The 57671-nt window shown below is 32.6% G+C and carries 58 protein-coding genes (2 of these 58 cut by a window edge); 40 read left to right on the top strand and 18 right to left on the bottom strand.

What is annotated here, in order from left to right; translation table 11 throughout:
* The 4 genes from ACFQ0S_RS00965 to ACFQ0S_RS00950 all read right to left on the bottom strand — a co-directional run.
* Positions 1 to 1604: the 5' portion of a PspC domain-containing protein gene (locus ACFQ0S_RS00965; protein ID WP_379755371.1), read on the bottom strand. 127 nt of this gene lie to the left of the window's left edge; the window shows 1604 of its 1731 coding nt (coding positions 1-1604); its start codon is at positions 1602 to 1604; its stop codon lies beyond the left edge, outside the window.
* A gap of 5 nt (positions 1605 to 1609) precedes the next feature.
* Positions 1610 to 1939 carry a PadR family transcriptional regulator gene (locus ACFQ0S_RS00960; protein ID WP_379755374.1) on the bottom strand — a complete coding sequence of 110 codons (330 nt, stop codon included), beginning with the start codon at positions 1937 to 1939 and terminating at the stop codon, positions 1610 to 1612.
* Positions 1940 to 1997: 58 nt separating this feature from the next.
* Positions 1998 to 2774 carry a GIN domain-containing protein gene (locus ACFQ0S_RS00955; RefSeq protein ID WP_379755377.1) on the bottom strand — a complete coding sequence of 259 codons (777 nt, stop codon included), beginning with the start codon at positions 2772 to 2774 and terminating at the stop codon, positions 1998 to 2000.
* A 103-nt stretch (positions 2775 to 2877) separates the two neighbouring features.
* On the bottom strand, positions 2878 to 3333 hold the full coding sequence (locus ACFQ0S_RS00950) for a DUF4870 domain-containing protein (RefSeq protein ID WP_379755380.1): 456 nt from the start codon (positions 3331 to 3333) through the stop codon (positions 2878 to 2880).
* Positions 3334 to 3564: 231 nt separating this feature from the next.
* On the opposite strand from ACFQ0S_RS00950, the gene ACFQ0S_RS00945 reads away from it, so the two are divergent.
* The 13 genes from ACFQ0S_RS00945 (at position 3565) to ACFQ0S_RS00885 (ending at position 14227) form a co-directional block, all read left to right on the top strand.
* Complete coding sequence (locus tag ACFQ0S_RS00945; protein ID WP_379755383.1) at positions 3565 to 4017, top strand: DUF4442 domain-containing protein; 453 nt, start codon at positions 3565 to 3567, stop codon at positions 4015 to 4017.
* Between the two features lie 84 nt (positions 4018 to 4101).
* Entirely contained in the window at positions 4102 to 5007 is a 906-nt protein-coding gene (locus tag ACFQ0S_RS00940; RefSeq protein ID WP_379755386.1) for a TIGR01777 family oxidoreductase, read from the top strand.
* 268 nt (positions 5008 to 5275) lie between these two features.
* A complete protein-coding gene (locus ACFQ0S_RS00935) occupies positions 5276 to 5854 on the top strand; it encodes a nucleotide exchange factor GrpE (protein WP_379755389.1) in 579 nt (192 codons plus the stop codon).
* A gap of 50 nt (positions 5855 to 5904) precedes the next feature.
* Positions 5905 to 7017, top strand: a complete 1113-nt coding sequence (gene dnaJ, locus ACFQ0S_RS00930; protein ID WP_379755392.1) for a molecular chaperone DnaJ — start codon at positions 5905 to 5907, stop codon at positions 7015 to 7017.
* Between the two features lie 258 nt (positions 7018 to 7275).
* On the top strand, positions 7276 to 8196 hold the full coding sequence (locus tag ACFQ0S_RS00925; protein WP_379755395.1) for an ABC transporter ATP-binding protein: 921 nt from the start codon (positions 7276 to 7278) through the stop codon (positions 8194 to 8196).
* Complete coding sequence (locus ACFQ0S_RS00920; protein WP_379755398.1) at positions 8196 to 9503, top strand: ABC transporter permease; 1308 nt, start codon at positions 8196 to 8198, stop codon at positions 9501 to 9503. The genes ACFQ0S_RS00925 and ACFQ0S_RS00920 overlap by 1 nt, the downstream gene beginning before the upstream one ends.
* 59 nt (positions 9504 to 9562) lie before the next feature.
* Positions 9563 to 10072: a hypothetical protein gene (locus ACFQ0S_RS00915; protein WP_379755401.1), complete on the top strand. Its 510-nt coding sequence runs from the start codon at positions 9563 to 9565 to the stop codon at positions 10070 to 10072.
* Positions 10073 to 10223: 151 nt separating this feature from the next.
* Positions 10224 to 11387 (top strand): sigma-54-dependent transcriptional regulator, encoded by a 1164-nt coding sequence (locus ACFQ0S_RS00910; protein WP_379755404.1) that lies wholly within the window; start codon positions 10224 to 10226, stop codon positions 11385 to 11387.
* Between the two features lie 224 nt (positions 11388 to 11611).
* Complete coding sequence (locus ACFQ0S_RS00905) at positions 11612 to 12262, top strand: DEAD/DEAH box helicase (RefSeq protein WP_379755407.1); 651 nt, start codon at positions 11612 to 11614, stop codon at positions 12260 to 12262.
* A 226-nt stretch (positions 12263 to 12488) separates the two neighbouring features.
* Positions 12489 to 12704: a putative signal transducing protein gene (locus ACFQ0S_RS00900; RefSeq protein WP_379755410.1), complete on the top strand. Its 216-nt coding sequence runs from the start codon at positions 12489 to 12491 to the stop codon at positions 12702 to 12704.
* Positions 12705 to 12734: 30 nt separating this feature from the next.
* Complete coding sequence (locus tag ACFQ0S_RS00895; RefSeq protein WP_379755413.1) at positions 12735 to 13538, top strand: Cof-type HAD-IIB family hydrolase; 804 nt, start codon at positions 12735 to 12737, stop codon at positions 13536 to 13538.
* Positions 13539 to 13631: 93 nt separating this feature from the next.
* Complete coding sequence (locus ACFQ0S_RS00890; protein ID WP_379755416.1) at positions 13632 to 13874, top strand: type II toxin-antitoxin system HicA family toxin; 243 nt, start codon at positions 13632 to 13634, stop codon at positions 13872 to 13874.
* A 2-nt stretch (positions 13875 to 13876) separates the two neighbouring features.
* The gene (locus ACFQ0S_RS00885; RefSeq protein WP_379755419.1) at positions 13877 to 14227 is read left to right on the top strand and encodes a type II toxin-antitoxin system HicB family antitoxin; all 351 of its coding nucleotides are present in this window, start codon (positions 13877 to 13879) and stop codon (positions 14225 to 14227) included.
* Between the two features lie 16 nt (positions 14228 to 14243).
* Here the strand turns inward: ACFQ0S_RS00885 and ACFQ0S_RS13440 are convergent, their stop codons facing one another.
* Positions 14244 to 14333 carry a hypothetical protein gene (locus tag ACFQ0S_RS13440; RefSeq protein WP_449267401.1) on the bottom strand — a complete coding sequence of 30 codons (90 nt, stop codon included), beginning with the start codon at positions 14331 to 14333 and terminating at the stop codon, positions 14244 to 14246.
* 306 nt (positions 14334 to 14639) lie between these two features.
* On the opposite strand from ACFQ0S_RS13440, the gene ACFQ0S_RS00880 reads away from it, so the two are divergent.
* Positions 14640 to 16274 carry an ABC-F family ATP-binding cassette domain-containing protein gene (locus tag ACFQ0S_RS00880; RefSeq protein WP_379755422.1) on the top strand — a complete coding sequence of 545 codons (1635 nt, stop codon included), beginning with the start codon at positions 14640 to 14642 and terminating at the stop codon, positions 16272 to 16274.
* 27 nt (positions 16275 to 16301) lie between these two features.
* Here the strand turns inward: ACFQ0S_RS00880 and ACFQ0S_RS00875 are convergent, their stop codons facing one another.
* The gene (locus ACFQ0S_RS00875; protein ID WP_379755425.1) at positions 16302 to 17141 is read right to left on the bottom strand and encodes a DUF6929 family protein; all 840 of its coding nucleotides are present in this window, start codon (positions 17139 to 17141) and stop codon (positions 16302 to 16304) included.
* Between the two features lie 169 nt (positions 17142 to 17310).
* Here ACFQ0S_RS00875 and ACFQ0S_RS00870 point away from each other — a divergent pair, with 169 nt between their 5' ends.
* From ACFQ0S_RS00870 to ACFQ0S_RS00855, 4 genes are all read left to right on the top strand, one after another.
* Positions 17311 to 18189: a PPK2 family polyphosphate kinase gene (locus ACFQ0S_RS00870; protein ID WP_379755428.1), complete on the top strand. Its 879-nt coding sequence runs from the start codon at positions 17311 to 17313 to the stop codon at positions 18187 to 18189.
* A 189-nt stretch (positions 18190 to 18378) separates the two neighbouring features.
* Entirely contained in the window at positions 18379 to 19761 is a 1383-nt protein-coding gene (locus tag ACFQ0S_RS00865) for an MATE family efflux transporter (protein WP_379755431.1), read from the top strand.
* A gap of 58 nt (positions 19762 to 19819) precedes the next feature.
* Positions 19820 to 20728 carry a prohibitin family protein gene (locus tag ACFQ0S_RS00860; protein WP_379755434.1) on the top strand — a complete coding sequence of 303 codons (909 nt, stop codon included), beginning with the start codon at positions 19820 to 19822 and terminating at the stop codon, positions 20726 to 20728.
* A gap of 104 nt (positions 20729 to 20832) precedes the next feature.
* Positions 20833 to 21063 (top strand): hypothetical protein, encoded by a 231-nt coding sequence (locus ACFQ0S_RS00855; RefSeq protein ID WP_379755437.1) that lies wholly within the window; start codon positions 20833 to 20835, stop codon positions 21061 to 21063.
* 54 nt (positions 21064 to 21117) lie between these two features.
* Here the strand turns inward: ACFQ0S_RS00855 and meaB are convergent, their stop codons facing one another.
* The gene (gene meaB, locus ACFQ0S_RS00850) at positions 21118 to 22206 is read right to left on the bottom strand and encodes a methylmalonyl Co-A mutase-associated GTPase MeaB (RefSeq protein WP_379755440.1); all 1089 of its coding nucleotides are present in this window, start codon (positions 22204 to 22206) and stop codon (positions 21118 to 21120) included.
* 130 nt (positions 22207 to 22336) lie between these two features.
* Between meaB and ACFQ0S_RS00845 the strand changes: the two genes are divergently transcribed.
* Both ACFQ0S_RS00845 and ACFQ0S_RS00840 read left to right on the top strand, forming a co-directional pair.
* Complete coding sequence (locus ACFQ0S_RS00845; protein WP_379755443.1) at positions 22337 to 23248, top strand: AEC family transporter; 912 nt, start codon at positions 22337 to 22339, stop codon at positions 23246 to 23248.
* Between the two features lie 238 nt (positions 23249 to 23486).
* A complete protein-coding gene (locus tag ACFQ0S_RS00840; RefSeq protein WP_379755446.1) occupies positions 23487 to 24896 on the top strand; it encodes an FAD-binding oxidoreductase in 1410 nt (469 codons plus the stop codon).
* Between the two features lie 378 nt (positions 24897 to 25274).
* On the opposite strand, the gene ACFQ0S_RS00835 is transcribed toward ACFQ0S_RS00840, so the two are convergent.
* From ACFQ0S_RS00835 to ACFQ0S_RS00805, 7 genes are all read right to left on the bottom strand, one after another.
* The gene (locus ACFQ0S_RS00835) at positions 25275 to 25856 is read right to left on the bottom strand and encodes a hypothetical protein (RefSeq protein WP_379755449.1); all 582 of its coding nucleotides are present in this window, start codon (positions 25854 to 25856) and stop codon (positions 25275 to 25277) included.
* Positions 25857 to 25956: 100 nt separating this feature from the next.
* Positions 25957 to 29310, bottom strand: coding sequence for a preprotein translocase subunit SecA (gene secA / locus ACFQ0S_RS00830; protein ID WP_379755452.1), 3354 nt, complete (start codon positions 29308 to 29310; stop codon positions 25957 to 25959).
* A 90-nt stretch (positions 29311 to 29400) separates the two neighbouring features.
* Positions 29401 to 29622, bottom strand: a complete 222-nt coding sequence (locus ACFQ0S_RS00825) for a DUF2795 domain-containing protein (RefSeq protein ID WP_007138072.1) — start codon at positions 29620 to 29622, stop codon at positions 29401 to 29403.
* Positions 29623 to 29777: 155 nt separating this feature from the next.
* Positions 29778 to 30347, bottom strand: a complete 570-nt coding sequence (locus ACFQ0S_RS00820) for a cob(I)yrinic acid a,c-diamide adenosyltransferase (RefSeq protein WP_379755455.1) — start codon at positions 30345 to 30347, stop codon at positions 29778 to 29780.
* A gap of 64 nt (positions 30348 to 30411) precedes the next feature.
* On the bottom strand, positions 30412 to 31098 hold the full coding sequence (locus ACFQ0S_RS00815; RefSeq protein WP_379755657.1) for an ABC transporter ATP-binding protein: 687 nt from the start codon (positions 31096 to 31098) through the stop codon (positions 30412 to 30414).
* Positions 31099 to 31234: 136 nt separating this feature from the next.
* On the bottom strand, positions 31235 to 32026 hold the full coding sequence (locus tag ACFQ0S_RS00810) for a class I SAM-dependent methyltransferase (protein WP_379755458.1): 792 nt from the start codon (positions 32024 to 32026) through the stop codon (positions 31235 to 31237).
* A 74-nt stretch (positions 32027 to 32100) separates the two neighbouring features.
* Positions 32101 to 33963: an ABC-F family ATP-binding cassette domain-containing protein gene (locus ACFQ0S_RS00805; protein WP_379755461.1), complete on the bottom strand. Its 1863-nt coding sequence runs from the start codon at positions 33961 to 33963 to the stop codon at positions 32101 to 32103.
* 108 nt (positions 33964 to 34071) lie between these two features.
* On the opposite strand from ACFQ0S_RS00805, the gene ACFQ0S_RS00800 reads away from it, so the two are divergent.
* The 14 genes from ACFQ0S_RS00800 (at position 34072) to ACFQ0S_RS00735 (ending at position 43492) form a co-directional block, all read left to right on the top strand.
* The gene (locus ACFQ0S_RS00800) at positions 34072 to 34305 is read left to right on the top strand and encodes a hypothetical protein (RefSeq protein ID WP_379755465.1); all 234 of its coding nucleotides are present in this window, start codon (positions 34072 to 34074) and stop codon (positions 34303 to 34305) included.
* Positions 34302 to 34607 (top strand): hypothetical protein, encoded by a 306-nt coding sequence (locus ACFQ0S_RS00795; protein WP_379755468.1) that lies wholly within the window; start codon positions 34302 to 34304, stop codon positions 34605 to 34607. Before ACFQ0S_RS00800 ends, ACFQ0S_RS00795 begins: the two co-directional genes overlap by 4 nt.
* A gap of 10 nt (positions 34608 to 34617) precedes the next feature.
* Positions 34618 to 35781: a glycosyltransferase family 2 protein gene (locus ACFQ0S_RS00790; RefSeq protein WP_379755471.1), complete on the top strand. Its 1164-nt coding sequence runs from the start codon at positions 34618 to 34620 to the stop codon at positions 35779 to 35781.
* Positions 35782 to 35860: 79 nt separating this feature from the next.
* The gene (locus tag ACFQ0S_RS00785) at positions 35861 to 37288 is read left to right on the top strand and encodes a dihydrolipoamide acetyltransferase family protein (RefSeq protein ID WP_379755474.1); all 1428 of its coding nucleotides are present in this window, start codon (positions 35861 to 35863) and stop codon (positions 37286 to 37288) included.
* Between the two features lie 130 nt (positions 37289 to 37418).
* The gene (locus ACFQ0S_RS00780) at positions 37419 to 38189 is read left to right on the top strand and encodes an exonuclease domain-containing protein (RefSeq protein ID WP_379755478.1); all 771 of its coding nucleotides are present in this window, start codon (positions 37419 to 37421) and stop codon (positions 38187 to 38189) included.
* 80 nt (positions 38190 to 38269) lie between these two features.
* Positions 38270 to 38881, top strand: a complete 612-nt coding sequence (locus tag ACFQ0S_RS00775; RefSeq protein WP_379755481.1) for a fumarylacetoacetate hydrolase family protein — start codon at positions 38270 to 38272, stop codon at positions 38879 to 38881.
* Positions 38881 to 39225, top strand: coding sequence for an Hpt domain-containing protein (locus ACFQ0S_RS00770; protein WP_379755484.1), 345 nt, complete (start codon positions 38881 to 38883; stop codon positions 39223 to 39225). Before ACFQ0S_RS00775 ends, ACFQ0S_RS00770 begins: the two co-directional genes overlap by 1 nt.
* A gap of 136 nt (positions 39226 to 39361) precedes the next feature.
* Complete coding sequence (locus ACFQ0S_RS00765; RefSeq protein WP_379755487.1) at positions 39362 to 40615, top strand: CinA family nicotinamide mononucleotide deamidase-related protein; 1254 nt, start codon at positions 39362 to 39364, stop codon at positions 40613 to 40615.
* A 72-nt stretch (positions 40616 to 40687) separates the two neighbouring features.
* Complete coding sequence (rpmB, locus tag ACFQ0S_RS00760; RefSeq protein ID WP_151107927.1) at positions 40688 to 40924, top strand: 50S ribosomal protein L28; 237 nt, start codon at positions 40688 to 40690, stop codon at positions 40922 to 40924.
* 27 nt (positions 40925 to 40951) lie between these two features.
* On the top strand, positions 40952 to 41134 hold the full coding sequence (gene rpmG, locus ACFQ0S_RS00755) for a 50S ribosomal protein L33 (protein WP_007805817.1): 183 nt from the start codon (positions 40952 to 40954) through the stop codon (positions 41132 to 41134).
* A 73-nt stretch (positions 41135 to 41207) separates the two neighbouring features.
* A complete protein-coding gene (locus ACFQ0S_RS00750; RefSeq protein WP_066310049.1) occupies positions 41208 to 41360 on the top strand; it encodes a DUF4295 domain-containing protein in 153 nt (50 codons plus the stop codon).
* Between the two features lie 298 nt (positions 41361 to 41658).
* A complete protein-coding gene (gene ftsY, locus ACFQ0S_RS00745) occupies positions 41659 to 42639 on the top strand; it encodes a signal recognition particle-docking protein FtsY (RefSeq protein ID WP_379755491.1) in 981 nt (326 codons plus the stop codon).
* A 132-nt stretch (positions 42640 to 42771) separates the two neighbouring features.
* Entirely contained in the window at positions 42772 to 43215 is a 444-nt protein-coding gene (locus ACFQ0S_RS00740) for a hypothetical protein (RefSeq protein WP_379755494.1), read from the top strand.
* Entirely contained in the window at positions 43196 to 43492 is a 297-nt protein-coding gene (locus tag ACFQ0S_RS00735) for a DUF721 domain-containing protein (protein ID WP_379755497.1), read from the top strand. The genes ACFQ0S_RS00740 and ACFQ0S_RS00735 overlap by 20 nt, the downstream gene beginning before the upstream one ends.
* 116 nt (positions 43493 to 43608) lie before the next feature.
* Here the strand turns inward: ACFQ0S_RS00735 and ACFQ0S_RS00730 are convergent, their stop codons facing one another.
* The 3 genes from ACFQ0S_RS00730 to bshC form a co-directional block, all read right to left on the bottom strand.
* Positions 43609 to 44028 (bottom strand): nucleoside-diphosphate kinase, encoded by a 420-nt coding sequence (locus tag ACFQ0S_RS00730; protein ID WP_379755500.1) that lies wholly within the window; start codon positions 44026 to 44028, stop codon positions 43609 to 43611.
* A gap of 130 nt (positions 44029 to 44158) precedes the next feature.
* Entirely contained in the window at positions 44159 to 45394 is a 1236-nt protein-coding gene (locus ACFQ0S_RS00725) for a T9SS type A sorting domain-containing protein (protein ID WP_379755503.1), read from the bottom strand.
* Between the two features lie 153 nt (positions 45395 to 45547).
* Positions 45548 to 47137 (bottom strand): bacillithiol biosynthesis cysteine-adding enzyme BshC, encoded by a 1590-nt coding sequence (bshC, locus tag ACFQ0S_RS00720; RefSeq protein WP_379755506.1) that lies wholly within the window; start codon positions 47135 to 47137, stop codon positions 45548 to 45550.
* A 133-nt stretch (positions 47138 to 47270) separates the two neighbouring features.
* Between bshC and ACFQ0S_RS00715 the strand changes: the two genes are divergently transcribed.
* The 6 genes from ACFQ0S_RS00715 to ACFQ0S_RS00690 all read left to right on the top strand — a co-directional run bounded on the left by ACFQ0S_RS00715 (position 47271) and on the right by ACFQ0S_RS00690 (position 56704).
* Entirely contained in the window at positions 47271 to 47756 is a 486-nt protein-coding gene (locus ACFQ0S_RS00715) for an acetyl-CoA carboxylase biotin carboxyl carrier protein subunit (protein WP_379755510.1), read from the top strand.
* A gap of 1 nt (position 47757) precedes the next feature.
* Positions 47758 to 49206, top strand: a complete 1449-nt coding sequence (locus tag ACFQ0S_RS00710; protein ID WP_379755513.1) for an acetyl-CoA carboxylase biotin carboxylase subunit — start codon at positions 47758 to 47760, stop codon at positions 49204 to 49206.
* A gap of 89 nt (positions 49207 to 49295) precedes the next feature.
* Entirely contained in the window at positions 49296 to 50837 is a 1542-nt protein-coding gene (locus ACFQ0S_RS00705) for an acyl-CoA carboxylase subunit beta (protein ID WP_379755516.1), read from the top strand.
* Positions 50838 to 50937: 100 nt separating this feature from the next.
* Positions 50938 to 52221 carry an MFS transporter gene (locus ACFQ0S_RS00700; protein ID WP_379755519.1) on the top strand — a complete coding sequence of 428 codons (1284 nt, stop codon included), beginning with the start codon at positions 50938 to 50940 and terminating at the stop codon, positions 52219 to 52221.
* A gap of 57 nt (positions 52222 to 52278) precedes the next feature.
* Positions 52279 to 54486, top strand: a complete 2208-nt coding sequence (locus ACFQ0S_RS00695; protein ID WP_379755522.1) for a B12-binding domain-containing radical SAM protein — start codon at positions 52279 to 52281, stop codon at positions 54484 to 54486.
* A gap of 145 nt (positions 54487 to 54631) precedes the next feature.
* Entirely contained in the window at positions 54632 to 56704 is a 2073-nt protein-coding gene (locus ACFQ0S_RS00690) for an ATP-binding protein (RefSeq protein ID WP_379755525.1), read from the top strand.
* A 20-nt stretch (positions 56705 to 56724) separates the two neighbouring features.
* Here ACFQ0S_RS00690 and ACFQ0S_RS00685 read toward each other — a convergent pair whose 3' ends face one another.
* On the bottom strand, positions 56725 to 57671 hold the 3' portion of the coding sequence (locus ACFQ0S_RS00685; protein WP_379755528.1) for an aminotransferase class III-fold pyridoxal phosphate-dependent enzyme. It continues 406 nt past the right edge of the window; the window shows 947 of its 1353 coding nt (coding positions 407-1353); its start codon lies beyond the right edge, outside the window; the stop codon is at positions 56725 to 56727.

The raw sequence follows: 57671 nt of genomic DNA, 5'->3' as shown, positions 1-57671 counted from the left end.
GAAGTGTTTTCAATGTTTTCAACATCATTCCATTCATTTTCTTCTTCTGGACAATTCAAGCATTTTACTTGCGAACTGCCCATTTTATATATAAATTCATCAGAACTAAAATGTAAGTTAAAAAACGAATCATCTGATTCATCATACTCTTTCACACTATTATCTGGTTTAAAAAATGTTCCTTCTGGTAAGTATAGAATGAGTTGTACTTCTTGATCTCTATATTTGTTTTTAAAATCGGTTATCAAATAGTTATCTAAAATTAATTGGTTCCCTACTATTTTAAATCCATATTTAATTTTATCAGCAGTCTTTCTGGCTCCAGATAATGATTTTCCTCTTGCTTGCTTTTCAATTTGAAGGTAAGGTAATTTTTCATCTGTTTTTAAAACTTTTAAACGAACTTGATTAGAATAAATCACTTTATTATCAGTAGAATCTTCTGTAATTTTAAAGTTGTTGTATTCATAAACATCTTTAGCAAAGTAATTATTGTGTTTGAATTTTATGAACAAAGTGTCAGTAGGATTTATCGCAATAGATTGTTTTTGTACAATTCTTCCCTCTTCTGCAAATTCAGACGCTTGTTTGATACCTAGACTAATTAAAAGCCCAATAGCAATTGACCAAAGCGCAATTAAAGTATACTTCGCTATGTTCCCAATAGATTTTACACTTGGAGACAACAACTTGAATCCTAATAGTAATAAAAAGAAAAACGGAATTCCAACTGCTAAAAACATTAATAAACCAAAAGCCCAGATTGGATAGTCTGAAAAATTACCTGCATTTACAAAATCTTGCCAAGGAAATTCAATAAATGCTGTTGAGCCAATTGTAAATACGCCAATGAAAAGTATTATTAATATTGCTAAACTTGACATGATAATGATTACACCTAAAATTTTAGCGAAAATTTTAAAAATACTTAATGAGACATCACCAACTTCTGATACAAATTTTGCAAAACCAGTTTTAACTTGGTTTCCCATTTTGTCATAATTGGCATTTTTTAATTTTTCTGAAACGGTTTCATATTCTTCTCTAACTTTTTTTTCTATGTTAGAAATGGTTATAGGTTCGCCTGTCATTTCTAGTTTTTCGGATGTGGTTACAGCTACCGGCATTACAATCCAAAGAATAATGTAAGCTATAAATCCAAAACTAGTAGAAGCTAATAGTAAAAATGCAATTTTAATCCAAACAGCTTCTATTCCAAAATAATGTCCTAAACCAGTACAAACACCAGCAATTGAGCCTTTATCTTTATCACGATATAGTTTTTTAGAAACTTTATTTGTTGATGTGAAATCAGTTTTTTGTGGCTCATCTTCGTCAAGATCAATTCTATAATCTTCGGGTTGTCCCATAACAGCGATAATTTCATCTAATACTTTTAAATTGATTACATGTTTATCGTTCGAATGTTTTTCAGTTATTAATTCAGCAATTCGCAATTCTATATCTTTAATGATTTCGTCTTGTCCATTAGCACTTGATAAAGAACGTTTTATTGCCTCAAAATAACGTGTTAGTTTTTGGTATGCATCTTCGTCAATGTGAAAGAACATTCCTCCTAAATTTATGTTTACAGTTTTGTTCATGACTTTTATTTTTGGTTTGTTATAATGTTTACAGCATCAGACAATTCTGTCCAAGTACTATCTAATTCATTTAAAAAGGTTTGCCCTATTTCGGTTAGCCCGTAATATTTTCTAGGCGGTCCTGATGTAGATTCTTCCCAACGATAGTTGAGTAATCCGTCGTTTTTAAGTCTTGTTAATAGCGGATAAACAGTTCCCTCTACTACAAGCAGTTTAGCGTTTTTTAAGGTGTCTAATATTTCTGAGGTATATGCTTCTTTTTCTTTTAATACAGAAAGGATGCAAAACTCGAGAACACCTTTACGCATCTGGGCTTTTGTGTTTTCAATGTTCATAATTTCTTTTATTATTTTGGGATTTTAATTCGTTTTTCGTTTTCATTATCGTTCAATTTTAATAATTTAAGGATAAAGCTTGATTGTTTTTTAACTTATAAAGTGATTCTGCTTCTTCATTTAATTGAATAATTTCAGGAAAACCTGTATAAGTAACTTTTGCATTATCGGCAACGTTTACAGCAATTTTTGAGTCAGAGTGTATTAAAACAATAGCGTTTCCCTCAGCAGTTATAGTTAGCAAACGGGCAACAAAGTTTTTTGCGTTACACAAAGCGGTATCGTTAGTTAGTATGTTCGCTTTTATAGCCATTCCTGTAATGTTTGCTTTCGCATTGTCTTTAAAATTTCCTTTAAGAATTTGAGTTTCTATTTTACCATTAAATACGGTTCCTCTTTCTCCAACTATTTTGGTTTTGCCTTCATTTTTTATGTTTCCATTAAAAACTGATTTAGTATTTAAAACTACCGTAGTATTTAATGCACTAATTTGGTTCGTTACAGTAATTTTAGAATGTAAGCTAGCTTTAAAAAAGGCTACATCATTACTAGACAAATATACTTTTACTAAACCTTTACTCGTATAACAATCATTACCTTTTGGCAAATATATTCTCAAAGTTTTTCCTTTTACTTCAGTTACTACATTACTGGTGACAGTATTGTCAGGCAATTCTATTTGCAACGAAAGTTGGTCACTTTCGGTGTAAATGAGTTCAATTCCATTTTGAACCTCTACTCTAGAAAAATCAGATACTTTTTTGTTTTCTAGTTCTTGACTTTTTGCTACCAATCCAATTAGGATTAGAGTTAGCGTTGTGATGATTTTTAACATGATTTCGATTTTTTGATTGATGATTGATTTAACGATTCGATTTTTGATTGCTTCGCCAGTTCGCTGACGCTCGGGTGATGATTATTTTATAAATTTTGATTGATTATTTTAAAAAAGAAATAGTAATTGGATAATTATATCCTATTCCGTTTGATGCTTTTACTGATGCTAATATGATTAAGAAAAATTCGACTACTTTAAGGGCAAAAAATAATACAACTGCTAGGATTCCAAATACTGCAATTCCATTCATATCTTCAATATTTATATTTTTAAATGGAAAATTATTGTGATTTGAAAAATCATTTATTGAGATGTTTTTTAAAAATGTAATAAGCAAAATAGGAATAGCAATCAATGCTAATACTATAGAATAAACAAATAAACTCAACTGAAAATTGATTACTTTTTTTCCTTGTTCATTAAGATATTCTGAATTTTCCTTTGTTGCAGACCATATGAGTATTGGGAAAATAAAATTTCCAAACGGAAAAATATATTGACTTAATGCACTCAAGTGAAGAAGTGTTGCTGTGTTTTTATTGTTTGTTGCTTCCATTTATAAATGTATATAGTAATTTCTTATGCAAATATATATTTAAAAAACAGTATCTTGTATCACATAGTAGTGCATGTTAACAAAATATTAACTTTTCTAAGAATTAAAATAATAATAATTTACAGTAAAAATGTATATTAAACAAGGCTTTTTAGGTGTTTTAAGTATAAATGAATGCTATATATACTTCTATCATAAAATTGTATTACTTTTATAAAAAATAGTAGAATAATGAATTCAGAAGTAAAAAAAATCAACCTTTTCTTGCTATATAAGTTACCCTCTGCCTTTTTTTGTGGGGTGAGAGTAAAAGAGATAAATGAATCCAAATGCATAGTTACTGTAAAACACCGATGGATAAATCAAAACCCATTCAATTCTTTATACTTTGCTGTTCAAGCAATGGCGGCAGAGCTTTCGACGGGAGCTTTGGTTATGAAATATATCAATGAGAGCGGAAAAAACATTTCAATGCTTGTTGCAAATAACAAAAGTAACTTTACAAAAAAAGCCACTGGGCAAATTACTTTTACCTGTAATGATGGTCATTTAATTAATGAAGCTATTCAAAAAACAATTGCTACTAGAGAGGGACAAACATTTTGGATGAAATCGATAGGGACTAACCAAAAAGGGGAGCAAGTTTCTGAAATGGATTTTGAATGGAGTATAAAAATTAAATAACTAAGCTTGCAAATAAACAATCGTTAAATCGAACCTAATTTAGTTCACCATTTAAATTAGGAATGTTAAATTTGTAATAAAAACATGCGAATTTTAATCACAGGTGCTACAGGTCTAATTGGAACTGAACTTGTTGCGTTGTTACTACAAAACGGAATTTCTGTTCACTATCTAACTACATCAAAGCACAAAATTGAAAGTCAACTTAATTATAAAGGCTTTTTCTGGAATCCAGAGCAAGGAATTATTGATGAAAATTGCCTCATGGGAGTTGATGCAATCATTCATTTAGCCGGAGCTACTATAGCAAAGCGATGGACCAAGTTATATAAACAAGAGATTATTGAAAGTAGAATCTTTACTTCAAATGCTTTATACAAAGCTCTTAAAGAAAATCCTAATCAAGTAAAACAAATAATTTCAGCATCAGGAACTGCAATTTATCCAAATAGTTCAACTAAAATTTACTCTGAAACTTCAACTGAAATCGAAGATGGGTTTTTAGGAAATGTTGTTATAAAATGGGAAGAAAGTGTCGATAAATTTAAAAGCTTAGGAATAAAAGTTTGTAAACTCAGAACGGGTATTGTTTTGTCTAAAAAGGGGGGGGCTTTGCAAGAAATGCTAAAACCTATAAAACTGGGTATTGGTTCTTCTTTTGGGGACGGAAAACAAATGCAATCTTGGATTCACATTCACGATTTGGCGTCAATGTATTTTTTTGCAGTGAATAATTCTTGGGAAGGAGTTTATAATGCAGTTGCACCTCATCCTATAACAAATGCAGGATTAACCAAAACAATAGCAACTATTTTAGAGAAGCCATTATTCATGCCAAACATTCCAAAATTTGTAATGAGATTGATATTAGGCGAAATGCATGAATTATTATTTACCAATAAAAATTTAAGTGCTCAAAAAGCTATTGATCGGGGTTTTGAATTTCAATTTCCAACCGCAGAAAAAGCGCTGATAAATATATTATCATAAAAAAAGCTCCGTTTACTTTTAACGGAGCTTTTTTATATAAGCAATGTGAATTAATAATATTTAGAAGCTTAACGCTAACCTTAAGATTCAATCGGTAGTAAAAAATTATTTACTTGTACAAATTTAATACAAACGAAATCGAAATAGTCATAAAATTTTATTAAAATTTAATTTTTTTTCTGAGTTTTAAAGCTATTATTTTCAGAGCAAAACAGTGACAATTTGGCATTTTATAAGAAATGGCAGTAATTTTGTTATTAAGAAAAAAATGAAATTCAAAAATATATTCAAAAATAAAAGCAAAATGACCACTGAAAATACAGAACAAGATCAGGAAATAGACGATGCTACATTAGAAATGAACGCCAACGGAGAGCAACTTATAGTTGAAGAATTGCCCCTAGAAGAGCAGTTAGCGCAAGATTTAGCTAAAGAAAAAGACAAATTTTTGAGACTTTTTGCTGAATTTGAAAATTATAAAAGACGAACTGCCAAAGAACGTTTAGATTTATTTAAAACTGCCAACCAAGAAGTATTACAAGCCATGTTGCCTGTAATGGATGATTTTGATAGAGCTTTAGCAGAAATCAAAAAATCAGAGGATGACGTTTTATTGAAAGGTGTAGAGCTTATTCATGAAAAATTAAAAAATACTTTAAATTCTAAAGGATTAGAGGAGGTTGAAATAAAAGCTGGAGATATATTTAATGCCGATTTTGCTGAAGCTATTACACAAATTCCTGCGCCATCACCTAATTTCAAAGGAAAAATTGTAGACGTTTTAGAAAAAGGATATAAGTTGGGCGACAAAATCATCCGTTTTCCAAAAGTGGTTATCGGACAATAACAGTTCAATTTTTAGAACAATTTTAGACTGTTCTCATTATAATTTACAACATGAAAAAAGATTTTTACGAAATATTAGGTATTACTAAAAATGCTACCGAAGCTGAAATTAAAAAAGCCTACCGAAAAAAGGCTATCGAATTTCATCCTGACAAAAACCCAGGAAATGCAGCTGCTGAAGAAAGTTTTAAAGCAGCAGCCGAAGCTTATGAAATTTTAAGTGATCCTCAAAAAAAAGCCAAATACGACCAGTACGGACATCAAGCATTTGAGAATGGTGGAGGTGGAGGTTACAGTGGTGGCGGTATGAATATGGATGATATCTTCAGTCAATTTGGAGATATATTTGGAGGTGCTTTTGGCGGAGGCGGATTTGGCGGAGGCGGTGGCCAACGAAGAATGAAAGGAAGTAACCTTCGTATAAAAGTGAAACTAACTTTAGAGGAAATTGCTAATGGTGTCGAGAAAAAAGTAAAAGTTAAAAGAAAAGTTCAAGCTCAAGGCGTTTCTTATAAAACATGTTCTACCTGTAACGGTCAGGGTCAAGTAATGCGAGTAACAAATACGATTTTAGGTCGTATGCAATCAGCATCAACATGTCCTACCTGTGGTGGATCAGGACAAATATTGGATAAAAAACCCGCAAATGCTGACTCTCAAGGAATGCTTTTAGAAGAAGAAACCGTTTCTATAAAAATTCCATCCGGCGTGGTTGATGGGATGCAACTTAAAGTGTCTAACAAAGGAAATGATGCTCCTGGAAATGGTATTCCTGGTGATTTGATAGTCGCTATTGAAGAGTTAGAACACGAATTCTTAAAACGTGAAGGTGAGAATTTACATTACGATTTATACATTAGTTTCTCTGAAGCTGTTCTAGGAATTTCAAAAGACATAGAAGCCGTAAACGGAAAAGTGAGAATAAAATTAGAAGAAGGAATCCAATCCGGTAAAATCTTACGATTAAAAGGAAAAGGAATTCCAAATATAAATGGTTACGGAAATGGCGATTTATTAGTACATGTAAATGTTTGGACTCCCAAAACGCTCAATAAAGATCAAAAACAATTTTTCGAGAGCAATCTTTCAGATGAGAATTTTGTTCCTCATCCAGAAAAAACAGATAAATCCTTCTTTGAGAAAGTAAAAGATATGTTCTCATAATTTAAATGATATAGTTATATTTGAGTTTTTACTAGGTAACTAGTAAATTTTTCAAAGCAATTTTTTTCCCATCCTTGTGTAAAAATTAGGGTGGGTTTTTTGTAACTATTTTTTACAAATCACTACTAATTTACGTACTTTTACGCATTGTAAAAGCAATAACAATCTCAATATCTAAAATCAATTCCAATTAATATTCCAAATTAAATTTGTCATTAAAATTGTTATTGAAATTGATGCTGAAATTCAATTAAATATATGAGTAATATACTTGAAGTTAACAATGTCCTCAAGAAATATGGTGACTACGTTGCTCTTAACGAAGTTTCCCTTACCGTTCCTCAAGGAAGTATTTATGGACTTCTCGGTCCTAATGGAGCAGGAAAAACATCTCTAATCAGAATTATCAATCAAATCACTTTACCTGATAGTGGTGAAATCATTCTTGATGGAGCAATTCTAAAACCACAAGATGTTATATATATTGGGTACATGCCAGAAGAGCGGGGTTTGTATAAATCAATGAAAGTTGGGGAGCAATGTTTGTATTTGGCACAACTCAAAGGATTGTCAAAACATGATGCTAAAACACAATTGGATTATTGGTTTGACAGACTAGGAATTCAAGGTTGGTGGGATAAAAAAATTCAGGAACTTTCTAAAGGAATGGCACAAAAAATTCAGTTTGTGGTTACTGTTTTACACAAACCTAAATTGCTTATTCTTGATGAACCATTTTCTGGATTTGACCCAGTAAATGCTAATTTGATAAAAGATGAAATTATCAAATTGAACAAACAAGGCACTTCTGTAATTTTTTCGACACATCGAATGGAAAGCGTGGAAGAAATGTGCGACCATATTGCATTAATCCATAAATCGAATAAGTTGATTGAAGGTAAATTGACAGATGTAAAAAAACAATTCCGAACCAACAGCTATGAAGTTGGGATTTTAAGTGACAATATTGAAGGGTTGATGTACGATTTGTCACAAAAATTCACCCTTTCTCAAACCGATTTCAAGTCGTTAAATGACGAATTAAAATTAGAAATAAACCTTGGAACCGCAACACCAAATGAGTTGTTGAATACGTTAATTCAACGTGGGCAAGTCACTCATTTTATGGAGAAAATCCCAAGCGTAAACGATATTTTCATTAAAACAGTAAGTGAATAATGAGTAAATTATTACTAATCATAAAAAGAGAATTTATTGCCAAAGTTCGCAATAAATCATTCATTGTAATGACTTTTTTAAGTCCGTTACTATTTGTCGGAATTGGTGCTTTCGTCGGCTATTTAAGTACTATGAAAGCTGATCTAAAAACCATCGCCATTCACGATCCTATTGGAAAGTTTGTCAAAGAGTTTAAAAACGATGAGCAATATAGGTATCTGGACTTGTCGGTTTTGGATGTCAAAATTCTAAAAGACAGCATCATGAATGATAGTTACGAAGGACTTTTAGTAATTCCAAATGATACCAATTCTGTTTCTTTACAAAAAAATATTCAATATATTTCAAATGACAGTCCTGGAGTACTATTTATTGAAGGGTTAGAACAAACTATTGCAAAAAAAATAACTGCTGAAAATTTTCAAAAAGAGGGTTTAGACACTTTAAAAATTAATCAAGCTAAAGCCGATGTTACTATAAAACTGAACAAATCCTCTGGCGAAACTGCGCTTAAAGGATTAAACGAAATCAAAATCGGAATTGGTGGTGCCTTTGGATATCTTATCATGATGTTCATCATTATTTATGGAAATATGGTCATGAGAAGTGTTATTGAAGAAAAAACTTCTCGAATTATTGAGATTATTATTTCATCGGTAAAACCATTCCAATTAATGATGGGTAAAATTATTGGCACATCATTAGCAGGAATTTTGCAGTTTTTAATTTGGGCAATTCTCGGAATGTCGGCTATGTTTATTATTTCTTCTGTTTTTGGCGTTCAGATGGGATCTGGGTCTGGAATGCAAACTCAGGATGCATTGAAAACGGCACAAAGCGCTATGGGAAGTGATATTCAGATGTATATTAAAGAATTATGGAATCTTCCAATTGCAACAATTTTGATTTCATTCATTATTTATTTCGTAGGAGGTTACTTTTTATACAGTTCGTTCTACGCCTCTATTGGTGCAGCAGTCGATAATGAAACCGATTCGCAACAATTTCTTTTGCCCATCATTATGCCTTTAATCTTGGGTGTTTACATCGGATTTTTTACCGTCATGAATGATCCACACGGAACAATTGCCACCGTATTTTCCATGATTCCATTAACATCTCCAATTGTTATGATGATGCGAATTCCGTTTGGCGTACCTTTGTGGCAAATAGTCATTTCTGTACTGCTTCTTTTTGCAACCTTCTTTTTTGTTGTATGGTTTGCCTCAAAAATATACAGAATTGGTATATTGATGTATGGAAAAAAACCAACATGGAAAGAATTGTATAGATGGCTTAAATATTAATGAATTGGTTAATCGATTTTACAAATAAACAGTTATAGGGAATTTTTAAACCAGATGTGATGAATAGAACTATCTTATTAATGATTTTTATTTTAGTTTCATGTCAGAAGGAAACTAAGAATCTAGCTCCAAAAGATAAAAATGGAAATAGAATATTCTACAACGAAATTCAAATTTTGGAATACTCTCAAAATGAGTATATAAATGGCAAAAAAGTAGACTATATCATTATTGACACATCTTGTTTGAGTCAAAAAAAGAAGGCTATAGCAGATATTGAAAATAATAATCTTACTTATTTTGCCGCCCCAACCTTTGAGTTTGATGAGATAGCTCCACTTTTAAGAAAATATAATCTGAAGACAGAGCCTTATCTTAGCAGCTGTTTAGTATTTGGTAGATTTGGTAAGAATTGTTATGAAAAAGAAATGATTGAAGAAGTTAACCGTAGATATGGAGAAAAATTCTTTGATTCAATAAGAAACGTTGCAAGAAAAAATTATATCATAAAACATCCAAATGAAAGGTTAAGGGAAAACGGCCGGGATGTAGCCGACATATACAAATAAAAAAACTGCATATAAAAGCCGTTCAAGAAATGGCGAAAAATGTGCAAAATTCACATTTTTCTTTAGCAAGAATTTTTATCTTATTGGAAAATATGCAGTTACGAAGTTTGCCACTTAATTAAGGACCTGAACTTAAACGAATAAACAACAAATGAGTAGAATACTAATCATAGAAGACGAAGCTGCTATCCGAAGGGTATTAACAAAAATACTTTCGGAAGAAAGCGATACCTATATTGTTGAAGATGCAGAAGATGGAATTCAAGGTTTAGAAAGAATCAAAAACAACGATTATGACCTTGTTTTGTGCGACATAAAAATGCCAAAAATGGACGGAGTGGAGTTACTCGAAGCTGTTAAAAAAATTAAACCTGAGATTCCAATGGTTATGATTTCTGGTCATGGCGATATGGAAACGGCTATTCAAACGATGCGTCTAGGGGCTTTTGATTATATTTCGAAACCGCCAGATTTGAATAGGTTATTGAATACAGTACGTAATGCTTTAGACAAAAAACAATTGGTTGTAGAGAACAAAATTCTCAAGAAAAAAGTCAGTAAAAATTACGAAATGATCGGCGATAGCGAAGCCATCAATCACATTAAACTAATGATTGAAAAAGTAGCTAAAACCGAAGCTAGAGTTTTAATTACTGGACCAAACGGAACAGGAAAAGAACTTGTTGCTCATCAATTGCATGAAAAAAGTGAAAGAGCAAATCATCCGTTGATTGAGGTAAATTGTGCCGCAATTCCATCTGAACTAATTGAAAGCGAATTATTCGGACACGTGAAAGGTGCTTTTACATCTGCGGTTAGAGATCGAGCAGGTAAATTTGAAGCGGCTGACAAAGGAACCATATTTTTAGATGAAATAGGTGATATGAGTTTATCGGCTCAGGCCAAAGTGTTGAGAGCTTTACAAGAAAGTATGATTACTCGGGTAGGAGCAGATAAAGATATAAAAGTAGATGTTCGTGTGGTTGCTGCAACCAATAAAAATTTAAAAGTTGAAATTGCTGAAGGTCGTTTCCGAGAGGATTTATACCATCGTTTGGCAGTAATTTTAATAAAAGTTCCAGCATTAAATGACAGAAGAGACGATATTCCGTTATTGATAGAACATTTCACTGAGAAAATAGCCACAGAGCAAGGAATTGTACCAAAATCATTTTCTAGTCAAGCTATTACTTTATTGCAGGAATACGATTGGACAGGAAATATCCGAGAATTACGAAATGTAGTAGAGCGATTAATTATTCTTGGTGGCAACGAAATTTCAGAAAATGATGTGCAATTGTTTGCCAGTAAATAATATTCAATTTATAAAAATTTAGAATGAAGAGAAAGAGGAAAATTTTATTTTTTGTACTATTGATAATAATTATATTTTTCGGGTTTAAATTATTTCGATTTATTCAAATAGATAAATGTTTAGATAAAAGTGGAAGTTGGGATTATGAAAAATGTGAATGTGTTAATATATAATTTTATTGGTTTTAAATCCTAAATCCTAAATCTAAAATCCTAAATCAGAAAATGAAATTAAAAAAAATAAATTCAAATCTTCAAAAAGCACTAATTGAAATCGGTTTAACCGAAGCCAATGATTTGCAGCAAGAAACATTTTCTACTTTAAAAAGCGGAGCCGATTGTATCATTATTTCACCAAAAGGTAGCGGAAAAACAACTACAATTGTAATCAATGTGATTCAGCAATTAGTTGCCGAAGGAGAAGAATCGCCACGTGCATTAATCATTGTAGAAGATAAAGCTAAAGTTTTAGAGATGGAAATGCTTTTTGAAAATATAGGAAGTGAAACCAATTTGCGAGTGTATGGCGTTCATGACAAAGGCGATATGGAATACGATAAAAATTATATTTCCACAGGAATAGATGTCTTGATTGGAACTCCTAATAAGTTAAGTGAAATGTTCACCACAGCTGGTTATAATGTCAACCGATTAAAAATTTTCATTTTAGATGATGCAGATCCTATTTTGAAGCAGCGTCATGAAACTAAAATCATGCGGATTTCAAATAGTATAATAAAAACGCAACGCATTATTTTTTCAGAGCAACTTACGGAGCGAATAGAAGTTTTGGCTGAAAAAATGTTGGTAGAACCTTTTTTATTCGACATGGAATATGACGATGAAGAAATAGAAGAAGACGAAGACGAAGAGTAATAACATCAGTTAGATTTTTTACTTTCTTAACTACATAGAAATATAGAATAAGAGCTTTTACAGAAAATAAATTTTAAAACATAGTTCTTTGTTGTCTATAAATATAGCGAAGCTTCTTTTAACAATTTTTAAAATCTATGTTTCTATGTGGTAAAAAATCAAAATACAATAGTAACAGAACTTAGGTTAATTAGTTTTTCAATTTTAAACTTTAAACAAAAATAGTATGGGATTAATGAAAGTGTTTTCAGGAAGCGAAATTTTAGCGCAAGCCTTACAACAAAAACTGGAATCAATAGGTTTAGAAATAGTGATTAGAAACAACAATCAATCGAATGTTTTACCTAGTATTACTAACACAAAAGCAGTTGAATTATTTATTCAAGAAACCGATTTTGGGAAGGCGAACCCAGTTATTGAGGAGTTTAGGATGAGTATATAAGTTAGAATACAATTTTAAGTGGTAAACAGAATGAAATACAAAATGCTAGTGGTAGATATGGACGACACTTTGTTGACCGATGACCATAATATTTCAAATGAGAATAAGGAAATGCTTTTAAAAGCACAGGAAATGGGTGTTTATGTAGTTTTAGCATCGGGTAGGCCAACATCAGCCATGATTGAATATGCTAGAGAATTGCAATGTCATATCAATAATTCCTTTATGATTTCTTTCAACGGTTCAACGATTACCGACTTAAAAGAGGATAAAATACTTTTTGAACACGCTTTATCTAAAGAACAAATTCATTCCATTTACGATTTCAGTCAGCAAAACAATACGCACATCATCACTTATTTAGATGGCAAAATCATCAGCGAAAGGAATTCAGAATATATTGATATCGAAAGTACAATTACGGGGTTAGAATTGGTGATTGTTCCAAGTTTTAAAGATGCAGTAACCACATCGGCAGTAAAATGCCTTTTATTAGAAGAACCAAGCTTTCTTAAAAGTGTTGAAACTTTACTAAAAACGGCAATGCCCGATTTGAGTGTTTGCATGTCGAAACCCTTTTTTCTGGAAGCTGCTCCTAACGGGGTTGACAAAGGAGCTGCCATTCAAATTTTGGCTAAAAAACTAAATATTCATCAAAGCGAAATCATTGCTGTTGGAAATGCAGGAAATGATTTGACAATGATACAATATGCAGGATTAGGCGTTTGGGTTGATAATGCTGAAGCTGAATTACTTGAATTTGGAGATGTAATTGTAGCTTCAAATAATAATCACGGTGTTGCTGAAGTGGTGAGGCGATTTATTTTGGATTAATAATTATATCCAACAGATAATTGGTAATAAAACTATGATAAATTGTGCAACTAAATATTAGTTGCGTAATTAAAATAAAAACAATATTTTTGTATGAGTAAATTAGAAAAGCTAGTTGAAAAATTAAAATCAAAACCTAAAGATTTTTCTTGGGATGAGATGGTAAAAGTTTTGAAACATTATGGTTACGAACAAACTGCTCAAGGAAAAACAGGCGGTTCTAGACGAAAGTTTATCAATGAAAATAAACAAATAATAAGTTTGCACGAGCCACATCCTCAAAAAGTGTTGAAAGCATATCAATTAGATTTGATTATAGAACATTTAAATTTATAATGATGAAAAATTATTTAGAATACAAAGGATATTTAGGAACTGTAGAGTTTTCTGCTGAAGACAAAGTGTTTTTTGGCAAAATTCGAGGTATTAATGATTTAGTAACCTTTGAAGGAACTACTGTAGAAGAACTTTCTACTGCTTTTGAAGAAGCTGTTACAGATTATTTAGAAACGTGCAAGGCTTTAAATAAAGCTCCTGACAAGGTTTTTAAAGGTTCTTTCAATGTAAGAATTTCTCAAGAATTACACAAAAAAACAGCACTTTTAGCATCTAAAAAAGGGTTGAATTTGAATGAAGTTATAAAAGTAGCCTTATCTTATATTGTCTCACACGAAGAGGTTTTGAATTAATATTATACTAATATTACTATTTATACAAACCCAAAGTAGCCTCTAATTTCCCCTTTATTTCCTCATGCAAACTTTTAGGTTCTAAAACTTTTACTTCCGCTCCCATAGAGAGTAACTAAAGGCTCCGCAAAGTCTCTGACTTTGAGGCCCTGTTTCTAAGTCTTTGACTGTATTACTAAAAGCTTTACAAATAGGAATTTGCTTTATTGTCTTGCATTAAGGTCACTGACCTTTTATCGTATCCCTAAAATCACAGACTTAGCGACGAAAAGGGGTTACTTGAATTTGGAGATGTAATTGTAGCTTCAAATAATAATCATGGTGTTGCTGAAGTGGTGAGGCGATTTATATTAAATTAATCTATATTTGCGCCTTCAAAAATCTAAGAAGTCTAAAATTCTAAAAATCTAAAATGATTACAGTAAACGATATCTCCGTACAATTTGGCGGAACCACTTTATTTAGCGATGTTTCTTTTGCCATCAACGAAAATGATAAAATTGCCTTGATGGGCAAGAATGGTGCAGGAAAATCGACACTTCTTAAGATTATTGCAGGACAAAGCAAACCTTCAACTGGAAATATATCTGCACCAAAAGAAGCGGTTATTGCTTATTTGCCTCAGCATTTATTAACTAAAGACGGCGCAACGGTTGTTGAAGAAGCCTCAAAAGCCTTTGGTGAAATCTTTAAAATGAAAGCCGAAATTGACGAAATCAACGAACAATTAACCATTCGCACGGATTATGAAAGTGATGCTTACATGAAATTGATTGAGCGCGTTTCTGATTTGAGTGAGAAATTCTACGCCATTGAAGAAGTAAATTATGAAGCTGAAGTAGAAAAAATCTTAATTGGTTTGGGTTTTGTTCGGGAGGATTTCACACGTCAAACATCTGAGTTTTCTGGAGGTTGGAGGATGCGAATTGAGTTAGCCAAAATTCTTTTGCAAAAACCCGATTTGATTTTGCTTGATGAGCCAACGAATCACATGGACATTGAAAGTATTCAATGGCTGGAAGATTTCTTGATTAATGCAGCGAAAGCGGTGGTAGTCATTTCGCACGATAGAGCCTTTGTAGATAATATTACTAATCGTACTATTGAAGTCACTATGGGAAGAATTTACGACTACAAAGCCAAATACTCTCATTATCTCGAACTTCGAAAAGATCGTCGCATGCACCAACAAAAAGCATACGACGAACAACAAAAAATGATTGCAGATAATCAAGCATTTATTGATCGTTTCAAAGGTACTTTTTCTAAAACAGATGCCGTGCAATCTCGTGTTAAGATGCTAGAAAAATTGGTAATTGTTGAAGTAGATGAGGTAGACACATCGGCATTAAAATTAAAATTTCCACCTGCTGTTCGCTCAGGACAATATCCTGTTGTTGTTAAAGATTTGGAAAAATCTTACGGAGATCATTTGATTTTTAAAGATGCTAATATTGTAATTGAACGTGGTGATAAAGTAGCGTTTGTAGGAAAAAATGGTGAAGGAAAATCGACAATGATTAAAGCCATCATGAAAGAAATTGATATCAATGGTGGAAGTGTTGAAATTGGCCATAACGCACAAATTGGTTATTTTGCTCAAAATCAAGCCTCGCTTTTAGATGAAAACGGAACTATTTTTTCTACAATAGATGATATAGCTGTGGGTGATGTTCGTACGAAAATTAAAGACATTTTAGGCGCATTTATGTTTCATGGAGATGATGTAACTAAGAAAGTAAAAGTACTTTCTGGTGGTGAAAAAACGCGTTTGGCAATGATTAAATTACTATTAGAGCCAGTTAATTTATTAATTCTTGACGAACCTTCGAATCACTTGGATATGAAGACTAAAGATATCATAAAAGAGGCGCTACGTGATTTTGATGGAACACTAATATTAGTTTCTCACGACCGTGATTTTCTGGACGGTTTGGCCACTAAAGTTTTCGAATTTGGAAACAAACGTGTCAAAGAGCATTTTGAAGATATTGCTGGTTTTCTTGCTCATAAAAAGATGGAAAACTTGAGAGAGATTGAGAAGTAGTTTTATTTCAAAATAAAGGAACTTTTATTATTCACTAATATCTATTTTCAATTTATAAATACTAGAAACTAATTCCTCAGTATCATTATCTTCACAAACAAGAAATTCTATTTGGTCTTCCGATTTTTGATACAAAGTAATTCCTTCCAATTTTTTGGTTTTTGTAATTGTTTTAGTAAAATCTATTTTCATAGTATTGATGTCTATGCTACCAATGATGCTGCCTAGAACTTCGCCATCATCATAGGTTGAGGCGGTGTCTTCGGCAGATGCTAAGAAATATATTTTGTCATCAACCAAAATAGCATCAGTAAAACTAGTGCGAACACCTTTAATTTTTGGTAATTTAAAATCGGTTGAAACTATTGAATAATTATTGCTAAGGTTTTTTCCGTTAATCGTAAAAACAACATTTTTAGTTTTCTCTCCGTTACCACGATTGAATAAAAACCAACGTTCGCCATCGAAAATTGCGCCTTCTAGATTAAAATCTTCTGATTTTATTTTGCCGAAATGTTGCATTGCTAGATATAAATCCTCCAGATTAGTAGTGTTAACCACTTGCTTTGTTGTTGCATCAATTTGAATCATTTTGTTTCTGTTTTCAGTCGATCCAGAACCAAAAACATAAATTTGGTCTTGAAAACAAGTAATGGCTTCAAAGTCATTTTTGTCTTTTTTAGGCGTATTTTCTAATGGTTGTTCAACAAGTGGAATTCGTTTTAAATTTTTAGAGTTTATGGTATATTCGTATAGAAAGCCACTGTTGTCGCCTATCACTAATAATGTATTGTCTTTGTAGATCAGTCCAGATGCCGAACCAATTCCGATGATTTGACACAGTAACTCAAGTGTAAATTTTTCCATAAAAGTATTTTGAAAACCAAAAGCCTAGCCCTGATGGCAGCGGCATCCTTTTTTTTGGCTTGGTTTTGCGAGGAACGAAGCAATCAAGCCAACAAAAAGAGATAGCGAACAGCAGGAATATGCTTCAAATAATGATTAAATTTGAAGTGATAAATATAAATTATTTTTTATGAACTCTATTAATCCTGATGATTTTAAAGTAACGAAATCTATTCGCCTTTCAGAAATTCCAACTAATTTGTTTATTGACTCTAGTGATGCAGACAAAGAGGAGAAGTTAGACAAAGTGCAGCTTAAACTCAGTGCATTGCAAGATGTGATGTATGCTCACAATAAATACGGCGTGCTAATTTGTTTGCAAGGCATGGACACTTCTGGGAAAGATAGTTTGATTCGGGAAGTTTTTAAGGAGTTTAACCCTAGAGGAGTTGTGGTGCATAGTTTTAAAACGCCCAATTCGACAGAATTAGAGCATGATTATTTATGGCGGCATTATTTGGCTTTACCAGAAAAAGGGAAATTTGCGGTTTTTAATAGAACGCATTATGAAAATGTTTTGGTAACACGGGTGCATCCTGAATATATTTTGAATGAAAATTTACCTGGAATACTTTCGGTAGATGATATTAAACCAGAATTCTGGAAAAATCGTTTTGAACAAATTAATAATTTTGAAAACCATTTAACGCAAAATGGAACGATTGTTTTGAAGTTTTACTTTCACATGAGTAAAGAGGAGCAACGCAAACGCTTATTGCGACGATTAGAAGAAGTAGAACATCATTGGAAATTTTCGGCAGGCGATTTAAAAGAACGTGAGCATTGGGAGGAGTATATGAAGTATTATGAAGAGGCAATAAATACGACTTCGAAGGAAAATGCTCCTTGGTATATTATTCCTGCTGACGATAAAGAAATGGCACGTTATATTGTGGCTAAAATTATTTGGGAAGAAATGCAAAAACATACAGATATAAAAGAGCCTGAGTTAGACGAAAAAGCTAAAGCAAATTTTGACGAATATAAAAAGATGCTTCAAAAGCAATAATTTCAATGACAATGAGAAAAGAATAACGAAAAGAAAAAGAAAAAAAATGATTTTGGCGAATTATTGAAATAGCTATAAATTTTCCATTGCTATTGCCATTGAAATTGCTATTGCCATTTCCATTTCCTTTGTCATTGAAATTGAAATTCCCGTCTATTTACGCTATCTTCGCCAATTGAAAAAAGCAAAGTGAATTTATCTCAATACACCAAAGAATTCTCCTATAATTTAAAGTTAGCCTATCCTGTAATTCTAGGAATGTTGGGGCATACCATGATAGGAATTGTCGATAATTTTATGGTGGGTAATTTAGGTTCTACCGAATTAGCGGCAGCATCGTTAGGCAATAGTTTTATTTTTATTGCTATGTCTATAGGAATTGGTTTCTCGACCGCCATTACGCCACTAACAGCTGAAGCGGATGCTGAAAAAGACGATAAAAAAATACGTTCTACTTTTCACCACGGATTGTTGTTGTGCATTGTTTTAGGTGTTTCTTTGTTTATTCTCACGGTGCTATCCAAACAAATCATGTACTTAATGCACCAACCCAAAGCAGTTGCTGATTTAGCAGCTCCGTATATCGATTGGGTAGCTTTTTCATTAATTCCAGTAATTATTTTTCAAGGATACAAGCAGTTTGCCGATGGTTTATCTCAAACAAAATATTCGATGTATGCTATTTTTATGGCAAATGTGGTTCATATTTTTTTTAATTATGTTTTGATTTATGGTATTTGGATTTTTCCAAAATTAGGTATTTTGGGAGCCGCTTTAGGTACCGTTATTTCAAGAATTATGATGGTGGTTTTTTTACATTTTCTATTGAGAAAAAATTCAAAATTTAAAAGATACTTTAAAAATTTTAGTTTCAAAGAAATTCGTAAAACGATGCTTAAAAAAATTATCAATTTAGGATTGCCTTCGGCCATGCAAATGTTGTTTGAAGTAGCTTTGTTTACCGTGGCTATATGGCTATCGGGTTCGTTGGGTAAAAATAGTCAAGCAGCAAATCAAATAGCGCTCGTTTTAGCATCTACTACTTTTATGGTGGCAATGGGTTTGAGTGTTACCGCCATGATTCGAGTAAGTTATGTTAAAGGGTCACACGACTATAAAGGTCTTATTGTCATTGCTAGATCCATATTTTTATTGACAATTATTTTAGAAACAGTATTTGCATTATTTTTTATGATTTCGCACAATTATTTACCGCATTTATTTTTAAACATGTCTGATGCTTCACAAGCTATAGACAATGGCGAGATTATAGCTATTGCTTCAAAATTACTGTTAATTGTTGCCATTTTTCAAATTTCTGACGGAATTCAAGTAGTAGTTTTAGGTGCTTTAAGAGGACTGCAAGATGTAAAAATTCCTATGTACATTACATTTGTAGCCTATTGGATTATAGGATTTCCTATCTCTTTTTATTTAGGTAAGTATACAAATTTACAAGCAATAGGAATATGGATTGGTCTTTTGGCAGGGCTCTCGTCTGCGGCTTTATTTTTGTATATTCGCTTTGCGAGATTGACTAAAAAATTAGTTTTACAAAATCAAAATAAATAAAGTGTAACTAAAAGTGTTTTCTATCGTATAATAAGCATACCAATTTAAATATAAAAAAATGATAGTATTTATTATTCTAGGTTTTATTTTAATGATTTTGAGTTTTACCCTAAAAAGCAATGTAAGCAATCCGCTTTCAAAATTTGCAGGAACTCTTAAAATTGTCGGGTTTTTAATGATTGTTTTGAGCTTGTTTTCGTCGATGTTCAAACAAATAAATGCGGGGAATGTAGGGGTAAAGTCACTATATGGTAGCGTACAACCTGACATTCTCGAAAGCGGATTGCATATTATAAACCCGCTTTTAGATATTACTAATTTTGATATTCAAACTCAAAATTATACCATGTCGGCTATACACGCAGAAGGTGCTCAAGAAGGTGATGATGCGATAAGAGTACTGTCAAATGACGGATTGGAAGTCGTTATTGACTTAACCGTTTTATACCGAGTAACTCCAAATGATGCTCCTAAAATTTTTAAACAAATTGGAGAGGATTATACCGATAAAATTGTTCGTCCCGTAACTAGAACACGTATTCGTGACAACGCTGTTTATTATGACGCTGTTGCTTTATATTCCACTAAAAGAGAGGAATTTCAACAACGAATTTTTAAAAGTATTGAAAATGATTTTAAAAGGAGAGGTTTGATTTTGGAGCAATTGTTAATTAGAAACATTAATCTTCCCGCATCGGTAAAAACAACTATCGAAAGTAAAATAAATGCGGAGCAAGATGCTCAAAAAATGACTTTTGTATTGCAAAAAGAAAAGCAAGAAGCCGAAAGAAAGCGAGTTGAAGCACAAGGAATTGCTGATTATCAAAGAATTATTTCAACAGGATTAACCGATAAACAATTGCAATACGAACAAATAAAAGCACAGAAAGAAATTGCCACTTCTCCTAATACTAAAATTATTTTTATGGGTAAAGGAAGTGCACCAGTGATTCTTTCTGATAAATAAAAAAAAGACTTTTAGAGAATAGAAAAAAGAATAAAGACTTGCAGTAAGTTGAGTTTTTTTATCTTTATTCTATGCTCTATTTTCTAACATCTAAATTTTTAAAAATGGAATTACCAAAATTTTTACTAGGCGACAACACTGATTTCCCTGAAGATATTTTCATCATTCACCTAGATTACCCAAGATTTATCATCAATCTAAAAGACGATGAAGTCGAGTTTATGGAAGAAGCCGAAGATCTCGATGAAGCCGAATTGAATGCCGAAATGGAAGGACTCATTGTTCTTGCCAATGAATTTTATGACCGAGAAATGGAACGATACGAGAAAGAGTAAGTTTAGACTATTTTCTTCACTTATGAAATTCGTTTGAATTTGTTCAATTCGTGTTTAGCATTTAAAATACTTTTCCAACAACAATTGAGCCGCTGCAAAAGGTGAAATTTCATCGGTTGAAATTGCTTTTTTTATAGCTATTAAGGCTGTTTTTATTGCAGTATTGTTGTAAAAATTAGCCTTTAATTGCTCATTTATAGTTTCTAGCAACCAAAATTGGTTTTGTTCCTTGCGATTTTCATGGAAATAATTATGCTCTTGAGTAATTTCTAAAAACTGCGCAATCATTTTCCAAACTTCAGGAATTCCTTCTTGAGTAATAGCACTACAAGTAGAAACTGTCGGCGTCCAACCCGATTTTTTTGCAGGAAAAAGATGCAATGCTCTGTTGAATGCTGTTTTGGCTAAGTTTGCTTTTTTAATATTATCGCCATCTGCTTTATTGATGACAATGGCATCTGCCATTTCCATAATGCCGCGTTTAATACCTTGTAATTCATCTCCAGCACCAGAAATTTTTAAAAGCAAAAAGAAATCTACCATGCTATGAACCGCCGTTTCGCTTTGGCCCACACCAACGGTTTCTATAATAATAGTGTCAAATCCTGCGGCTTCGCAAAGTGTAATGGTTTCACGTGTTTTTCGGGCAACTCCACCAAGAGTCTCTCCAGAAGCAGAAGGTCGAATATAGGCGTTTTTATCTTTTACCAATTCCTCCATTCTGGTTTTATCCCCCAAAATACTTCCGTGACTAATCGTACTACTGGGATCAACGGCAAGAACGGCTACTTTTTTACCTAAACCGGTTAAATATTTTCCAAAAGCTTCTATAAAAGTGCTTTTTCCAACACCAGGAACACCGGTAATTCCTATTCGAACGGACTTGTTAGCGTGAGGTAAACAAGCATTTATAACTTCATTTGCTTTCTCCACATGTGCGACGTTAGTGCTTTCTATCAAAGTAATCGCCCGACTTAAAGCGGTAACATTTCCATTCAATATGCCATCAACCAACTCTTTTGAAGTAGGTTGAACTTTTCTAAATTGCTGAATCTCATTCACAACACTAGAACTAATACTTTCAGGTGGAGGAATTCCAGCTTTTTCGAGAAGTGCGCTTGTATGTACTTTTTTATTTGCCAAAAGTGAGTTTTTAAAAGTAAAAGTAATGAAAACAAAAACAGTATTATTTAAAATTTAATAGAATATTGTTATGAAATTTTGTTCTTGACCAAACATTTTAAAGAGTATTTTTGTCATTCGATTTTAAACTATGGAAAACATTATCCTTATTTTTTTCTGCTTGCTCCTTGGAATTATATTGCAAAGAGCAAAAGATTTCCCTATTAATAGTTATAAAACACTTAATCAATTTATTATCTATGTGGCATTGCCCGCATTGGTACTATTTTATATTCCAAAAATTAAAATTAATTCGACCTTATTATTTCCTCTTGGTATTGCTTGGATTGGATTTATACTCTCTTTCATTTTTTTCTATTTCATCGGAAAAAGACTGGGTTGGTCTAATAAACTCATAGGTTGTTTGATACTAACTGCTGGACTTGGAAATACGTCTTTCGTTGGTTTTCCTATCATTCAGGCTTTATATGGCGATGAAGGTCTGAAAACGGCCATTATTATTGATCAGCCTGGAACTTTTGTGGTTTTGACTACTTTCGGAATTATAACCGCTACTTTTTTTTCGAGAGGGAAACCAAGTTTTAGATTAATCATGTCAAAAATGTTACTTTTTCCACCATTTGTTGCAACAGTTTTTGCTTGTATATTGAATCTGTTAAATGTTGATTTCCCAATAGAATTGCAATCGGTTTTTCAAAAGTTAGGAAGCACGATTACACCAATTGCTTTGGTTGCTGTAGGCTTGCAATTGACGATTGATAGAAGGAGTAAGCATTGGGGATTTTTAGCATTGGGATTATTTTTTAAGTTAATGATTACACCCGCTTTTTTTTATCTTTTTTATAAAATTATTCTTCATGGTAAAGGGTTAGAAATCGATGTTTCAATTATGGAATCAGCCATGGCACCAATGATTACAGGAACTATTTTAGCTGCAAATTACGGGTTAAAACCAAAATTAAGTACAATGATGATTGGTATTGGAATTCCTATGTCGTTTATTACGTTGGCATTTTGGTATTGGATTTTAATCACATTTTAAATTTTTATTACTGTCCGCTAAGCAGACTAAATTTTCAGGAAATAAAAACTTTGCCACGAATTACACTAATTATCACTAATTTTTTAAAAATTATAACAGGAATTCGTGCCAATTTGTGTAATTCGTGGCTGAAATAATTAATTGGTATTCGTAACGCTAGTTATTTTAATTTTTTGCCATTTCTATAGTTGTAATACTCTGTAAAAAATACTAATTTCACATTTCAAAAATGTTAATGATGATTACCGAAATATCACCTGAAATTCACAATAAACTGCTTCAAATTGTTGGAGATTCCTATGTCTTTTCAGATCAAGAAACTAGAAACCATTATGGTCACGACGAAACGGAAGATTATGTTTTTCCGCCTAATGTGGTAGTAAAACCTGCGAATGCTTTCGAGATTTCTGAAATTATGAAATTGGCCAACGAGTATAAAATTCCAGTGACACCAATCGGAGGTCGAACAGGTTTGAGTGGTGGCGCTTTGAGTATTCATAAAGGAATTGGGCTATCAACAGAACGACTGAATAAAATTCTAGAAATAGACGAACGCAATCTTCAGGTAACTACAGAACCAGCAGTAATTACTCAAGTTTTAAGAGAAGCTGTTGCCGAAAAAAATCTTTTTTATCCACCTGATCCAAGCAGTCAAGGAAGTTGTTGGATTGGAGGTAACGTTGCAGAAAATGCTGGTGGTGCACGAGCTGTAAAATATGGGGTTACGAAGGATTATGTCTTGAATTTAGAAGTGGTGTTACCCAATGGAGAAATCATTTGGACAGGAGCCAATACTTTAAAAAATTCGACGGGATACAATCTTACGCAGTTAATGGTCGGAAGCGAAGGAACACTGGGGATCATCACAAAAATTGTGATGAAATTATTGCCAAGAAATTCACATAATGTGCTCATGTTAGTTCCTTTTTATAAAGCTAATGAAGCTTGCGAAGCGGTTTCAGCAATTTTTAGAGCAGGAATTGTTCCAAGTGCTTTAGAGTTTATGGAGCGTGATGCTATTGATTGGACTTTGCAATTTGTAGAAGGATTGAATGTGCAAGTTCCTGATGCAATTCAAGCGCATTTATTAATAGAAGTCGATGGCAATTATCCTGATATTTTATTTCAGGAAGCTGAAAAAATAATGACTGTTGTAGAGCAATTTCAAATTGATGAAGTGCTTTTTGCAGATACTGAAGATCAAAAAAATGCACTTTGGAAAATGCGTCGTAGTGTTGCCGAAGCGGTAAAAGCAAATTCGATTTACAAAGAAGAAGATACGGTTGTACCAAGGTACGAATTACCAAAATTACTAACAGGAATTAAACAAATTGGAAATAAATACGGATTTAAATCCGTTTGTTATGGTCATGCTGGTGATGGAAACCTTCATGTAAATATCATTAAAGGGGATATGACGGATGAAAATTGGAATACCGAAGTAACTAAAGGAATTCGTGAAATTTTTGAATTAACCGTTTCTTTAAAAGGTACTTTATCAGGGGAGCACGGTATTGGCTTTGTTCAGAAAAATTATATGGATATTGCTTTCAGTAAAGCGCAATTGCAATTGATGAAAGGAATAAAATCGGTTTTTGACCCTAATGGAATTTTAAATCCAGGGAAAATTTTTCCAGATAGTTTGTAAAAAAGTGTTTTAACCTAACTTAGTAGGTTTTATAAAATAAAGACTTTTAGTTAAATAAATAAAAAAACCATTAATAGAATTAAGATTTGTTAAGTTATAATTGCTTAATGAATCTTTATTCTCTTAATGGTTTAAAGTTTTAAATTTAAAACCAAAAATTCGTGTCAAAATCATAAAAAGTACCGAATAGGTACTTCTTTTAATCTCTTTTAGGTGTATTTTTTTTATCTCTCTTTTCAGCTTTTTTCTCTTTTGCCGTTTTTAGAGGTTCTTTTTTTACGGTTTTCTTTGCGTCTTGACTTTTAGCCATGATATTTGTTTTAAAGTTAGTTTTTAGAATCTATTGAAGTAAAGATAATTATTATTTTTTTGGTTCTTTTAAAATCCTAATTCTTTTTTTGTGTTTTCACTGAAAAGGGCTTTAAAAATTTCCCTTTGCGATGAATCATCAAAGTTAAAGAACTTCCAATCCTTACTTGTCGTTTCGTCAGCAATAGCAACCAATTTTGAGATTCGTTTTACATTAATGCTATTGCGTTTAGGTTCAAAAAAAACCTCTTTAGTAGAATTATTCTCTTTCAGCCAATTGACTTTTTTTACAGCGGTATCATTGTCGAGTTTGTTTTCAAAAAAATAACGAATTGGATTTCTATAAGTAATGACGCAAAATGTTTTGCCTTCAATTTTTTTTATTTCTGAATACTGAAAAACAGGCGTTACTAATTCTAATCGCATTCTAAATTCATCATTCTGATAATCAGAATCGAGTTTGTTGAGCATGGCATTTTTGCCGCCAAGAGTTTCAACAATTTTCGGATAGGTTAGGTTTACGATGGTGTCAAAATCCATAGTATAATTTGCATCATAGATTTTCTTGGTAGCTACTTTCAGTTTCTCTATAGTTTGAGAAAAAGAGGTCAAACTACAAAGTAGCAATAGCAAAATTATTTTTGTTTTCATGATTTTTGATTTATTCAAATATAAAAAAAATCCTCAACTACTTTCGCAATTGAGGATTGTTATTTTAGAGTGCTCCTTCGTCTAAATGACAAAAAAAGAATTAGTCATTCACAATAATCCATTCACCAGAATGCAACATGCTTTCTGCTTTTTTGTATTTCATGGTATCGGTTTTACCACTCATAACATGTTTAATCGTTACCGTATCGTTTCTGTTGATTTTTGGCATTTCTCTAACGATGGTTTCCGTAACTTGGCGTTGTTGGGTGTTTCCGGCTTCACGATTTTGTTCTGCTAGCGTATCGCTATTTGGCACTTCGTCTTTACTGGTTTTATAATTTTCTTTTACCTTAACTTGTTTTGCTTCTTGAATAGCCGGTGCATTTTGTGCTGGTAAATCGCCTTTAAATAAAAAGGAAATTACTTCTTTATTCACCCCATTTAGCATAGAACTGAATAATTTGAATGCTTCAAATTTATAAATAAGCAACGGGTCTTTTTGTTCATGAACCGCTAATTGAACCGATTGTTTCAATTCGTCCATTTTACGCAAGTGTTTTTTCCAAGCTTCATCAACAATGGCTAAGGTGATGTTTTTTTCAAAATCGGCAATCAATTGTTTTCCGTTGGTTTCATAAGCTTTTTTCAAGTCAGTTACTACATTCAACGATTTGATTCCGTCAGTAAAAGGAACTACAATACGTTCGAACTGATTGGTTTTGTCTTCGTAAACATTTTTTATAATTGGAAAAGCTTCTCTTGCACTTCGCTCTGTTTTTTCGGTGTAGAATTCTAAAGCTACTTTGTACACTTTACCAGTCAATTCCATGTCAGATAGTTTTTCAAATTCACTTTCTGAAACAGGAGACGTAATGGAGAAATAGCGAATCAATTCAAATTCAAAATTTTTGAAATCTTTCGCTTGTTTGTTTGCCTCAACAATAACCTCACAAGTGTCATACATCATGTTGGCAATATCTACTTTTAGACGTTCTCCGTGCAAAGCATGACGACGGCGTTTATAAACCACTTCACGTTGTGCATTCATTACATCATCATATTCTAACAAACGTTTACGTGTTCCGAAGTTATTCTCTTCTACTTTTTTCTGAGCACGCTCTATCGATTTGGTCATCATCGAATGTTGAATCACTTCGCCTTCTTTCAATCCCATTCTATCCATTACTTTAGCGACTCTTTCTGATCCAAAAAGACGCATCAAGTTGTCTTCTAGTGAAACATAAAATTGTGAACTTCCTACATCACCTTGACGACCAGCACGACCACGCAACTGTCTGTCTACACGACGAGAATCGTGACGCTCAGTACCTACAATGGCCAGTCCGCCTGCTGCTTTTACTTCTGGAGATAATTTAATATCCGTTCCACGTCCCGCCATATTGGTGGCAATGGTTACGACTCCAGCTTTTCCAGCTTCTTCTACAATTTGAGCTTCTTGTTTGTGCATTTTCGCATTCAATACGTTGTGAGGAACACCACGCATTTTTAACATTCGGCTTAGTAATTCAGAGATTTCTACTGATGTTGTTCCAATTAAAACAGGACGACCTGCATTGGATAATTCGCTTACATCTTCAATAACTGCATTGAATTTTTCACGAGTCGTTTTATAAATGAAATCTTCTTTATCGGCTCTTGCCATAGGACGATTGGTAGGGATTTCTACTACGTCTAATTTGTATATTTCCCAAAGTTCACCAGCTTCTGTTACCGCAGTTCCAGTCATACCAGCTAGTTTGCTGTACATTCTGAAATAATTCTGTAAAGTTACGGTTGCAAAAGTTTGGGTTGCAGCTTCAATTTTTACATTTTCTTTAGCTTCAATAGCTTGGTGTAATCCATCAGAATAACGACGACCATCCATTATACGCCCTGTTTGTTCATCGACAATTAAAATTTTATTGTCCATGATTACATACTCGACATCTTTTTCAAAAAGGGTGTAGGCTTTTAGCAATTGCGTTAAAGTATGAATACGTTCGCTTTTGATAGAGAAATCTTGAAACAATTTTTCTTTTTCTTCGGCTTCTTCATCTTTGCTTAACGCTAATTTTTCTATTCTGGCAATTTCAGTTCCAATGTCTGGCAAAATAAAGAAATTTCCACCAGTATCGTTTGAAAGGAATTTAATTCCGTTATCAGACAATTCAACTTGATTGTTTTTCTCTTCAATCACAAAATACAAGGCTTCGTCAACAAGGTGCATGTCGCGATTGTTGTCTTGCATGTATTGATTTTCTGTTTTTTGAAGTAACTGTTTGATGCCTTCTTCACTCAAAAATTTAATTAAAGCTTTGTTTTTAGGTAAAGCTCTGTAGGCTCTCAATAAATTAAAACCACCATCTTTAGTATTTCCTTCTTTAACCAAACGTTTGGCTTCAGTCAAAAATCCGTTAGCCAATTGTCTTTGAAGACTTACTAAATTTTCGATTTTTGGTTTCAATTCATTAAATTCGTGGCGATCTCCTTGAGGAACAGGGCCAGAAATAATTAATGGTGTTCTCGCATCATCAATCAAAACCGAATCGACTTCATCAACAATAGCAAAATTGTGCTTTCTCTGCACCAAATCTTCTGGTGAGTGCGCCATATTATCTCTTAAATAATCAAAGCCAAATTCGTTATTGGTACCGTAAGTAATATCAGCTTCGTAGGCTTTACGTCTGTCATCTGAATTGGGTTGGTGATTGTCAATACAGTCAACCGTCATTCCATGAAATTCAAATAATGGCGCTTTCCAAGTACTATCACGTTTCGCCAAATAGTCGTTTACGGTTACTAAATGTACTCCGTTTCCGGTTAGAGCGTTTAGATATAATGGTAATGTAGCTACTAACGTTTTTCCTTCACCAGTTTGCATTTCAGCTACTTTTCCTTCGTGCAATACCATACCGCCAATTAATTGAACGTCATAATGCACCATGTCCCAAGTAATTTGTTTCCCGGCAGCATTCCAAGAATTTGCCCAAACTGCGGTGTCACCAACGATATTGATGTATGATTTTGTAGCAGAAAGTTCTCTATCCTTTGGGGTTGCTGTAACTACGAGTTGAGTGTTTTCTTTGAATCGTTTTGCAGTTTCTTTAATGACCGCAAAAGCCTCAGGAAGAATTTCTCCTAATGTTTTTTCAGAAATATCGTAGGCTTCTTTTTCGAGCGCATCAATAGCGGCGTAAATATCTTCTCTTTTGTCGATATCTTCAACCAGTTCAACTTCGTTTTTTAAAGCATCAATTTTAGCATCTTTTTCAGCTCGAGCTAACTTAATTTTTTCTTTAAACTGAATCGTTTTTGCTCTTAATTCATCGTTAGATAAATTTCCTAAGATACTTTCAAGTGCTTTAATTTTATTGACATTTCCTTGTAAAGCTTTTACATCTTTTTGAGATTTATCTCCTACAAAAACTTTTATGATACTATTTATGAAACTCATGATGGTTGTATAATTTCTTAATTGATAAGGTGTGCAAATTTAAACAAAAAAAAAGCCTCAACTGAGACTTTTATTGGTTTTAATATTTTTTTAATATTCATCCTCATTCCAAAGGTAGTCTTCGTCTGTTGGATAATCCGGCCAAATTTCTTCCATCGATTCATATATCTCGCCTTCGTCTTCTATAGATTGAAGATTTTCCACTACTTCTAGTGGTGCTCCAGCTCTAATTGCGTAGTCAATAAGCTCATCTTTGTTAGCCGGCCAAGGCGCATCGCTCAAATAGGATGCTAATTCTAATGTCCAATACATCTTATTTTGATTTTAATTTATGCAAAAATAATTTTTTTACTCAAAAAGTCAAGTAAAATTTGATTTATTTTAATAATAAAGTTAAGAACGTGTTTTTATTAAGGATTTGGAGTTTTTAATTTAAGATTTTTGTAATACAAAAACTATAAAAATTCCTATTTCCTCGGAATCCATTTTACTTCATCTGCTTTCAAATCATGAGACAACTTTCGTGCCAGTACAAAAAGATAGTCAGAAAGACGGTTAAGATACTTAATTGCGTTTCCTGCAACGGGTTCGTTATGGTCTAAATGCACCGCTAAACGTTCTGCTCTTCGGCAAACACATCGAGCAATATGACAATATGACACAGTTGTATGTCCGCCGGGTAAGACAAAATGAGTCATTGGCGGAAGCGCTTCTTCCATAACATCGATTTCGTTTTCTAAAAGTTCGATATCAGTTTCTACAATTCCAAGATTTTTAAGACGCAATTCTCCGTTTTTTAAAACTTCTTTTTCAGGTGGAGTAGCCAGAATTGCACCTACGGTAAAAAGGCGATCCTGAATTTCTATAAGAATATCTTTATAATGGGCATTCATCTCTTGGTCTCTAATTAACCCTATATGCGAATTTAATTCATCTACAGTTCCATAACTCTCTATTCTAATATGATCTTTAGGAACTCTTGTTCCTCCAAAAAGAGCTGTGGTGCCGGTATCTCCTGTTTTTGTATATACTTTCATTCTATATAATTTTTGATTTGAGATTTTTGATTTAGGAATTATTTAGAATAATCTGAAATCAAAATCATTTTGTGGTGTCGCTTTCAATCAATCCGTCTCGTAATCGAATGATTCTATTGGCATAAGCAGCAATTTCTTCCTCGTGTGTAACTAAAATTACAGTATTTCCTAATTTATGAATATCGCCAAATAATTTCATGATTTCGTTTGATGTTTTGCTGTCTAAATTACCGGTTGGTTCATCGGCTAAAATAATTGAAGGTCGGTTTACCAGAGCTCTGGCAATGGCTACACGTTGGCGTTGTCCTCCAGAAAGTTGGTTGGGTTGGTGATCCATTCTATCAGCTAAATTGACTTGTTCAAGAACTTCTTTTGCGCGAATAATTCTTTCTGATTTAGAGTAGCCAGCATAAATCATTGGTAGTGCCACATTATTTAATGCAGTTGTTCTAGGCATTAAATTAAAAGTTTGAAAAACGAAACCTATTTCTTTATTCCGAATTTCTGCCAATTCATCATCATGCATTTGGCTTACATCTTTATTATTTAGAATATAGCTTCCTGAAGTAGCAGTATCTAAGCATCCTAAAATATTCATCAAAGTCGATTTTCCTGAACCTGAAGGCCCCATTAATGCGACATATTCTCCTTTGTTTATTTCTAAATCAATACCTTTAAGTACATATACGATTTCGTTTCCAAGAACAAAATCTCGTTTAATGTTAGTTATTTTTATTAAAGGTTGACTTATCATCTCGTTAGATTTTAAAATGTAAATATAAGTATCGTTTTTAAATATAACGTTACAAATTTAGGTATAAAGTTCAACTAGTTTAAATAGAAATTGGCAAGTTTACGAAGAAGAAAGGAGTTATTTTTAATAAATATTAAACTCGAATCACAAAATGTTCTTTTTCTTGCTCGATTCTAAAAAATACAATTCCCCACTGAAAAGTATCAATAGTTACTGTAACTTTTGAATGTTGTTTAATAATTCCCCAAGCTTCTTCCATTTCAGATGACCAATGAATATCATCAAAAATCCAAATACTTTCATTGGTAATGGTTGGTAATAAAAGTTCAAAATAATCTAGTGTGGCTTTTTTGGAATGATTGCCATCGAAGTAGATTAGTTTCGGGTTTAGAGTTTCGGGTTTCAGGTTTTCGAGATAGCTTGAAAATTCTGCATTTACACAATCAATAGTATTGAAGTTGAATTTTTGCAATTCCAATTGACATTGATTCATTGTATTTGGGCAACCTTCTACCGTTTTAATTTTTGCTTTTGTCCCGAAGTTTCGCGATCCCAAGGCTAGGGCAGAGGTTGCTAATCCAAGTGAAGTGCCTATTTCTAAAATAAAATTTAGTTGAAAATACCTGACAATTCTAAACAATAATTGAGCTCTTTTTTCTGAAATTCCTGCTGTTTTTGCAATTTTAGAGATTTGTCTTTTGTTGCTTTTGAAAATTTTTGAACCAGCACCAAAATCAGTTACTTCAATATAATTTTTATTTTCTAAAAGTGATTTTCTGTAGTTTTTTAGAATTGAGTATTCAGAATACTTTTTTTTATCATAGAAACATTTGGTAACCAAATCAAACACAAATGGAGAATGCACTCCATGTTCGTTTTTGGAGTTCCAAAGAAATTTTAAATATGATTTTATACTATGAAACATCAAATCTGAATTACTTCGTCAGTTCGAGCAAAGCTCTCGGGTCAAAAATCGTTAATCTTCATTCAAAAATTAAATCATCCTTCAATTTTTGCACTCAACTCAAACCAGCGTTCTTCTTTATGTTCGATTTTGTTAATAATTATTTCTAATTCTTTTGCTTTATTTGAAATTTCATTGTCTGCAATTTTTCCGTCAGAAAAAAGTTGCTCAATTTTAGCTTTTTCAATTTCCAAATCCTTGATTTCTCTTTCAATTTTTTGAAATTCTTTTTGCTCGTTAAAGGTTAAATTTCCTGTCGGATTGTTTTGTTTCCAGTCTTTTTTCTCCGCTTTTTTTTCTTCTTTTTGAGCAACATCAGCACTGTCCTCATAAGCTCTAAAATCAGAATAATTCCCAGGAAAATCTTCAATTAAGCCTTCGCCTCTAAAAACAAATAGGTGGTCTACAATTTTATCCATAAAATATCGGTCGTGCGACACCACAAGCAAACAACCTGGATAATCTAAAAGAAAACTTTCTAGGACATTCAATGTTACAATATCTAAATCATTCGTAGGCTCATCAAGAATCAAGAAGTTAGGATTTTGAATCAAAACAGTACATAAATACAAACGTTTTAATTCTCCTCCAGATAATTTTTCTACAAAATCATGTTGCTTTTTTCGGTCAAATAAAAAGCGTTCTAATAATTGCCCTGCCGAAATTAATTTCCCTTTTGCCAGTGGAATAAATTCGCCGTATTCTTTGATTATATCAATTACTTTTTGACCCGGTTTTGGGTTGATACCACTTTGTGTGTAATAGCCAATTTTTATGGTATCACCAGTAATTACTTTTCCACTATCTACAGGAATTGTTCCTGTAATTAAATTCAAAAAAGTAGATTTTCCAGTTCCGTTTTTACCAATAATTCCAATCCGTTCGCCACGCTGAAAATCGAAACTAAAATTATCTAAAATGACTCTGTCTTTAAATTTCTTCGAAATTTTATGCAATTCGATGATTTTCGAACCCATTCGTTCCATATTAATTTCAAGCTCTACTGCATTCTCTTTTCTTCGACTTTGTGCTTTTTCCTTAATTAGGTAAAAATCATCTTGACGCGATTTCGATTTGGTTGTTCTTGCTTTGGGTTGGCGACGCATCCATTCCAGTTCTTTTACAAACAAATTTTGTGCTTTATCTACACTCGAATTTTCTGAAGCAATTCGTTCTTCTTTTTTCTCTAAATAATACGAATAATTACCTTTGTATTGATATAATTTTCCGTTGTCCAATTCAATAATTTCATTGCAAACTCGTTCTAAAAAGAAACGGTCGTGAGTTACCATAAACAAGGTAATATTTTCTTTGGCGAAATAACTCTCAAGCCATTCTATCATCTCTAAATCTAAGTGATTGGTAGGCTCATCTAGAATCAATAAGTCAGGACGATTTATTAAAATGATAGCTAATGACAATCTTTTTTTCTGACCACCAGAAAGATTTTTTACTTTCAACTTAAAGTCTTCCAACTTTAATTTGAACAAAATTTGTTTGAATTGCGTTTCAAAATCCCAAGCATTATGTTGATCCATTTTGTCAAATGCTTTTTGATAAGCCTCTTCATTTTCAGGATTTTCTAACGCTTTTTCATATTCTTCGATTACTTTTAAAACTACATTATCCGAAGCAAAAATACTTTCTTCAATAGTCAATTCGTCTTGTAAATTGGCGTCTTGTGACAAAAAAGCCATGTTAATGCCTTTTCTTAGAACCACATTACCAGTATCGGGTTCGTCTTCACTATTAATAATTTTCATGATACAGGTTTTTCCTGAACCATTTTTGGCTATAAATGCAATTTTTTGGTCTTTGTTGATGCCAAACGAAATGTTTTCAAAAAGAGTTCTCTCTCCAAATGATTTAGAGATATTTTCTACAGATAAGTAATTCACAAGTGTAATTTTTTGCAAAAGTAAGTCATTGCTAAGCAAGAAGCAAAGTTTTAATTTTTCAATTTTTAAAATTATTTTGTACATTTGATTTTTAAAATTCTTTCAAAAATGAAAAATTCAAAGAAAAGTTCAATTGATGAAGAATCGGATGCTGTTAAAGAATCTGTAGCGGATTACAAAACAACTTTTGAAGAAAAACTAGATCCTGCAAATACCGAAGAACAAGAAATTTTGTTGCAGAAATTGTTGGCAATAGGTTTGGAACAAAGTAAAATGGGTTTGGGAATTTCTAACGAAGAAATGAAAAGGAGAACCAAATTAAAATATCCTTTTCTTAAATGATTTATAAAGTTGAATGGAAACCAATTGCAACTTATACTTATTTTGACGAAATAGATTTCATTTTATCAAAATGGAATGAAGTTGAAGTTCAGAAATTTGAAGATTTAGATTACGATTTTCTAGCAACATTATCCAAAACTCCTAAAATCGGAATTTATAAATCCAAATACAATTGTCACTCATTAGTAGTTTCAAAACAGACCACTTTGTATCATAAAACAATTGAAGATAAATTTCAAATCGACTTAATTTTATTTTGGAATAATCAAAAAAATCCTGACGACTTAATTAAGTTGCTTTAAATTATCTCAAATGCAACTATCCATAATCATCCTCAATTACAATGTTCGCTATTTCTTAGAGCTGTGTGTTTTAAGCGTTCAAAGCGCTATTCAAGACATTGATGCTGAAATAATTGTGGTCGATAATAATTCATCAGATGACAGTTGTGAAATGATGAAACAACGTTTTCCAGATGTTAAACTTATTGAAAATAAACAAAATTTAGGCTTTCCTAGAGGCAATAATATAGGAGTAGCACAAGCAAAAGGCGAATATATTTGTATTCTAAATCCAGATACTGTAATTGCCGAAGATACTTTTGAAAAGTTGCTTTCGTTTATTACAAGTACTGAAAATGTTGGTATTGTAGGTTGTAAATTAATCGACGGAGCAGGAAATTTTCTTCCAGAAAGCAAACGCGGTGTGCCAACTCCATTTGTAGCGTTTACTAAAATAGTAGGATTATATAAATTATTTCCAAAATCAAAGAAATTAGGCAAATACTATGCTAATCACTTAAGCGAAAACGAAACGGGTAAGGTCGATATTCTCGTAGGGGCTTTTATGCTAATGAAAAAAGAATTGTATCTCGAAATAGGTGGTTTTGACGAAAATTGTTTTATGTACTCTGATGATATCGATTTATCTTATTTGGTTTTACAAAAAGGAAAAAACAATTATTATTTTCATGAAACTTCTGTAATTCATTATAAAGGAGAAAGTACAGTGCGAGACGAAGTTTATATGAAACGCTTTCAGCAAGCAATGGAATTTTTTTATAAAAAACATTTTAAAGTATCACTTTTTTTTAATTTTTTCATGAAAATTGGGGCGTTCTTTTTTACCTTATTCAAAAAGAGTCAAGCAGTAACTATTTCAAGGCAACCAGATCAATATTTGTTGTTTTCAGAAGATGAAGAATTAAAAAAAACAGTTGAAAACTTGTTAGGAAATAAAGTCAACCTACTTGATTCTACAACAAAAAATACTATAAATTCGCTTACAATCGATTTGAAAAAAAATACAGAAATTATTTTTGATAATAATTCATTGACATTTAAGTCGATTATTGCAAGTATGGAAGAGTTTAGAAATCCTAAATGTACTTTCAAGATTTTGCCAAAGTTTTCCAATTTTATCATTGGAAGTAATAATAGTAACGATAGAGGAAAAATAATTAAGATTGTAAAGTGAGAATTTTACAATGTTTAGTGAAAGAAAAAAAGTTAATTTCGCAAACTAAAATATAAAACTCACCTTTTAGGTTGGCAATATGGCAAGATTTGAATTAAAACTTCCAAAAATGGGAGAAAGTGTAGCGGAAGCAACCATCACAAATTGGTTGAAAGAAGTTGGCGATACAATCCAAATGGACGAAGCAGTGTTGGAAATTGCTACCGATAAAGTGGATAGCGAAGTTCCATCTGAAGTTTCAGGAGTTTTAGTTGAAAAACTTTTTCAAAAAGACGATTTGGTTCAAGTTGGTCAAACAGTTGCGATAATTGAAACGGAACAAGTAGTAACTGGTGAAATTGTAAAAGAAACTATTTCTCAAGTTTCAGAACCAGCTGCCGTTACAGAAGTTCTCAAAACTGTAGAAGCCGCCAAAGATTATGTGGCGGCATCCAACGCTCCATCAAAACAAGATTTTTCTCATTCAGAAAAATTCTTTTCTCCATTGGTCAGAAATATTGCAAGAGAAGAAGGGATTTCTATAACTGAATTAGAACGAATTTCAGGTTCAGGAAGTGATGGTAGAGTTACGAAAAACGATATTTTAGATTACATTATCAATAGAACAAATGCAACTAAAACAGTTGTTCAAACACCAATTGCTCCTGTAGATGTTCATCAAGAGGTGCAAAGAGCTGAGGTGCAGCAACAAGTCGAAGCTCATTCAAATACTCAATCTGTAGCAACTCCTATAGCTAAACCGGTTCAAGAACCTACAAAACAAACTGCTCAAAAAGCCGCGCCAGTTTCTGTAAATGGTCAAGACGAAATTATTGAAATGGATAGAATGCGCAAACTGATTTCGGGTTATATGATTCAGTCCATTCAAACTTCAGCTCATGTGCAATCATTTATAGAGGTCGATGTTACCTCTATTTGGGATTGGAGAGAGAAAAATAAAAATGCATTCGAGAAAAGAGAAGGCGAAAAACTTACTTTTACGCCAATATTCATGGAGATTGTTGCTAAAGCATTGAAAGATTTTCCAATGATGAATATTTCTGTAGAGGGCGATTATATCATAAAAAAGAAAAACATTAACCTTGGAATGGCAGCTGCCTTGTCTAACGGAAATTTAATTGTTCCCGTTATCAAAAATGCCGATCAGCTGAATTTGCTTGGAATGGCAAAAGCGGTAAATGATTTGGCTTTCCGTGCCAAAAACAATCAATTAAAACCAGATGATATTCAAGGGGGAACTTATACCGTTACCAATGTTGGGACTTTCGGCAGTGTATTCGGAACTCCGATTATCAATCAACCCCAAGTAGGAATTTTAGCTTTAGGAGCCATTCGTAAAGTGCCTGCAGTTATCGAAACTGCAGAAGGAGATTTTATCGGAATTCGCAAAAAAATGTTTCTCTCACACAGTTACGATCATAGGGTTGTTGATGGTGCTTTGGGAGGAAGTTTTATTAAACGTATAGCGGAATATTTGGAAGCTTTTGATGAAAATAGGACAATATAAACAGTAATTATTTCATTACTAAACCCGACAAATTTATAAAGTTTGTTGGGTTTTTAATTTTAAGAAAAACTTTATAAAATCGATAAACGGTAGCTTCAAAACTTTATATTTGTAATCCTAAAAATTTAAAATGGAACTCAAATTAAAGAAACCCATCTGCTTTTTCGACCTTGAAACTACTGGAATTGAAGTGGCAAAAGATCGAATAGTAGAAATCTCTATATTCAAAGTATTTCCAAACGGAAATAAAGAAAGTAAAACATGGCTCGTTAATCCAGAAATGGTGATTCCTCCTCAGGTAATAGCAGTTCATGGTATTACCAATGAAAAAGTAGCAAATGAGCCAACATTTAAAGAATTAGCTTCGCAAATTTACAACATGATTAAGGATAGTGATTTGGCTGGATTTAATTCCGATCGATTTGATATTCCTTTGTTAGCAGAAGAATTGCTTCGTGCGGGGGTCGATTTTGATATGAAAAATAGAGTTTCTGTTGATGTGCAAACTATTTTTCATAAAATGGAAGAGCGAACTTTGAGTGCAGCATTGAAATTTTATTGTGGAAAAAGCCTCGAAAATGCCCATTCTGCCGAAGCCGATACGATGGCAACTTATGAAATCCTAAAAGCGCAACTAGAGCGATATCCTGAATTAAAAAATGACACGAAGTTTTTATCAGAATTTACAACCCGTAAACGATCAGTCGATTTTGCTGGCTTTATTGGATATGACAAAGAGGGCGTTGAGGTTTTTACTTTCGGAAAACACAAAGGAGCAAAAGTAGAAAAAGTATTAGAAGATGAACCCGGTTATTTTGGGTGGATTCAAAATGCCGATTTTCCTTTGTACACCAAGAAAGTTTTAACGGCTATTAAATTAAGAAAAATGAATACAAAATAGGTTAGAAGATTGAAGTAGGAAGCTTGAAGAAATTTATCCTAACTTCCATCTGCTAACTTCCAACTATCAACTATAAAATCATGAAAATAATTTGTATTGGTAGAAATTATACCCAACATATAGAGGAGTTACAAAACGAACGCCCAGAAGAACCTATAGTTTTTCTAAAACCAGATTCAGCAGTATTATTAAAGCAACATCCATTTGTGATTCCTGAATTTTCTAATGATATTCATCACGAAATTGAACTTATTGTCAGAATTAATAAAGTAGGTAAATACATAGAACAAAAGTTTGCTCATAAGTATTATGATGAAATAAGTGTTGGACTTGATTTTACTGCAAGGGATTTGCAAGAAAAACTAAAAGATAAAGGGTTACCATGGGAAAAAGCGAAGTCTTTTGACGGTTCAGCGGTTATTGGTGACTTTATATCGAAAAAAATTTTTAGTTCGCTAGAAAGTATTAATTTTGAACTAACAAATAACGGAAAAACTGTTCAAAGAGGGAATTCTAGTCTAATGTTGTTTAAGATTGATGAAATAATTGCGCATGTTTCTCAATTTTTTACACTTAAAATTGGAGACATTATTTTTACAGGAACGCCTGATGGAGTTGCTGCAGTAAAACCAAACGACGTTTTAGAAGGATTTTTAGAAAATAACAAACTATTTAGAATACAAGTAAAATAATGGCACTAAACTACAATTTAGCAAAAGTATATGCACTTTCAGACAACGACCCTGAATTTGTAAATCAGATCCTCACACTTTTTGTGACAGAGGTACCGTTAGATCTTATCCAAATTAAACTAGGTATTAAGACTAAAGACCATAAATTAGCCTATAGCTATGCGCATAAAATAAAACCATCTTTAGATTTATTAGGCATGAATGTAGCTTTTGAAGAAATTCTTCAAATAGAAGCTTGGACCAAAGCTGAGGGCAAGCGAAAAGAAATAAAAGACACTTTTGATAGTGTAGAATCTCAAATTGAAAAAGCGGTAAAAGAAATTTCGAAAGATTTTAGTTTGTAATCGTATCAAAATCCAGATTTTTTACTTTCACAGGTAGTGAATTTAAAGACTTTGGATTTTATTTTTTTTAGGTATTTCAAAAATAGTTACTTTAATTTTGAGCAATAAATCCTAAATCTAAAATCCTAAATCTAAAATGAAAGCAACCATAGTTACCATTGGCGACGAAATTCTTATCGGTCAAATTATTGATACGAACTCAGGTTTTATAGCTAAATCATTAGATAAAATTGGTGTTGAAATCAATGAGATGATTTCTATTTCAGATAACAAACAACATATTTTAGATACGTTTACTGCACTTCAAAATAATGTCGATTTAGTCATTATCACTGGCGGTTTAGGGCCAACTAAAGACGATGTTACCAAACATACTTTTTGTGAATATTTCGATGATACATTGGTTGTTAACGAAGCCGTGCTTGCGCATGTAACCCAAATGATTGAAGGGTTTTACAAACGTCCCATAACGCAACTCAACAAAGATCAGGCATTAGTTCCTTCTAAGTGTATCATTTTACACAATCAAATGGGAACCGCTCCAGGCATGTGGATGAAAAAAGAAAATACCGTTTTTATTTCGCTTCCAGGCGTTCCGTATGAAATGAAATATTTAATAGAAAACGAAGTAATTCCCAAAGTGGTTCAAGAATACAAGCGACCATATATCATTCACAAAACAATTCTTACCTATGGTGAAGGCGAAAGTAAAGTTGCCGAGCGAATAGAAGATTGGGAAAACAACTTACCGCAATTTATTAAATTAGCCTATTTGCCAAGTCCGGGGAGAGTTCGCTTGCGACTTTCTGCACGAGGAACAGATAAAGGGATTTTAGAAAAAGCAATCGATGAAAATATTACTTCATTAACAAAAATAATTAGTGATATTATCGTAGGATTTGATGATGGAGAAACGATAGAGGTTATTGTAGGAAGATTATTAACGCAGCATAAAAAGACTATTGCTACTGCCGAAAGCTGTACAGGAGGAAAAATTGCTGAAGTGATCTCATCCGTTTCAGGAGCCTCTAATTATTTTAAAGGAAGTATAGTTTCGTATGCCACAGAAACAAAAATAAATGTTTTAGGAATTGATGAAGCTACAATAAATAAATTTTCAGTAGTGAGTGCCGAAGTTGCAAAAGCAATGGCTCTTAATATCAAAAAAATAATGAAAACCGATTATGCTATAGCGACAACTGGTAATGCAGGTCCCTCTAAAGGTGACTCAAATGCCGAGATTGGAACTGTTTTTATAGCATTGGCAACACCAAATGAAGTCACAATTCACGAGTTTAATTTCGGTCAACCCCGTGATAAAGTGATTGATAGAGCTGTAAATAAAAGCCTCGAAATATTGCAAAAAGAAATTTTAAAAAATCTACTTTAATTATTTTGTATTATAGGTTTATTTTTTGTTTCTTTGCACCCTGATTTTGAATAACGATAAAAGATAAGTACAATGTCAAGAGTTTGTGACCTTACGGGTAAAAGAGCGATGGTGGGAAATAATGTTTCTCATGCGATGAATAAAACCAAAAGAAAGTTTTCTGTAAACTTACTAAAAAAGCGTTTTTACCTTCCTGAAGAAGACAGATGGATTACTCTTAGAGTAGCTGCATCTACAATAAAAACAATCAATAAAAATGGAATCGCTGCAGTTTTGAAAAAAGCACAGTCTCAAGGATTTATTAAATAATCTATTCCTAAATAAATATATAGCAAGATGGCAAAGAAAGGTAATAGAATACAAGTAATATTAGAATGTACTGAACACAAAACAACAGGCGTTGCAGGTACTTCTAGATATATAACAACAAAGAACAAAAAAAATACTCCAGATAGATTAGAGATTAAAAAATTTAATCCAATCTTGAAACGCGTAACTGTTCATAAAGAAATTAAATAATTAAAGATTTTAATATAGTTCTCAAATGTTCGCATTTAGATATTATTAAAATACAAATAACAACTTATAAGTCATGGCAAAGAAAACCGTAGCATCGTTACAAACCGCTTCAAAGAGATTATCAAAAGCCATAAAAATGGTAAAATCTCCTAAAACTGGTGCATATACATTCGTAGAATCAATTATGGCACCTGAAGCTGTAGATGAATTCTTGAAAAAGAAATAATTCATAATACAATTTATAGAAAAGCTACTTTCATTCGGAAGTAGCTTTTTTATTTTTTATCTTTACCACCTAAAAAAGTAGAAGCAACAGGTTTAGGCTTTATTTAATAATGTAATTCCTGCTGTTCGTTACAATCTTTTTTATTTAAGATTTGCCTTGCAATCCTAAATAAAAAAGGATTTTCTCTTCCATCAGGGCTAGTAAACTAATGTTTTTACTTTTTTTAAATGAGTTTAACATGATTCAAGATTTTAGAAGTATACACTTCTAACGTCTAACTTCTAACCTCTAACTTAAAATGAGTTTTTTTAAAAAAATATTTGGATCAGAAAAAAAAGAACCCGTTCTAAACGAACAGGACAAGCAAACCTTAGACAAAGGATTAGAGAAATCAAAAGTTTCTTTCTTCTCTAAACTGACGAAGGCAATTGCGGGAAAATCGAAAGTCGATGATGATGTTCTCGATAATTTAGAGGAAATCCTTGTCTCATCAGATGTTGGTGTAAATACGACTCTTAAAATCATCACCCGAATCGAGAAACGCGTTTCTGAAGATAAATATTTAGGAACCGACGAACTCAATCAAATTTTAAGAGAAGAAATCTCAGGATTACTATCTGAAACCAATTTAGGCGAAGCTTCAGAATTTGTCATTCCAATAAATGTAAAACCTTACGTTTTGATGGTAGTTGGGGTAAATGGTGTTGGCAAGACTACTACTATTGGTAAGTTAGCACATCAATTTAAAAAGCAAGGGTATTCAGTAGTTTTAGGGGCCGCAGATACGTTTCGAGCTGCCGCTATAGATCAATTACAGGTTTGGGCAGATAGAGTAGGAGTTCCATTAGTAAAACAACAAATGGGTAGTGATCCAGCTTCGGTAGCTTTTGATACCTTGCAATCTGCGGTAGCACAAAATGCAGATATTGTAATTATAGATACTGCTGGTCGTTTGCACAACAAACTCAATTTAATGAACGAATTGACCAAAGTAAAGCGAGTAATGCAAAAAGTGGTTGCTGATGCTCCTAATGATGTTTTGCTGGTTTTAGATGGTTCTACAGGTCAAAATGCTTTTGAGCAAGCCAAACAGTTTACAGCAGCAACAGAAGTAACATCACTTGCAGTTACTAAACTTGACGGCACAGCAAAAGGTGGCGTTGTAATAGGAATATCCGATCAATTTCAAATTCCAGTAAAATACATCGGGGTAGGAGAAGGGCTTGAAGATTTACAGGTTTTTAATAAGTATGAATTTGTAGATTCGTTTTTTAAATAATATTCTCAAACGATATTGGAAGAAAATAGCACGATAATAAAATTTTCTTATCTTAAAGGAACTTGATGTTACTAGAGTAAAAATATATTATATTTTAAAACTATTTGAATTGATAATTTGTAAAATTTAAAAATGAAAAAAATTGTCCTTATTGCATTAGTTCTGATATTTACTACGGCATGTCAAAAAAAAGTTACTGCTGCAGATATTCCTAAAATTAATGGTTATTGGGAGATTGAAAGAGTGGTTTTCCCTGACGGAACAGAAAAGGAATATCCTGTAAACCAAATTTTTGATTATTTTTCAATACAAAACAATACAGGTTTTCGTAAAAAGGTAACGCCACAATTAGATGGATCTTTTTTGGTAAATGATGATGTCGAAAAAATAACAATCAAACAAGAAAATGAAAAGTACATCATTAATTACAGTACTTTTTTTTCGAAATGGAAAGAAGAAATACATGCTATTTCAGATGAAAAATTAGTAATGATTAACGACTCTAAAAATGAATACCATTATAAAAAAGCGACTTCAATTAATTTAATAATTCAAGATGGCAAAACGACTAAATAACGAAAGTTCTATTGGAGATGTTTTAAAAGAGATTATTCAAGTTAATAAATTGCAATCTGGAATAGATCAGATTTCAGTAAAAGAAGCTTGGGTTTCTTTAATGGGAAACGGAGTCAATAGTTATACTAAAAATGTAGTTTTAAAAGGAAATACTTTATACGTAGAGCTAACTTCGGCAGTTTTAAGAGAAGAATTAAGTTACGGAAAAGACAAAATCATCAAAATGATTAATGATGAGCTGCGAAGGGACATTATTACTTCGGTTGTTTTAAGATAGATATTTAGATTTTAGACAATTTAGATAGTTTAGATTATAAAACAATTCCACTTCATTTGAAGTGGAATTGTTTATTACCTGTTGTCTAACAATCTAAAATTCTAAGACGTCTAAACCTAAAACTGCTCTCTTCCTGCAAAATGAAAAGCGCTTTCAATAGCTGCATTTTCATCACTATCCGATCCATGAACAGCATTTTCTCCCATAGAAGTAGCATATTTTTTACGAATAGTACCTTCAGCTGCATCAGCAGGATTGGTAGCACCAATTAAAGTTCTGAAATCAGTAATTGCATTTTCTTTTTCTAAGATTGCTGCAACAATTGGGCCTCTTGACATAAAGGCTACTAATTCTCCGTAAAAAGGTCTAGCAGCATGTATTTCATAAAAAGCCTTTGCGTCAGCAACAGTAAGTTGTGTTAATTTTAAAGCAATGATTTTAAAACCAGCTTCAGTAATCATATTTAAAATTCCTCCGATGTGTCCGTTTTCAACCGCATCAGGTTTAATCATTGTAAATGTTCTATTCGTAGCCATTTGTATGTTTATTTAATTTGGGTGCAAAAGTAGTGTTTATTCATCGATTTATAAAATCAATTCCTTTATTCAATAAAAAATCCCCTACTATTTCTAGTAAGGGATTTATAAGTTAAGAAAAAACTAGTTTTTAGTTTTTCATCAATTTTAAGGTTTGAGTCGCTTTAGCTGTTGCTACTTTAGCAAAATAGATTCCTCTTGTTAAAGAAGAAGCATCAATATTTGCTGTATTGCTTCTAGGAGAAATGCTCATTACGTTTTTACCTAAAACATCTAAAATCTGAATAGACTCTATGCTGTCATTTGCAGTAGTAAAGTTCCAGTTGTTAGTTGTTGGGTTTGGCGACACTTTAAAGTTAGCAGTACTAAATCCTTTAGTAGATAATAAAGCAGGATCATTTGTTTTAACTACTGTAGATGTACCAGCAGTTCTAAAAGTCCAAGTTCCTTTACCACCATTACTGTTATCAGCTTTTGGCATAAAAGTCACATCATAAGTACCTGCCTCTAAGACTATATTTCCATCAGGATTTCCATTAGCAGCATCTGCTACATCACCCCAGTTTACAGACCAACCATTATTTTGTCTAAATTTAGCTTGACCACCAACACAAACTAAACCATTAATAGTATAGGTTACGCCATTGTCAGTTGTAGTTAATTGATATTTGTCAGCAGGACCGTTATTGTTTGCTTGTCCAGGCCATCCATCTAATTCAACACCAGCACCAACTATTGCAATGGTAGGAACTGGAGGCACTGAAAAGCTATATTCAAAAGTTTCAAAATTGAATTTTATAACCCATTCTCCAGCAGTTATAGGAATAACAGGACCACCTTCAAAAGCACTTCCAATTAAAGTACCGTCCGACACTAAAAGACCATCTGCATCAAATTGAGCAGTACCATTAAGAAGGTTCAGTGTAGCTTCAAAGGTAGTTGCGCTTGTTGCAGGAATATTTACAGTACCACCATCTACAGCTGTACCAACAAGTTTAACTACAGGAAGTGGTGCCGCTGAAGCAAAGTTGTAAATATTAGTTGCAGTGTTAAGTGTAACTGTATAGGTACCTGCAATAATGTCAATATTGCCATTTTTTGTTCCTGTAGCAGTAGGAAAAGCGCCTGCCCACTCGAAACCGTCTCCAAACCAGCCGCCATTAGCACGTAGTTTACCAGGACCAGTTTTTAAAACAACATCTTTTATTTCCCAATTGTCTGCATCAATTTTGGTAAGTTGATATTCAGCAACATCATCTCCCCATCCACCTGCGGCTTCTCCAACGATGCATACGGAGTTAACTTGCGCAGTTGCAGCAGTCATTGCAAAAACGCACATAATCAATAAGAGTACTCTTTTTTTCATAATATTTTTGTGTTTAAATTAATATTCAATAAAAGTAATCAAATTTTTATTACAAATAGTTTATTGGATGTGTAAAAAAAGAAACGAAAACGTTTGCGTGTTAATAACATTATTTTTTGAGTTTATTTAATATTTACAAGTAACTTTAGGAAACTATAAAGTAATTATATTAAACTCTTTTTCTAAAGGTTTTAATTCTGAAAGTAATTTTTCTATTAAACTTTCTCCATTCTCTAAATAAAATTCAGAAAAATTGTTTTGCCGTTCTTGTAAACTTCTGTTAGGAAACAATTCGTTTTGCAAATCAGTAATACGTTCTAAAGTTTCAGTATATTTTCGTTTTTGGGCTTTCAACAAACGTTTTTCAAGATTTTCTAACCCTTTTATTTGTTTGACTTCTTGTGCTTTCACGGCTCCAATAAATGATTTATCCGTTTGATTGGCAATGTTTTCAAGATATGAAAATTGATTTTTCAACAGTTCTTTTTGCATGGAAAAATCAAGAGGGAATACAGAAATTTGTTTCGTTTTTTCGTTTAATAAGTCAACTTGTTTCGAAAATAAATCTTGCCAAGACAAGGAAAGTTTGTCTGCTTTTTTGGCTTGTTTTTCGGTTACTACTAGTGCTGAATTTCGCAATAGAAGTATTGGAAAAGTAACTTTTGAAGCTTCAAACAGCTTTTTTAATTCCAGCCAATAGCCAATTTCTCCGCCTCCACCAATGTAGCATAAGTTAGGCAAAATTACTTCTTGATATAAAGGACGTAAAATGACATTTGGACTAAAATTTTCAGGGTTATTTTCTAATTCAAATAAAATTTCACTTTCAGAAAATTGAATTGGAGTATTGTTTATTTTGTAAACCCCGTTTTCAAATACAATTCGTTCCCTTAGCGTATCATTAATGTAAAATAGATTAATAGGTCTAGGATTTACTTGAATGGGGTAGTCTTTTAATTTTGAAATAGTTTCAAGAACCGCTGTATTCGATTTTTGATATAACAATTCCTCTTTTACATAAGGAATAAACATTTTTTTTAAATCTTGTTGGTCCCCGTCTAGAATAACCAAACCCCATTCGCCAAAAAGAGCATTGGCTAAAAATCGTGTTGCATCTGCTAATGTACTGTGATTGAGATACGATTCTCTGAACAATTTTTTTATGGCATTGGCATTTGTACTGCTTCCTATTTCTTTAGCAAAAACGTCAAAAACTTGATCTAAACCCTCAGTTGATAGTCGGCCAACAGGTCCAGTACTTTCTTTATTCCATCTAAATTTTTTTCCTTTAAAGGTAAAATAATTAATTTCTTCAAAATCATGGTCTTCAGTAGCCATCCAATATATTGGAACAAAATTGGAATTGGGATATTTTGTTTTTAATTCTTTTGTTAAATTTATCGTTGATATAATTTTATATAAAAAATACAACGGTCCTGTAAATAAATTCAGTTGATGACCTGTAGTAACCGTAAAAGAATCTGAATTTGACAAAAGCTCGATATTTTGCTTCGTCAATTTTGAAACAGCTACAGTCTCGTATTGTTGTTTTAAAACAGTAACTAGAATTTTCCGATGACTATCATTAAAATTAGCTTGTTTTTCTTGAATTTGGGATTCAAAATTTTCAAGTATTGGAAAACGATTATACAAAGACTGCAAATTTGACTTTTGATTTAAATAGTCAATAATTAAATCGGTAAAATATCCGGAATTTTGAAACGAAATACAGTCAGTTGGCATGATTTTACTGTGCTTAATTTTTTTGTAAAAGTAACAAAAAGTAAATTTATGATTTTTTGGTTAACAAAGGAGTAATAAATTATTCCATTTCATTTTTTTTAGATAAATTTATACCAAGCTAAAACCAAAACGTATGAGAGAAGTCTTTAAAGTAAATGTAAATAATACATTTAAATTCGATTTTGATAATGAAAGTATTTCTCAATTGGATTCGTTTTCAGTTGAAAAAAATAAATTCCACATTTTAAATCAGAACAAACCTTTTCAGGTAGAAATTGTAGCTGCTGATTTTAATCATAAAAGCTATACCGTAAAAGTAAATAACAATACTTATACCGTTGCAATTTCTAACCAATTAGATCAACTCATTTCTGCTATGGGTTTTGATATAAGCGCTACAAAAAAAGTAAACGCAATTAAAGCACCAATGCCTGGCTTAATTCTTGAAATTTTTGTGTCTGTAGGTCAATCGGTTAATGAAAATGATAACCTTTTAATTTTAGGAGCCATGAAAATGGAAAATAGTTTTCTTTCGCCGCGAGAAGGTGTTATCAAATCGATTGCCGTTCAAACTGGTGATGCAGTCGTAAAAGGGCAATTATTAATTGAATTTGAATAGTATGAAGAAGATATTAGTTGCCAATAGAGGCGAAATTGCCATTAGAGTAATGAAAACCGCCCAAAAAATGGGTATAAAAACAGTAGCTGTTTATTCTACTGCCGATAGAAATTCACCACATGTAAAGTTTGCAGACGAAGCCGTTTGGATTGGTGAATCGCCATCCAGCGAGTCTTATTTACTTGGAAGTAAAATTATAGAAGTTGCTATAGCTTTAGATGTAGATGCAATACATCCAGGTTACGGATTTTTGAGTGAAAACTCAGAATTTGCTGAGGAAGCTGAAAGGAATAATATTATTTTTATAGGTCCAAAATCGAAAGCTATCGAAATCATGGGTAGCAAATTGGCCGCCAAGGAAGCGGTGAGCCATTATAATATACCCATGGTTCCTGGAGTAGATCATGCCATTATAGATATTGATGAAGCTAAAAGAACTGCAACTTCAATTGGATTTCCAATTTTAATAAAAGCCTCTGCTGGTGGTGGTGGAAAAGGAATGCGAGTAGTAGAAAAGGAACAGGATTTTGTTTCCCAAATGAATAGAGCGATTAGCGAAGCTGTTGCCGCTTTTGGCGATGGATCGGTTTTTATTGAAAAATATGTGGCTTCCTCTAGGCATATCGAAATTCAAATTATTGCCGATAGTCATGGAAATGTTCTGTATTTGTTTGAAAGAGAATGTAGTATTCAGCGTCGTCATCAAAAAGTGGTTGAAGAAGCTCCTTCATCAGTATTGACTCCCGAAATTCGAAAAAAAATGGGAGAAGCAGCCGTTATGGTGGCTAAATCTTGTGATTATTTAGGAGCAGGAACGGTAGAGTTCTTATATGACGAAAATGATAATTTCTATTTTCTTGAAATGAATACGCGTCTGCAAGTAGAACATCCTGTTACAGAATGGATTACTGGAGTAGATTTAGTCGAACTTCAAATTAGAGTTGCAAGAGGCGAAGCGCTACCTTTTAAACAAGAAGACATACAAATTAATGGTCATGCTATGGAGTTACGAGTTTATGCAGAAGATTCTATGAATGATTTTTTACCAAGTGTAGGTCATTTAGATGTATATCAAATACCATATGGAGAAGGAATTCGTGTGGATAATGGCTTTGAGCAAGGCATGGATATTCCTATTTATTACGACCCAATGTTGGCTAAATTAATCACTTACGGCAAAACTCGTGAAGAAGCAATACAGGTTATGTTACAAGCAATTCATAATTATAAAGTAGAAGGAGTACAAACCACATTACCATTTGGAAAATTTGTTTTTGAACATGAGGCTTTCCGTTCAGGAAAATTTGACACTAATTTTGTCAAGAAATATTACTCCCCTGAAATATTGAAAACACAAATGGCCGAAGAGGCTCAAATAGCAGCTCTTGTAGCATTGAAACAGTATTTTGAAGATCAAAAAATAGTACGATTACCAATAAATAAAGAATAAAGATTATAGAATAAAGAACTTAGAAATTGACAAATTTTAAAAAGTCTTTTTTCTTATCTCTATTTTCTTTTCTCAAAAAAATATAAAAAATGGAATCTAAAATAAAAATATTAAACGACAAAATTGCCCTTGCTCATTTGGGTGGAGGACAAAAGCGTATTGAAAAACAGCATGAGAAGAAAAAATTAACAGCCAGAGAACGTGTCGAATATTTGATGGATGAAGGTTCTTTTGAAGAAATTGGAATGTTGGTCACGCACCGTACCACCGATTTTGGTATGGAAAAAGAAATTTATTACGGAGACGGCGTAATTACAGGATACGGTACTATAAATGGAAGGTTTGTTTATATTTTTGCTCAAGACTTTACCGTTTTTGGTGGTGCTTTATCAGAAACCCATGCTGAAAAAATTTGCAAAGTAATGGATATGGCTCTAAAAGTGGGAGCTCCAATGATTGGGTTGAATGATTCAGGAGGAGCTCGAATTCAGGAAGGAGTACGTTCATTGGGAGGCTATGCTGATATTTTTTATAGAAATGTGCAAGCTAGTGGAGTCATACCACAAATATCAGCAATTATGGGACCTTGTGCAGGAGGAGCAGTTTATTCACCAGCGATGACCGATTTCACAATGATGGTTGAAAACAACAGCTATATGTTTGTTACAGGACCTAATGTGGTAAAAACCGTTACCAATGAAGAAGTTACTTCAGAAGAATTAGGAGGAGCCATTACGCATTCTACGAAATCAGGAGTTGCTCATACAACCTCTCCAAATGGAGTTGCTTGTATGGAGGATATCAAGCGATTGTTGAGTTATATCCCGCAAAATAATAGAGAAACTACTCCAAAAGTTCCTTATGTTTTGGGAGATGAAATAAGAGAGAAGCTGTCAGAAATTGTCCCCGATAATGCCAATAAACCTTACGACATGCATGAAGTAGTTAAAGGCATTATTGATGAAGAATCTTTTTTTGAAATACATGCAGCTTACGCCGAAAATATCATCGTAGGATTTGCTAGAATTGCTGGAAGAAGTATCGGAGTTATTGCTAATAACCCTATGTTTTTAGCAGGATGTTTGGATGTAAAAAGTTCGATAAAGGCAGCTCGATTTACTCGTTTTTGTGATTGTTTTAATATTCCATTATTAGTATTGGTAGATGTTCCTGGATTTTTACCTGGAACCGATCAAGAATGGAATGGCATCATCGTTCATGGTGCCAAATTATTATACGCTTTAAGCGAAGCGACAGTTCCAAGAGTTACCGTGATTACCCGAAAAGCATACGGTGGAGCTTATGATGTAATGAACTCCAAACATATTGGTGCCGACATGAATTTTGCTTGGCCAACCGCCGAAATTGCTGTTATGGGAGCCAAAGGGGCATCTGAAATTATCTTTAAAAAAGAAATTAGCGAAGCTGAAGATCATGAAGCCAAACTGTTAGAAAAAGAAGCCGAGTATGCAGAATTATTCGCTAATCCATACAATGCAGCTCAGCGCGGTTTTATTGATGAAGTTATTTTACCAAAAGATACTCGTAAAAAATTGATAAAAGCCTTCAGCATGTTAGAAAATAAAGTAGTGGCGACCCCAAACAGAAAACACGGAAATATACCTTTATAATCTCTGTTGTCTCTTTTTGTAATGTTGTAAAAACTACATTAAAATTTGCTACTTTCGAAAAATAAGTTCATTTTTATCAAAAATATATAGTTAAGATAAAATGAGCAATTCTTCAAATTTGAATAAAGTTAATTCCTTAAGACATGTTCTTGTTGGAAGTTTAATAGGTACAACAATAGAATTTTTTGATTTCTATATTTATGCTAATGCTGCCGTTTTGGTTTTTCCAAAGTTGTTTTTTCCAGGATCTGACCCAACTACCTCTATATTAGAATCCTTGGCTACATTTTCGATTGCATTTTTTGCAAGACCTTTAGGTTCTGCCGTTTTTGGACATTATGGAGATAAGATAGGAAGGAAAGCCACTTTGGTTGTAGCTCTGTTAACAATGGGGATTTCAACAGTTTGTATAGGATTATTACCCACATATGCAAGTATTGGAGTAATCGCTCCATTATTACTTATGCTTTTTAGATTTGGTCAAGGTTTAGGATTAGGAGGGGAATGGGGAGGCGCTGTATTATTAGCGATTGAAAATGCTCCACCTAATAAAAGAGCCTGGTATGGTATGTTTCCTCAGTTAGGAGCACCGATAGGTTTGCTTTTATCTGGTGGGACTTTCTTAATACTTAGTGATACTTTATCGGAAGAAAGTTTTTTTGATTTTGGATGGAGAATACCTTTTGTATCTAGTGCTATTTTGGTTCTTGTTGGATTTTATATTCGGTTAAAAATTACCGAAACACCTTCTTTTGTTCAATCTGTCGAAACCAAAAAACAAGTTAAAATCCCCTTGATTACAGTATTCAAATCGTATCAAAAAGAGCTTATTTTTGGAACTTTAGCTGCAGTAACTACTTTTGTACTCTTTTACCTAATGACAGTATTCACCTTAAGTTGGGCTACTACAGAGCTAAGTTTTAGTAGAAGAGATTTCTTGATTATTCAGCTTTTTTCGGTTTTGTTTTTTATGATTGCTATACCCGTTTCAGCATTATTAGCGGATCGTTTTGGACGAAGATTGATTTTAGTTTCAATATCTCTTTTAATAGCTATTTTTGGTTTGTTTTTCTCCTTCTTTTTTTCTGCTGAAAGTTCTAGTTTAATTACTGTTTTTTCTTGTTTAGGAATGGCTTTAATGGGAATGACTTATGGGCCTCTAGGCACATTTTTATCGGAATTATTTCCTACGGAAGTTCGTTACACTGGAGCCTCGATGACCTTTAATTTAGCGGGTATTTTAGGTGCTGCTTTTGCTCCTATGATTGCTATTTGGTTGGCTAAAAATTACGGTATTGGTTATGTTGGGTTCTATTTGTCTGGTGCTGCTTTGTTGACTTTTATCTCACTATTATTAATTACTAAAAAAACACATCAGTTTTAGTGAAGCATTAAATTCGATTAATGTAAATAACTCCTACTTTTGCTTAAAATAATTGTCTTGAAACAAAAACTCTTCTTAATAACGCCACCTTTCACCCAACTGAATACACCATATCCAGCGACGGCGTATATCAAAGGATTTCTGAATACTAAAAATATAGAGTCAGTTCAAGCCGATTTGGGAATTGAAGTAATTTTAGAATTGTTTTCGAAAAAAGGATTAGAAAACTTATTTCAATTAAAACCCAAGACCCCAAAGCTTACACCCAATACCCAAAGAATCTTTGCTTTACAAGACGAATACATTAAAACCATCGATTCTGTGATTGCCTTTCTACAAGGAAAAAATCCAACATTAGCACTGCAAATTTGTCAAGAAGATTATTTGCCCGAGGCATCTCGTTTTTCACAATTAGAAGAATTAGATTGGGCTTTTGGCACAATGGGAACCCAAGATAAAGCCAAGCATTTAGCCACTTTATACCTTGAAGATATTTCTGATTTTATCATAGAATGTGTCGATGAAAATTTTGGTTTTAGTCGTTACGCAGAACGATTGGGTAGAAGTGCCAATTCGTTCGATGAATTATACGAAGCTTTACAAAAAGAACCAACCTATATAGATGAAATTCTGATTGCGCTTTTAAAGAAAAAAATCGAGATTATTCACCCTACTTTATTCTTGATTTCAGTGCCATTTCCCGGAAATCTATATGCTGCTTTTCGATGTGCGCAATGGGTAAAGAAGCATTATCCAAATATCAAAATTGCCATGGGTGGCGGTTTTCCAAATACCGAATTACGTTCGCTTTCTGATAAAAGAGTTTTTGAGTTTTTCGATTATATTACTTTAGATGATGGAGAATTGCCAATAGAATTGCTAACCTCCCCCGACCCCTCCGAAGTGGGGGAGACTAGAACTTATAAAAGGACTTTTCTTTTGGAAAACGGAGAAGTAGTTTATAAAAATAATTCATTAAAAAAGGATTACAAACAATCTCAAGTTGGTACTCCTGATTATTCGGATTTATTACTGGATAAATACATTTCGGTAATCGAAATTGTAAATCCAATGCACCGCATGTGGAGCGACGGGCGTTGGAATAAACTTACTATGGCTCATGGTTGTTATTGGGGAAAATGTACGTTTTGTGACATTTCGTTAGATTATATCAAAATATATGAACCTGTTGCTGCTAATTTAATTGTAGACCGAATTCAAGAGCTATCCGAGAAAACGGGTCAAAACGGTTTTCATTTTGTAGATGAAGCAGCCCCGCCAGCCCTAATGCGAGAAGTAGCTTTAGAAATTTTGAGACGAAAAATTTCGGTCACTTGGTGGACCAATATTCGATTTGAGAAGAGTTTTACTAAAGATTTATGTTTGTTATTAAAAGCTTCGGGTTGTATTGCTGTTTCTGGAGGATTGGAAGTCGCTTCTGACCGATTATTAAAACTAATAGACAAAGGCGTAACCGTTGAGCAAGTCGCAAAAGTAACTCGAAATTTCACTGAAGCAGGAGTTATGGTTCATGCTTATTTGATGTATGGATATCCAACACAAACGGTTCAGGAAACTGTAGATAGCTTAGAAATGGTGAGACAATTGTTTGAAGTTGGAGTCTTGCAGTCGGGCTTTTGGCATCAATTTGCAATGACGGCACATAGCCCTGTAGGGATGTATCCAGAGCAATTTGGAGTTGTTTCAGTTTCCTCTCCTTTGGATGGGCTAGGGGATGTTTTTGCTAATAACGACATCAATTATAGTGATAAAACAGGAATTGACCACGATCAATTTAGTTTTGGATTAAAGAAATCATTATTTAATTTTATGCACGGTATTTGTTTTGATTATCCGTTGCAAGATTGGTTCGAGTTTAAAATTCCAAAAACGAAAATTCCAGAAGACTTTATTTTTAAAGCTTTACATGATGAGGTAAATTTCAATTCAAAACCAAATGCGAAAGTAGTTTGGCTAGGAGGAGAACCAACTATTGAGCATTTTGCTAAATCCAAAAAAGGAAGCTCTTGGAAAATGATGAAGTTGACTTTTCATGACAAAAAAGAAAGTTTCACTATTCAAGTAAATAAATTAGAAGGCGAATGGCTGGTTGATATGCTACAAAAAATAACTGTTAAAAATTCTAAAGTTTATTCTTTTAATGAATTAAAATTAGATTTCGAATCTAGTTTAGAAAATTTTGAAATGTTTTGGCATTCTAAACCAATTAACTCTTTGAGAAATTTTGGACTTTTAATTTTATAAAGTAGTCATTTTAAGAATATATTTCGCATACAAAATCTTAATTAATTGAAAAATATCTATATTTATAGCATATTTTATTACGAATTCTACCCAAGATTTTATGAGTAAACTGTTTAACCTTAAAATATATTCGAAATTATTATTTTTGATTATAACAACGAGCTTTCTTTTCTTTTTGCTTTACATTTTTATTTACGTTTATACCATACAACAAGAAAAAGAAGTATATAAGACCACAAATGCACTATTCAGTGACGAAGTATCTAATCTATTCGAATTAAATTCGAAAACACATTTAGCAACTTTAACTGATGTAACATTTTGGGATGGTTTGTATGATTTCGCAAAAACAAAAGACATAAGTTGGTATAATCGGTTTGTTTTAGGAGAATTTGAATCGTATGATGTAGAATATATTGGAGTTTATAATATAAACAATGAGTTTGTCGTTAAGACTTCGACCTCAGAAATTAAAACTGAAAATTTCATTCCAAAACAAGTTTTAAAGAATCTCTATTCTAAAAAAGTATCGCGTTTTTTTATGAAAATTCCTGAAGGAGTAGCTGAGGTCTTTGCGGCTACAATTCATCCCTCAGATGATCCTAAAAAAGATAAACACAAACCATCAGGCTATTTTATTATGGCTAGACTTTTAGATAAAAACTATTTTAATAATTTTCAAAGAATAAGTAGTTCTCAAGTAAGTTTAGTTTTCAACAATAGAGACACAATTTCTGATGAGGATAACGTAACTAAAGTTTTAGTATTAAAAGATTGGAGCAATAAAGCAGTTTCTGAAATAGTTTTTAAAAGACCATTTAATTTAGATTTTAGAAGTACAAAAAAAATACTTTCTATTATTATACTTGCATTTATTTTAAATATTATAGTATATCTGTATTATTCTAGAAAATGGATGTATGGTCCTTTAAAAACGATTACAAGTATTTTAGAAACAGGAAATGAGGATGCAATAAAAGTTTTAAAGAAATCGCCTGGTGAATTTGGTTATATAGGTAATCTCTTTGAAGAAAATAGCAATCAACGAAAACAATTGGTGATTGCAAAACAAAAAGCTGAGGAAAGTGACAAATTAAAATCGTCATTTTTGGCTAACGTTTCTCATGAAATTAGAACTCCAATGAATGCTATTGTTGGTTTTAGCGATTTATTAAATGATACTAGTTTAAGTAAAAAAGATAAATCAGAGTATTTACAAATTATCAGGAATAGTGGAAGTAATTTAGTTTCAATAATAGAAGATTTACTTGAAATGTCTAAGATTGATGCCAACCAAATTTCAGCTAAGTTAGTTAGTTTTGATTTAAATAAATGCATTCATGATTTATACGATACTATAAAAGTAACCATTCCTGTCGAGAAGAAAATTGATTTTTATGTAATAGATAACCCAAATCCCATAATCAAAAATATACTTTCTGATGAAGTAAAACTAAAACAAATTATTACTAATTTAATTACTAATGCAATTAAATATACTAATAATGGGAAAGTAAGTTTTGGTTATGAAGTTCATGAAAATGACAAAACTATAGTGTTTACAGTAAAAGATTCTGGAGTAGGGATTGATAAGAAAAATATTGACATTATTTTTGATCGTTTCAGAAGAATTGAAGACGATTTTTCTGTTGAATTAAGTGGTCTTGGACTTGGTTTATCTATTTGTAAAGCATATGTAGAAATGCTTGGGGGTACAATTCAAGTAGAATCTGCAATAGGAGAAGGTTCTACTTTTGTATTCACAGTACCATTGCAATATGATAAAAGTAACTTGCAAAAGAAACCTGAAGAGATAGCAAATGATATAGAATCAAATAGTGACAGAGTAATATTGATTGCCGAGGATGATAATATTAATTTTTTACTCCTTAAAAAGATTCTGGAGTTAAAAAATTACACTACAATTAGAGCCGTAAATGGACAAGAAGCAGTAACTATCTGTTCTACAAACCCAGCAATTGATGTGGTGTTTATGGATATTAAAATGCCAGTGATGGATGGATATGCTGCATTTGAAAAAATAAAAGTTTTTTTGCCTAATTTACCTGTAATTGCGCAGACTGCACATTCATCAACAGAAGATAAAGAAAGGGTTTTACAGGCCGGTTTTACAGGCTATGTTACTAAACCTTTAGATAAAGAAAAGATTTTTGAATTGTTGGACGAATTGTTTCGGAAAAAAGAGGATGAATTTTAAATGCCATCCTCTTTAAGTTTTTAATAAACCAAATGTTCATCAGCTATACTTAATGCTTCTGAAATAATAGCCAATCCTTCGTCAATTTGTTCTTCATTTATAATTAAAGGCGGAGCAATAAAAATATAACCCCAACGAACAAAAGTATAAAGACCTAATTCTCTTAGCTTAGCTCCAATAATATTCGTTATTTTCAAATCATCACCAGTGGCATTATAAGGAGCAATCAATTCTCCAGTAGTTTTATTTTTTAAAACATCTAAACATCCTAAAAGCCCAGTATTTCTAAAAGCGCCCATACTTGGATGTTTACTTCTCATTTCTTCAATTTTCGATTCTAAATAAGCACTCATTTTCTTGGTGTTCTCTAGTAAATTATCACTTTCATAAATGTTTATTACTGCCAGTGCTGCTGCCATTGCAACGGGATGTGCATTATAGGTAAGACCAATCATCATTGGCGTATTGTCAAATTTCTCAGCAATTTTATCTGAAACCATCAAACATCCTAAAGGTAAGTAGGAAGAAGTGAGTCCTTTTGCCATACAAACCATATCTGGAATAATGCCGTGATTTTCAAAACCAAACCATTTGCCAGTTCTACAAAATCCACTCATTACTTCATCGGCAATAAATAAAATACCGTATTTTTCACAAAGTGCTTTCACTCCTTTTAAGTATCCTTTAGGGTAATGCAAACAACCAGAAGAACCACTTTCGCCTTCAAAAATGAAAGCAGCAATATTGGTTTTACCTTCAAAATGAATTACTCTTTCAACATATTCTAAACTTAAATTTAATTTAGTTTCATCATCAAGATTTTTCATTCCAAAAAAATAGTACGGATCGTCTAAAAGTACTGCATTTGTCATTTGTTGCGAATCGTTTGCTAGTTTTCTAGGATCGCCACCTACAGACATTCCACCTATAGAACCACCGTGAAAGGCTCTATATCTTCCAATAATTT

The organism is Flavobacterium myungsuense, from assembly GCF_042677265.1.
Taxonomy (GTDB): domain Bacteria; phylum Bacteroidota; class Bacteroidia; order Flavobacteriales; family Flavobacteriaceae; genus Flavobacterium; species Flavobacterium myungsuense.
The sequence above is the reverse complement of the archived record's forward strand: the minus strand, read 5'-3'. Positions and strand labels throughout refer to the sequence as shown.

What these genes read in the sequence shown, in the direction of transcription:
- ACFQ0S_RS00885 (WP_379755419.1), top strand. Translation starts at nt 13,877, where the DNA reads ATGAAAAATTATTTAGAATACAAAGGATATTTAGGAACTGTAGAGTTT.
- ACFQ0S_RS00960 (WP_379755374.1), bottom strand. Translation starts at nt 1,939, where the DNA reads ATGAACATTGAAAACACAAAAGCCCAGATGCGTAAAGGTGTTCTCGAG.
- ACFQ0S_RS00785 (WP_379755474.1), top strand. Translation starts at nt 35,861, where the DNA reads ATGGCAAGATTTGAATTAAAACTTCCAAAAATGGGAGAAAGTGTAGCG.
- ACFQ0S_RS00825 (WP_007138072.1), bottom strand. Translation starts at nt 29,622, where the DNA reads ATGTATTGGACATTAGAATTAGCATCCTATTTGAGCGATGCGCCTTGG.
- ACFQ0S_RS00925 (WP_379755395.1), top strand. Translation starts at nt 7,276, where the DNA reads ATGAGTAATATACTTGAAGTTAACAATGTCCTCAAGAAATATGGTGAC.
- ACFQ0S_RS00950 (WP_379755380.1), bottom strand. Translation starts at nt 3,333, where the DNA reads ATGGAAGCAACAAACAATAAAAACACAGCAACACTTCTTCACTTGAGT.
- ACFQ0S_RS00770 (WP_379755484.1), top strand. Translation starts at nt 38,881, where the DNA reads ATGGCACTAAACTACAATTTAGCAAAAGTATATGCACTTTCAGACAAC.
- ACFQ0S_RS00890 (WP_379755416.1), top strand. Translation starts at nt 13,632, where the DNA reads ATGAGTAAATTAGAAAAGCTAGTTGAAAAATTAAAATCAAAACCTAAA.
- ACFQ0S_RS00935 (WP_379755389.1), top strand. Translation starts at nt 5,276, where the DNA reads ATGAAATTCAAAAATATATTCAAAAATAAAAGCAAAATGACCACTGAA.
- ACFQ0S_RS00955 (WP_379755377.1), bottom strand. Translation starts at nt 2,774, where the DNA reads ATGTTAAAAATCATCACAACGCTAACTCTAATCCTAATTGGATTGGTA.
- ACFQ0S_RS00710 (WP_379755513.1), top strand. Translation starts at nt 47,758, where the DNA reads ATGAAGAAGATATTAGTTGCCAATAGAGGCGAAATTGCCATTAGAGTA.
- ACFQ0S_RS00920 (WP_379755398.1), top strand. Translation starts at nt 8,196, where the DNA reads ATGAGTAAATTATTACTAATCATAAAAAGAGAATTTATTGCCAAAGTT.
- ACFQ0S_RS00900 (WP_379755410.1), top strand. Translation starts at nt 12,489, where the DNA reads ATGGGATTAATGAAAGTGTTTTCAGGAAGCGAAATTTTAGCGCAAGCC.
- ACFQ0S_RS00895 (WP_379755413.1), top strand. Translation starts at nt 12,735, where the DNA reads ATGAAATACAAAATGCTAGTGGTAGATATGGACGACACTTTGTTGACC.
- ACFQ0S_RS00910 (WP_379755404.1), top strand. Translation starts at nt 10,224, where the DNA reads ATGAGTAGAATACTAATCATAGAAGACGAAGCTGCTATCCGAAGGGTA.
- ACFQ0S_RS00880 (WP_379755422.1), top strand. Translation starts at nt 14,640, where the DNA reads ATGATTACAGTAAACGATATCTCCGTACAATTTGGCGGAACCACTTTA.
- ACFQ0S_RS00800 (WP_379755465.1), top strand. Translation starts at nt 34,072, where the DNA reads ATGAAAAATTCAAAGAAAAGTTCAATTGATGAAGAATCGGATGCTGTT.
- ACFQ0S_RS00765 (WP_379755487.1), top strand. Translation starts at nt 39,362, where the DNA reads ATGAAAGCAACCATAGTTACCATTGGCGACGAAATTCTTATCGGTCAA.
- ACFQ0S_RS00940 (WP_379755386.1), top strand. Translation starts at nt 4,102, where the DNA reads ATGCGAATTTTAATCACAGGTGCTACAGGTCTAATTGGAACTGAACTT.
- ACFQ0S_RS00790 (WP_379755471.1), top strand. Translation starts at nt 34,618, where the DNA reads ATGCAACTATCCATAATCATCCTCAATTACAATGTTCGCTATTTCTTA.
- ACFQ0S_RS00715 (WP_379755510.1), top strand. Translation starts at nt 47,271, where the DNA reads ATGAGAGAAGTCTTTAAAGTAAATGTAAATAATACATTTAAATTCGAT.
- ACFQ0S_RS00915 (WP_379755401.1), top strand. Translation starts at nt 9,563, where the DNA reads ATGAATAGAACTATCTTATTAATGATTTTTATTTTAGTTTCATGTCAG.
- bshC (WP_379755506.1), bottom strand. Translation starts at nt 47,137, where the DNA reads ATGCCAACTGACTGTATTTCGTTTCAAAATTCCGGATATTTTACCGAT.
- ftsY (WP_379755491.1), top strand. Translation starts at nt 41,659, where the DNA reads ATGAGTTTTTTTAAAAAAATATTTGGATCAGAAAAAAAAGAACCCGTT.
- ACFQ0S_RS00875 (WP_379755425.1), bottom strand. Translation starts at nt 17,141, where the DNA reads ATGGAAAAATTTACACTTGAGTTACTGTGTCAAATCATCGGAATTGGT.
- ACFQ0S_RS00740 (WP_379755494.1), top strand. Translation starts at nt 42,772, where the DNA reads ATGAAAAAAATTGTCCTTATTGCATTAGTTCTGATATTTACTACGGCA.
- ACFQ0S_RS13440 (WP_449267401.1), bottom strand. Translation starts at nt 14,333, where the DNA reads ATGGGAGCGGAAGTAAAAGTTTTAGAACCTAAAAGTTTGCATGAGGAA.
- ACFQ0S_RS00835 (WP_379755449.1), bottom strand. Translation starts at nt 25,856, where the DNA reads ATGAAAACAAAAATAATTTTGCTATTGCTACTTTGTAGTTTGACCTCT.
- ACFQ0S_RS00860 (WP_379755434.1), top strand. Translation starts at nt 19,820, where the DNA reads ATGATAGTATTTATTATTCTAGGTTTTATTTTAATGATTTTGAGTTTT.
- ACFQ0S_RS00730 (WP_379755500.1), bottom strand. Translation starts at nt 44,028, where the DNA reads ATGGCTACGAATAGAACATTTACAATGATTAAACCTGATGCGGTTGAA.
- ACFQ0S_RS00855 (WP_379755437.1), top strand. Translation starts at nt 20,833, where the DNA reads ATGGAATTACCAAAATTTTTACTAGGCGACAACACTGATTTCCCTGAA.
- ACFQ0S_RS00735 (WP_379755497.1), top strand. Translation starts at nt 43,196, where the DNA reads ATGGCAAAACGACTAAATAACGAAAGTTCTATTGGAGATGTTTTAAAA.
- secA (WP_379755452.1), bottom strand. Translation starts at nt 29,310, where the DNA reads ATGAGTTTCATAAATAGTATCATAAAAGTTTTTGTAGGAGATAAATCT.
- ACFQ0S_RS00705 (WP_379755516.1), top strand. Translation starts at nt 49,296, where the DNA reads ATGGAATCTAAAATAAAAATATTAAACGACAAAATTGCCCTTGCTCAT.
- ACFQ0S_RS00700 (WP_379755519.1), top strand. Translation starts at nt 50,938, where the DNA reads ATGAGCAATTCTTCAAATTTGAATAAAGTTAATTCCTTAAGACATGTT.
- ACFQ0S_RS00795 (WP_379755468.1), top strand. Translation starts at nt 34,302, where the DNA reads ATGATTTATAAAGTTGAATGGAAACCAATTGCAACTTATACTTATTTT.
- ACFQ0S_RS00905 (WP_379755407.1), top strand. Translation starts at nt 11,612, where the DNA reads ATGAAATTAAAAAAAATAAATTCAAATCTTCAAAAAGCACTAATTGAA.
- ACFQ0S_RS00775 (WP_379755481.1), top strand. Translation starts at nt 38,270, where the DNA reads ATGAAAATAATTTGTATTGGTAGAAATTATACCCAACATATAGAGGAG.
- ACFQ0S_RS00945 (WP_379755383.1), top strand. Translation starts at nt 3,565, where the DNA reads ATGAATTCAGAAGTAAAAAAAATCAACCTTTTCTTGCTATATAAGTTA.
- ACFQ0S_RS00870 (WP_379755428.1), top strand. Translation starts at nt 17,311, where the DNA reads ATGAACTCTATTAATCCTGATGATTTTAAAGTAACGAAATCTATTCGC.
- dnaJ (WP_379755392.1), top strand. Translation starts at nt 5,905, where the DNA reads ATGAAAAAAGATTTTTACGAAATATTAGGTATTACTAAAAATGCTACC.
- ACFQ0S_RS00780 (WP_379755478.1), top strand. Translation starts at nt 37,419, where the DNA reads ATGGAACTCAAATTAAAGAAACCCATCTGCTTTTTCGACCTTGAAACT.
- ACFQ0S_RS00845 (WP_379755443.1), top strand. Translation starts at nt 22,337, where the DNA reads ATGGAAAACATTATCCTTATTTTTTTCTGCTTGCTCCTTGGAATTATA.
- ACFQ0S_RS00840 (WP_379755446.1), top strand. Translation starts at nt 23,487, where the DNA reads ATGATTACCGAAATATCACCTGAAATTCACAATAAACTGCTTCAAATT.
- ACFQ0S_RS00810 (WP_379755458.1), bottom strand. Translation starts at nt 32,026, where the DNA reads ATGTTTCATAGTATAAAATCATATTTAAAATTTCTTTGGAACTCCAAA.
- ACFQ0S_RS00725 (WP_379755503.1), bottom strand. Translation starts at nt 45,394, where the DNA reads ATGAAAAAAAGAGTACTCTTATTGATTATGTGCGTTTTTGCAATGACT.
- ACFQ0S_RS00750 (WP_066310049.1), top strand. Translation starts at nt 41,208, where the DNA reads ATGGCAAAGAAAACCGTAGCATCGTTACAAACCGCTTCAAAGAGATTA.
- ACFQ0S_RS00820 (WP_379755455.1), bottom strand. Translation starts at nt 30,347, where the DNA reads ATGAAAGTATATACAAAAACAGGAGATACCGGCACCACAGCTCTTTTT.
- rpmG (WP_007805817.1), top strand. Translation starts at nt 40,952, where the DNA reads ATGGCAAAGAAAGGTAATAGAATACAAGTAATATTAGAATGTACTGAA.
- rpmB (WP_151107927.1), top strand. Translation starts at nt 40,688, where the DNA reads ATGTCAAGAGTTTGTGACCTTACGGGTAAAAGAGCGATGGTGGGAAAT.